Source organism: Tsukamurella ocularis, from assembly GCF_965138335.1.
GTDB lineage: Bacteria > Actinomycetota > Actinomycetes > Mycobacteriales > Mycobacteriaceae > Tsukamurella > Tsukamurella ocularis_A.
In genome coordinates this window covers 56,916-111,292 of record NZ_CBCSDV010000012.1, presented here as the reverse complement: position 1 = coordinate 111,292, position 54,377 = coordinate 56,916, and the positions used below count along the sequence as shown (strand labels likewise).

The 54,377-nt window shown below is 71.3% G+C and carries 57 protein-coding genes, 3 pseudogenes and 1 riboswitch (2 of these 61 cut by a window edge); of the genes and pseudogenes, 32 read left to right on the top strand and 28 right to left on the bottom strand.

Going from position 1 to position 54,377, the window contains the following annotated elements; translation table 11 throughout:
• Positions 1 to 764, bottom strand: the start of a protein-coding gene (locus ACNAYW_RS12975) for a pyruvate carboxylase (protein ID WP_415850106.1). The gene continues 2,623 nt to the left of window position 1, outside the view; only the first 764 of its 3,387 coding nucleotides appear in the window; it begins with the start codon at positions 762 to 764; its stop codon lies off the left edge, out of view.
• Positions 765 to 1,012: 248 nt separating this feature from the next.
• Between ACNAYW_RS12975 and ACNAYW_RS12970 the strand changes: the two genes are divergently transcribed.
• Positions 1,013 to 2,866, top strand: a complete 1,854-nt coding sequence (locus ACNAYW_RS12970) for an alpha/beta hydrolase (RefSeq protein WP_415850105.1) — start codon at positions 1,013 to 1,015, stop codon at positions 2,864 to 2,866.
• A gap of 33 nt (positions 2,867 to 2,899) precedes the next feature.
• Here the strand turns inward: ACNAYW_RS12970 and ACNAYW_RS12965 are convergent, their stop codons facing one another.
• Positions 2,900 to 3,364 carry a tRNA (cytidine(34)-2'-O)-methyltransferase gene (locus ACNAYW_RS12965; RefSeq protein ID WP_415850104.1) on the bottom strand — a complete coding sequence of 155 codons (465 nt, stop codon included), beginning with the start codon at positions 3,362 to 3,364 and terminating at the stop codon, positions 2,900 to 2,902.
• A gap of 49 nt (positions 3,365 to 3,413) precedes the next feature.
• Positions 3,414 to 4,004 (bottom strand): HdeD family acid-resistance protein, encoded by a 591-nt coding sequence (locus ACNAYW_RS12960; protein WP_415850103.1) that lies wholly within the window; start codon positions 4,002 to 4,004, stop codon positions 3,414 to 3,416.
• Positions 4,005 to 4,089: 85 nt separating this feature from the next.
• Between ACNAYW_RS12960 and ACNAYW_RS12955 the strand changes: the two genes are divergently transcribed.
• From ACNAYW_RS12955 to ACNAYW_RS12945, 3 genes are all read left to right on the top strand, one after another.
• Positions 4,090 to 4,959, top strand: a complete 870-nt coding sequence (locus tag ACNAYW_RS12955) for a bifunctional methylenetetrahydrofolate dehydrogenase/methenyltetrahydrofolate cyclohydrolase (protein ID WP_415850102.1) — start codon at positions 4,090 to 4,092, stop codon at positions 4,957 to 4,959.
• Positions 4,956 to 5,267, top strand: a complete 312-nt coding sequence (locus tag ACNAYW_RS12950) for a DUF3017 domain-containing protein (protein WP_415850101.1) — start codon at positions 4,956 to 4,958, stop codon at positions 5,265 to 5,267. The genes ACNAYW_RS12955 and ACNAYW_RS12950 overlap by 4 nt, the downstream gene beginning before the upstream one ends.
• A gap of 110 nt (positions 5,268 to 5,377) precedes the next feature.
• Positions 5,378 to 6,778 carry a hypothetical protein gene (locus ACNAYW_RS12945; RefSeq protein WP_415850100.1) on the top strand — a complete coding sequence of 467 codons (1,401 nt, stop codon included), beginning with the start codon at positions 5,378 to 5,380 and terminating at the stop codon, positions 6,776 to 6,778.
• 21 nt (positions 6,779 to 6,799) lie between these two features.
• Here ACNAYW_RS12945 and metX read toward each other — a convergent pair whose 3' ends face one another.
• Positions 6,800 to 7,942 (bottom strand): homoserine O-acetyltransferase MetX, encoded by a 1,143-nt coding sequence (metX, locus tag ACNAYW_RS12940; protein ID WP_415850125.1) that lies wholly within the window; start codon positions 7,940 to 7,942, stop codon positions 6,800 to 6,802.
• Positions 7,943 to 7,955: 13 nt separating this feature from the next.
• A riboswitch (SAM riboswitch) is annotated at positions 7,956 to 8,073 on the bottom strand.
• A gap of 131 nt (positions 8,074 to 8,204) precedes the next feature.
• Between metX and ACNAYW_RS12935 the strand changes: the two genes are divergently transcribed.
• From ACNAYW_RS12935 to ACNAYW_RS12920, 4 genes are read left to right on the top strand one after another with little or no spacing between them, the layout of a single operon-like run.
• A complete protein-coding gene (locus tag ACNAYW_RS12935) occupies positions 8,205 to 9,350 on the top strand; it encodes an MFS transporter (protein WP_415850099.1) in 1,146 nt (381 codons plus the stop codon).
• 11 nt (positions 9,351 to 9,361) lie between these two features.
• Positions 9,362 to 9,805, top strand: a complete 444-nt coding sequence (locus ACNAYW_RS12930) for a guanyl-specific ribonuclease (RefSeq protein WP_415850098.1) — start codon at positions 9,362 to 9,364, stop codon at positions 9,803 to 9,805.
• Positions 9,802 to 10,233, top strand: coding sequence for a barstar family protein (locus tag ACNAYW_RS12925; RefSeq protein ID WP_415850097.1), 432 nt, complete (start codon positions 9,802 to 9,804; stop codon positions 10,231 to 10,233). Before ACNAYW_RS12930 ends, ACNAYW_RS12925 begins: the two co-directional genes overlap by 4 nt.
• The gene (locus ACNAYW_RS12920; RefSeq protein WP_415850096.1) at positions 10,230 to 11,060 is read left to right on the top strand and encodes an exodeoxyribonuclease III; all 831 of its coding nucleotides are present in this window, start codon (positions 10,230 to 10,232) and stop codon (positions 11,058 to 11,060) included. The genes ACNAYW_RS12925 and ACNAYW_RS12920 overlap by 4 nt, the downstream gene beginning before the upstream one ends.
• Before the next feature lie 240 nt (positions 11,061 to 11,300).
• Here ACNAYW_RS12920 and ACNAYW_RS12915 read toward each other — a convergent pair whose 3' ends face one another.
• Positions 11,301 to 12,320 carry an MBL fold metallo-hydrolase gene (locus ACNAYW_RS12915; RefSeq protein WP_415850095.1) on the bottom strand — a complete coding sequence of 340 codons (1,020 nt, stop codon included), beginning with the start codon at positions 12,318 to 12,320 and terminating at the stop codon, positions 11,301 to 11,303.
• Between the two features lie 567 nt (positions 12,321 to 12,887).
• Here ACNAYW_RS12915 and trpS point away from each other — a divergent pair.
• Together trpS and yhjD are read left to right on the top strand one after the other, a co-directional pair.
• On the top strand, positions 12,888 to 13,913 hold the full coding sequence (gene trpS / locus ACNAYW_RS12910; RefSeq protein WP_415850094.1) for a tryptophan--tRNA ligase: 1,026 nt from the start codon (positions 12,888 to 12,890) through the stop codon (positions 13,911 to 13,913).
• Positions 13,914 to 13,951: 38 nt separating this feature from the next.
• Entirely contained in the window at positions 13,952 to 14,950 is a 999-nt protein-coding gene (gene yhjD / locus ACNAYW_RS12905) for an inner membrane protein YhjD (RefSeq protein ID WP_415850093.1), read from the top strand.
• 10 nt (positions 14,951 to 14,960) lie between these two features.
• Here the strand turns inward: yhjD and ACNAYW_RS12900 are convergent, their stop codons facing one another.
• The 3 genes and pseudogenes from ACNAYW_RS12900 to ACNAYW_RS12890 all read right to left on the bottom strand — a co-directional run.
• Positions 14,961 to 16,454, bottom strand: a complete 1,494-nt coding sequence (locus tag ACNAYW_RS12900; RefSeq protein ID WP_415850092.1) for an APC family permease — start codon at positions 16,452 to 16,454, stop codon at positions 14,961 to 14,963.
• Positions 16,455 to 16,457: 3 nt separating this feature from the next.
• Positions 16,458 to 16,930, bottom strand: a pseudogene (locus tag ACNAYW_RS12895) (D-alanyl-D-alanine carboxypeptidase); the annotation flags it as partial.
• Positions 16,931 to 16,937: 7 nt separating this feature from the next.
• Positions 16,938 to 17,668: pseudogene (locus ACNAYW_RS12890) on the bottom strand (D-alanyl-D-alanine carboxypeptidase family protein); the annotation flags it as partial.
• A gap of 134 nt (positions 17,669 to 17,802) precedes the next feature.
• Between ACNAYW_RS12890 and ACNAYW_RS12885 the strand changes: the two are divergent.
• The 4 genes from ACNAYW_RS12885 to ACNAYW_RS12870 all read left to right on the top strand — a co-directional run bounded on the left by ACNAYW_RS12885 (position 17,803) and on the right by ACNAYW_RS12870 (position 21,372).
• The gene (locus ACNAYW_RS12885) at positions 17,803 to 18,663 is read left to right on the top strand and encodes a sucrase ferredoxin (RefSeq protein WP_415850091.1); all 861 of its coding nucleotides are present in this window, start codon (positions 17,803 to 17,805) and stop codon (positions 18,661 to 18,663) included.
• A 26-nt stretch (positions 18,664 to 18,689) separates the two neighbouring features.
• The gene (locus ACNAYW_RS12880; RefSeq protein WP_415850090.1) at positions 18,690 to 19,145 is read left to right on the top strand and encodes a nitroreductase/quinone reductase family protein; all 456 of its coding nucleotides are present in this window, start codon (positions 18,690 to 18,692) and stop codon (positions 19,143 to 19,145) included.
• 135 nt (positions 19,146 to 19,280) lie between these two features.
• Positions 19,281 to 19,862, top strand: coding sequence for a PadR family transcriptional regulator (locus ACNAYW_RS12875; protein ID WP_415850089.1), 582 nt, complete (start codon positions 19,281 to 19,283; stop codon positions 19,860 to 19,862).
• Positions 19,852 to 21,372, top strand: a complete 1,521-nt coding sequence (locus ACNAYW_RS12870; protein ID WP_415850088.1) for a DHA2 family efflux MFS transporter permease subunit — start codon at positions 19,852 to 19,854, stop codon at positions 21,370 to 21,372. Before ACNAYW_RS12875 ends, ACNAYW_RS12870 begins: the two co-directional genes overlap by 11 nt.
• A 56-nt stretch (positions 21,373 to 21,428) precedes the next feature.
• On the opposite strand, the pseudogene ACNAYW_RS12865 reads toward ACNAYW_RS12870, so the two are convergent.
• From ACNAYW_RS12865 to sdhC, 8 genes and pseudogenes are all read right to left on the bottom strand, one after another.
• Positions 21,429 to 22,198 (bottom strand): annotated as a pseudogene (locus ACNAYW_RS12865) (ABC transporter permease).
• The gene (locus ACNAYW_RS12860) at positions 22,195 to 22,980 is read right to left on the bottom strand and encodes an ABC transporter ATP-binding protein (protein WP_415850124.1); all 786 of its coding nucleotides are present in this window, start codon (positions 22,978 to 22,980) and stop codon (positions 22,195 to 22,197) included. Before ACNAYW_RS12860 ends, ACNAYW_RS12865 begins: the two are co-directional and overlap by 4 nt.
• Before the next feature lie 32 nt (positions 22,981 to 23,012).
• Positions 23,013 to 23,828, bottom strand: coding sequence for a DUF4097 family beta strand repeat-containing protein (locus ACNAYW_RS12855; protein ID WP_415850123.1), 816 nt, complete (start codon positions 23,826 to 23,828; stop codon positions 23,013 to 23,015).
• A 161-nt stretch (positions 23,829 to 23,989) separates the two neighbouring features.
• Positions 23,990 to 24,502 carry a toxin-antitoxin system HicB family antitoxin gene (locus ACNAYW_RS12850; protein ID WP_415850087.1) on the bottom strand — a complete coding sequence of 171 codons (513 nt, stop codon included), beginning with the start codon at positions 24,500 to 24,502 and terminating at the stop codon, positions 23,990 to 23,992.
• Positions 24,503 to 24,735: 233 nt separating this feature from the next.
• Positions 24,736 to 25,503 carry a succinate dehydrogenase iron-sulfur subunit gene (locus ACNAYW_RS12845; protein WP_068528814.1) on the bottom strand — a complete coding sequence of 256 codons (768 nt, stop codon included), beginning with the start codon at positions 25,501 to 25,503 and terminating at the stop codon, positions 24,736 to 24,738.
• Positions 25,503 to 27,254: a succinate dehydrogenase flavoprotein subunit gene (gene sdhA / locus ACNAYW_RS12840; RefSeq protein ID WP_415850086.1), complete on the bottom strand. Its 1,752-nt coding sequence runs from the start codon at positions 27,252 to 27,254 to the stop codon at positions 25,503 to 25,505. The genes ACNAYW_RS12845 and sdhA overlap by 1 nt, the downstream gene beginning before the upstream one ends.
• 25 nt (positions 27,255 to 27,279) lie before the next feature.
• Positions 27,280 to 27,747, bottom strand: a complete 468-nt coding sequence (locus tag ACNAYW_RS12835) for a succinate dehydrogenase hydrophobic membrane anchor subunit (protein ID WP_068522412.1) — start codon at positions 27,745 to 27,747, stop codon at positions 27,280 to 27,282.
• A 14-nt stretch (positions 27,748 to 27,761) separates the two neighbouring features.
• Positions 27,762 to 28,169 (bottom strand): succinate dehydrogenase, cytochrome b556 subunit, encoded by a 408-nt coding sequence (gene sdhC, locus ACNAYW_RS12830; RefSeq protein WP_146485560.1) that lies wholly within the window; start codon positions 28,167 to 28,169, stop codon positions 27,762 to 27,764.
• A 239-nt stretch (positions 28,170 to 28,408) separates the two neighbouring features.
• Here sdhC and ACNAYW_RS12825 point away from each other — a divergent pair, with 239 nt between their 5' ends.
• Complete coding sequence (locus ACNAYW_RS12825; protein ID WP_415850085.1) at positions 28,409 to 28,810, top strand: cytidine deaminase; 402 nt, start codon at positions 28,409 to 28,411, stop codon at positions 28,808 to 28,810.
• The gene (locus ACNAYW_RS12820; RefSeq protein ID WP_415850084.1) at positions 28,807 to 30,105 is read left to right on the top strand and encodes a thymidine phosphorylase; all 1,299 of its coding nucleotides are present in this window, start codon (positions 28,807 to 28,809) and stop codon (positions 30,103 to 30,105) included. Before ACNAYW_RS12825 ends, ACNAYW_RS12820 begins: the two co-directional genes overlap by 4 nt.
• Here the strand turns inward: ACNAYW_RS12820 and ACNAYW_RS12815 are convergent.
• Positions 30,102 to 31,043, bottom strand: coding sequence for a D-2-hydroxyacid dehydrogenase family protein (locus tag ACNAYW_RS12815; protein WP_415850083.1), 942 nt, complete (start codon positions 31,041 to 31,043; stop codon positions 30,102 to 30,104). The two genes, ACNAYW_RS12820 and ACNAYW_RS12815, sit on opposite strands and share 4 nt — an antisense overlap.
• Before the next feature lie 98 nt (positions 31,044 to 31,141).
• On the opposite strand from ACNAYW_RS12815, the gene ACNAYW_RS12810 reads away from it, so the two are divergent.
• From ACNAYW_RS12810 to ACNAYW_RS12800, 3 genes are all read left to right on the top strand, one after another.
• On the top strand, positions 31,142 to 32,401 hold the full coding sequence (locus tag ACNAYW_RS12810) for a sensor histidine kinase (protein ID WP_415850082.1): 1,260 nt from the start codon (positions 31,142 to 31,144) through the stop codon (positions 32,399 to 32,401).
• Between the two features lie 66 nt (positions 32,402 to 32,467).
• On the top strand, positions 32,468 to 33,094 hold the full coding sequence (locus ACNAYW_RS12805) for a response regulator (protein ID WP_415850081.1): 627 nt from the start codon (positions 32,468 to 32,470) through the stop codon (positions 33,092 to 33,094).
• A gap of 43 nt (positions 33,095 to 33,137) precedes the next feature.
• Positions 33,138 to 34,256, top strand: coding sequence for an adenosine deaminase (locus tag ACNAYW_RS12800; RefSeq protein ID WP_415850080.1), 1,119 nt, complete (start codon positions 33,138 to 33,140; stop codon positions 34,254 to 34,256).
• A 55-nt stretch (positions 34,257 to 34,311) separates the two neighbouring features.
• Here the strand turns inward: ACNAYW_RS12800 and ACNAYW_RS12795 are convergent, their stop codons facing one another.
• Genes ACNAYW_RS12795 through ACNAYW_RS12775 form a run of 5 tightly spaced genes read right to left on the bottom strand, consistent with a single transcriptional unit; the run spans position 34,312 to position 37,638 of the window.
• Positions 34,312 to 35,658 carry a primosomal protein gene (locus tag ACNAYW_RS12795; RefSeq protein ID WP_415850079.1) on the bottom strand — a complete coding sequence of 449 codons (1,347 nt, stop codon included), beginning with the start codon at positions 35,656 to 35,658 and terminating at the stop codon, positions 34,312 to 34,314.
• Between the two features lie 18 nt (positions 35,659 to 35,676).
• On the bottom strand, positions 35,677 to 35,838 hold the full coding sequence (locus tag ACNAYW_RS12790) for a hypothetical protein (protein ID WP_415850078.1): 162 nt from the start codon (positions 35,836 to 35,838) through the stop codon (positions 35,677 to 35,679).
• Between the two features lie 10 nt (positions 35,839 to 35,848).
• Positions 35,849 to 36,154, bottom strand: a complete 306-nt coding sequence (locus tag ACNAYW_RS12785) for a hypothetical protein (protein ID WP_415850077.1) — start codon at positions 36,152 to 36,154, stop codon at positions 35,849 to 35,851.
• Between the two features lie 3 nt (positions 36,155 to 36,157).
• Positions 36,158 to 37,327 carry a C40 family peptidase gene (locus tag ACNAYW_RS12780; protein ID WP_415850076.1) on the bottom strand — a complete coding sequence of 390 codons (1,170 nt, stop codon included), beginning with the start codon at positions 37,325 to 37,327 and terminating at the stop codon, positions 36,158 to 36,160.
• Positions 37,324 to 37,638 (bottom strand): hypothetical protein, encoded by a 315-nt coding sequence (locus ACNAYW_RS12775; RefSeq protein ID WP_415850075.1) that lies wholly within the window; start codon positions 37,636 to 37,638, stop codon positions 37,324 to 37,326. Before ACNAYW_RS12775 ends, ACNAYW_RS12780 begins: the two co-directional genes overlap by 4 nt.
• Positions 37,639 to 37,701: 63 nt before the next feature.
• On the opposite strand from ACNAYW_RS12775, the gene upp reads away from it, so the two are divergent.
• On the top strand, positions 37,702 to 38,331 hold the full coding sequence (upp, locus tag ACNAYW_RS12770; protein WP_415850074.1) for a uracil phosphoribosyltransferase: 630 nt from the start codon (positions 37,702 to 37,704) through the stop codon (positions 38,329 to 38,331).
• 18 nt (positions 38,332 to 38,349) lie between these two features.
• Here the strand turns inward: upp and ACNAYW_RS12765 are convergent, their stop codons facing one another.
• From ACNAYW_RS12765 to ACNAYW_RS12755, 3 genes are read right to left on the bottom strand one after another with little or no spacing between them, the layout of a single operon-like run.
• Entirely contained in the window at positions 38,350 to 38,907 is a 558-nt protein-coding gene (locus ACNAYW_RS12765) for a hypothetical protein (RefSeq protein ID WP_415850073.1), read from the bottom strand.
• A complete protein-coding gene (locus ACNAYW_RS12760; RefSeq protein WP_415850072.1) occupies positions 38,904 to 40,529 on the bottom strand; it encodes a phospho-sugar mutase in 1,626 nt (541 codons plus the stop codon). Before ACNAYW_RS12760 ends, ACNAYW_RS12765 begins: the two co-directional genes overlap by 4 nt.
• The gene (locus tag ACNAYW_RS12755) at positions 40,530 to 41,366 is read right to left on the bottom strand and encodes a purine-nucleoside phosphorylase (protein WP_415850071.1); all 837 of its coding nucleotides are present in this window, start codon (positions 41,364 to 41,366) and stop codon (positions 40,530 to 40,532) included.
• 32 nt (positions 41,367 to 41,398) lie between these two features.
• Between ACNAYW_RS12755 and ACNAYW_RS12750 the strand changes: the two genes are divergently transcribed.
• Genes ACNAYW_RS12750 through ACNAYW_RS12735 form a run of 4 tightly spaced genes read left to right on the top strand, consistent with a single transcriptional unit; the run spans position 41,399 to position 44,970 of the window.
• On the top strand, positions 41,399 to 42,109 hold the full coding sequence (locus ACNAYW_RS12750; protein WP_415850070.1) for an enoyl-CoA hydratase/isomerase family protein: 711 nt from the start codon (positions 41,399 to 41,401) through the stop codon (positions 42,107 to 42,109).
• Between the two features lie 2 nt (positions 42,110 to 42,111).
• Complete coding sequence (locus ACNAYW_RS12745; protein WP_415850069.1) at positions 42,112 to 43,314, top strand: amidohydrolase; 1,203 nt, start codon at positions 42,112 to 42,114, stop codon at positions 43,312 to 43,314.
• Positions 43,311 to 44,516: an amidohydrolase gene (locus ACNAYW_RS12740; protein ID WP_415850068.1), complete on the top strand. Its 1,206-nt coding sequence runs from the start codon at positions 43,311 to 43,313 to the stop codon at positions 44,514 to 44,516. The genes ACNAYW_RS12745 and ACNAYW_RS12740 overlap by 4 nt, the downstream gene beginning before the upstream one ends.
• Before the next feature lie 58 nt (positions 44,517 to 44,574).
• Positions 44,575 to 44,970: a hypothetical protein gene (locus ACNAYW_RS12735; RefSeq protein ID WP_415850067.1), complete on the top strand. Its 396-nt coding sequence runs from the start codon at positions 44,575 to 44,577 to the stop codon at positions 44,968 to 44,970.
• Between the two features lie 23 nt (positions 44,971 to 44,993).
• Here the strand turns inward: ACNAYW_RS12735 and ACNAYW_RS12730 are convergent, their stop codons facing one another.
• Complete coding sequence (locus ACNAYW_RS12730; RefSeq protein ID WP_415850066.1) at positions 44,994 to 45,773, bottom strand: SDR family oxidoreductase; 780 nt, start codon at positions 45,771 to 45,773, stop codon at positions 44,994 to 44,996.
• Complete coding sequence (locus ACNAYW_RS12725; protein WP_415850065.1) at positions 45,763 to 46,770, bottom strand: ArsR family transcriptional regulator; 1,008 nt, start codon at positions 46,768 to 46,770, stop codon at positions 45,763 to 45,765. Before ACNAYW_RS12725 ends, ACNAYW_RS12730 begins: the two co-directional genes overlap by 11 nt.
• A gap of 55 nt (positions 46,771 to 46,825) precedes the next feature.
• Here ACNAYW_RS12725 and ACNAYW_RS12720 point away from each other — a divergent pair, with 55 nt between their 5' ends.
• Complete coding sequence (locus tag ACNAYW_RS12720; RefSeq protein WP_415850064.1) at positions 46,826 to 47,062, top strand: hypothetical protein; 237 nt, start codon at positions 46,826 to 46,828, stop codon at positions 47,060 to 47,062.
• A 79-nt stretch (positions 47,063 to 47,141) separates the two neighbouring features.
• Here ACNAYW_RS12720 and ACNAYW_RS12715 read toward each other — a convergent pair whose 3' ends face one another.
• Complete coding sequence (locus ACNAYW_RS12715) at positions 47,142 to 47,636, bottom strand: gamma-glutamylcyclotransferase (RefSeq protein WP_415674873.1); 495 nt, start codon at positions 47,634 to 47,636, stop codon at positions 47,142 to 47,144.
• Positions 47,637 to 47,725: 89 nt separating this feature from the next.
• Here ACNAYW_RS12715 and ACNAYW_RS12710 point away from each other — a divergent pair, with 89 nt between their 5' ends.
• The 7 genes from ACNAYW_RS12710 to galT form a co-directional block, all read left to right on the top strand.
• On the top strand, positions 47,726 to 49,129 hold the full coding sequence (locus ACNAYW_RS12710) for an NAD(P)H-quinone dehydrogenase (protein WP_415850063.1): 1,404 nt from the start codon (positions 47,726 to 47,728) through the stop codon (positions 49,127 to 49,129).
• A 10-nt stretch (positions 49,130 to 49,139) separates the two neighbouring features.
• Positions 49,140 to 49,994, top strand: a complete 855-nt coding sequence (locus ACNAYW_RS12705) for a sigma-70 family RNA polymerase sigma factor (RefSeq protein ID WP_415850062.1) — start codon at positions 49,140 to 49,142, stop codon at positions 49,992 to 49,994.
• Between the two features lie 76 nt (positions 49,995 to 50,070).
• Positions 50,071 to 50,802 carry an SDR family oxidoreductase gene (locus tag ACNAYW_RS12700; RefSeq protein ID WP_415850061.1) on the top strand — a complete coding sequence of 244 codons (732 nt, stop codon included), beginning with the start codon at positions 50,071 to 50,073 and terminating at the stop codon, positions 50,800 to 50,802.
• Between the two features lie 113 nt (positions 50,803 to 50,915).
• Positions 50,916 to 52,616 (top strand): sodium:solute symporter family protein, encoded by a 1,701-nt coding sequence (locus tag ACNAYW_RS12695; RefSeq protein WP_415850060.1) that lies wholly within the window; start codon positions 50,916 to 50,918, stop codon positions 52,614 to 52,616.
• 14 nt (positions 52,617 to 52,630) lie between these two features.
• Positions 52,631 to 52,933: a hypothetical protein gene (locus tag ACNAYW_RS12690; RefSeq protein ID WP_415850059.1), complete on the top strand. Its 303-nt coding sequence runs from the start codon at positions 52,631 to 52,633 to the stop codon at positions 52,931 to 52,933.
• A complete protein-coding gene (locus ACNAYW_RS12685; RefSeq protein WP_415850058.1) occupies positions 52,917 to 53,717 on the top strand; it encodes a DeoR/GlpR family DNA-binding transcription regulator in 801 nt (266 codons plus the stop codon). The genes ACNAYW_RS12690 and ACNAYW_RS12685 overlap by 17 nt, the downstream gene beginning before the upstream one ends.
• Positions 53,714 to 54,377 carry the 5' portion of a galactose-1-phosphate uridylyltransferase gene (gene galT / locus ACNAYW_RS12680; protein ID WP_415850057.1) on the top strand. 437 nt of this gene lie beyond the right edge of the window, so the window shows 664 of its 1,101 coding nt (coding positions 1–664); its start codon is at positions 53,714 to 53,716; the stop codon falls past the right edge of the window. The genes ACNAYW_RS12685 and galT overlap by 4 nt, the downstream gene beginning before the upstream one ends.

Sequence of the window (54,377 nt, the reverse complement as noted above, 5' to 3'; positions counted from 1 at the left end):
AGGCGCTCACGCAGCTCCGCCGAGATGTTCGGCGCGGGCGCCATCTCGATGACCTTCTGGTGCCGCCGCTGCAGCGAGCAGTCCCGCTCGAACAGATGGATCACGTTGCCCGCGCCGTCCGCCAGGATCTGCACCTCGATGTGCCGCGGGTCGATCACCGCCTCCTCCAGGAACACCGTCGGATCACCGAACGCCGATTCGGCCTCCCGCGAAGCGATCTCGATCGCATCCCGCAGATCGGCGATCTCGGCGACGCGCCGCATACCGCGGCCGCCGCCGCCCGCGACGGCCTTGACGAAGACGGGGAAGTGCATGTCCTGCGCCGCGGCGAGCAACTCGTCGACGTCCGACGACGGCGCCGTCGACGTCAGGACCGGCAGGCCGGCCTCCCTGGCCGCAGCGATCGCCCGCGCCTTGTTGCCCGTCAGCTCGAGCACCTCCGTCGGCGGCCCGACGAAGGTGATACCGCGTTCCGCGCACGCCGCCGCCAGATCCGGGTTCTCCGAGAGGAATCCGTAGCCCGGATAGACCGCGTCCGCCCCGGCCTTCACCGCGATCCGGATGATCTCGTCCACGCTCAGGTACGCGCGGACCGGATGCCCCTCCACCCCGATCTGATACGCCTCGTCCGCCTTCTGGCGGTGCGGGGAGTTCCGATCCTCGTACGGGTACACGGCCACCGTCCGCGCGCCGCTCTCGACGGCCGCGCGGAATCCGCGGATCGCGATCTCGCCGCGGTTCGCCACCAGGACTGTATTGAACATGTTGTGCTACCACCGGTCTTCGTGGGACTGACGACGTACTCTTCCGACGGCCGGCGACTGTGTGCCCCGCCGTCGCCCTCGATGATATGGACCGCGCCGCCGGCGCCGTAGGTGATCGCGGGAACGGGGTGGTCGGGGCGTTCGCCGCACCACCGACCACGCGCCGGGCTGCGAGCCCGCCGTCTTTGCGGGCGCATCCGGCGCGGAAGGGGCATGATGACGCGCATCACTCATATCCAGGAGGTCGGATGAACGACGAGCTCGAGCCCGCGGCCGCCGAGACCGATGCGACAGCCGGGACCGGCACGAACGCCGAGACCGGTACGAAGGCGGCCGAGGTCGATGCGAGGGCCGACGATCCGGCGCAGCGCGGGGAGGCGGCGGGCGGACCCGGCGACCGCGAGCCCGGCGCGCCCGCACTCCTCGACCGGGCCCGCGAGTGGTGGTCGCACCGCTACACCTTCACCGGCACCGCCGTCGGACTGGTCTTCCTCTGGCTCTCCCTGACCCCGTCGCTGCTGCCGCGCGGGCCGCTGTTCCAGAGCCTGGTCAGCGGTGGTTCCGGCGCGCTCGGCTACATGTTCGGGGTCTTCGGCGTATGGCTCGTCCGGTTCATGCGCTCCCAGGACTCGACCCCGCCCGCGCCCCGCAAGGCGTGGTGGTGGTTGCTGGGCATCGGCGTCGTCGGCACGACCGGCATGGTGCTGTTCTTCGACGCCTGGCAGACCCGGCTGCGCGACCTGATGGACGTCGAGTACCTGCGCTTCGTCGACTACCTGGAGATCGGCGTGCTGTCGATCGTGCTCCTCTACGTCTTCGTCGAGGTCGGCAAGGGCGTGCGCACGCTGGTGCGGTGGATCGCCGGCAAGCTCGGCAGTTACTGCCCGCCCCGGGTCGCGGCGGTCGTCGCGGTCGGCCTCGTCCTCTTCCTGTCGGTCGGCATCATCAACGGCGTCGTCGTGCGCGGCGCGATGGACGCGATGAACACCGCGTTCTCCAAGGTCAACCGGGAGGGCGGCAACGACCGCCCCGCGCCCACGAGCGCCTTCCGCTCGGGTGGCCCGGGATCGATCGTCGAGTGGTCCTCGCTGGGCAAGCAGGGGCGCGTCTTCGTCTCCAACGCGCAGACCGTCGAGCATCTCACCGCCTTCAACGGCGCCCCCGCGATGGAGCCGATCCGCACCTATGCGGGCCTCGGCTCCGTCGACTCCGACGATCCCAACCGGTACAAGGCCATCGCGGAGAAGACCGCGCAGGAGTTGGAGCGCACCGGTGGCCTGCGCCGCAAGGTGGTCGCCGTCGCGATGACCACCGGCACCGGCTGGGTGAACGAGGCCGAGGCGGGCGCTCTCGAGTACATGTACAACGGCGACACGGCGATCGTCAGCATGCAGTACTCGTACCTGCCGAGCTGGCTGTCCTTCCTCGTCGACAAGCAGAACGCGCTCGACGCGGGCCAGGCCCTCTTCGAGGCCGTCGACAAGCGGGTCAAGGCACTCCCCGAGGGGCAGCGACCCAAGCTCGTGGTCTTCGGCGAGAGCCTCGGCTCCTTCGGAGGCGAGGCCCCGTTCCTCTCGCTCAACAACCTGCTCGCCCGCACCGACGGTGCGCTCTTCTCCGGGCCGACGTTCAACAACGAGATGTGGGTGCGACTGACGCAGCAGCGCGACGCCGGCTCGCCGGAGTGGCTCCCCGTCTACCAGGACGGCGCAGCAGTCCGGTTCGCCGCCCGCGCGGAGGACCTCGGGAAGCCGTCCGGCCCGTGGAACGGCCCCCGCGTGGTGTACCTCCAGCACGCCTCGGATCCGATCGGGCGGTGGACCCCCGACCTCGCCCTCAGCAAGCCCGACTGGCTGCGCGAGGAGCGCGGGATCGACGTGCTGTCCTCGGTGTCCTGGGTGCCGATCGTGACCTTCCTCCAGGTCTCGGCCGATATGGCGGTGGCGGTGAACGTCCCGGACGGCCACGGGCACAGCTACGTCAAGGCCGCGGCGGACTCCTGGGCCGCGATCCTGGAGCCGCCCGGCTGGACGCCGGAGAAGACCGCGAAGCTCCGGCCGATCCTCAACAGCCAGACCGGTTACAACCCGCCGACCGGCTAGCCCCGTGGGGCGGCGCCGGACGGTCCGGCGCCGTCAGACGGCCCCGTCGAAGCCGTTCTGCCGCCACGCCTCGTAGGCGACGATCGCGGCGCTGTTGGCCAGGTTGAGGGAGCGGCGGCCGGCGAGCATGGGGATGCGCAGCGCCTCGGTGATGCGCGGGTCCGCGAGGACCTCGGGCGGGAGCCCCGTGGGCTCGGGGCCGAAGAGGAGGACGTCGCCGGGGGAGTAGGCGACCTCGTGATGGTGGCGGGTCGCGTGTGCCGTGTAGGCGTAGACGGTGCGCGGCTCCAGCGCCGCCCACGCGGCGTCCAGGTCGGCGTGCACGCTGACGTGCGCGAGGTCGTGGTAGTCCAGGCCGGCGCGGCGGAGCTTGGGCTCGGACAGATCGAATCCCAGCGGCTCGACCAGGTGCAGCTCGCATCCGGTGACGGCGGCGATACGGATCGCGTTGCCCGTGTTGGGGGCGATCCGGGGCTCGAAGAACAGAATGCGGAACACGGGTGACGATCCTGTCACCCGTGTCCCGCACTCGGGGGAGGAGGGGCGGTCAGCCGACCAGGTCGGTGACGCGCTGCTGCACCTGCTTGGCGGTGCTCCGCAGCTGGAAGGCCGAGATGACCTGCACGATGCCGATGGCGACGGCCCAGATGCCGGCCACCAGCACGAGCACCTCGACCGAGAACGGGTACGCGATGAGCACCGCGCCGCCGGCCAGGCTGATCAGGCCGAGGAGCACGACCCACACGCGGTTCGGGAGCTGCTTGTCGGAGATGCCGATGACGATCGACGTGACGCCCGAGAAGATCCAGCTGACGCCGATCCAGATACCGAGGATCGCCACCGAATTGACGACGTCGTCACGGAAGCAGGAGACGCCGAGGACGAGGGCGAGCGCGCCGCTGATCACGGTCAGCACGCGGTGCTGCGTCTCGCCGAGCAGGCCGGCGATCACCTGGAAGGCGCCGGTCAGGAGGAGGAAGATGCCGAACAGGATGCCGACGACCAGCGTGGTGGGGCCGGGCCACACCGCGATGATGACGCCGAGCACGATGGAGAGGACGCCGAGGGCCAGGATGGCCTGCCACGTCGATTTGACGCCCTGCTGGATGTCCTGCTGGAGGGGACTCTGATGTGTCATGGGATCAGTATCTGTTGGATCGCGAAAGAAGGCGACTCGAAACGGTGGAATCGGCGCGCTGACCGCAGGACGATAGGATCGCACCGTGACGGCGCTCGTACTGGACGGTAAGAAGACCCGCGACGAACTCTTCGAGAGCTTCCGTGCGCGCGTGACCGCGCTGCGGGCCCGCGGGGTCGTGCCCGGGCTCGGCACCGTGCTCGTCGGGGACGACCCGGGCTCGCACTCGTACGTCAAGGGCAAGCACGCCGACTGCGCGAAGGTCGGCATCGAGTCGATCCGCCGCGATCTGCCGGCGCAGATCACGCAGGCCGATCTCGAGGCCGTGATCGACGAGCTCAACGCGGACCCCGCCTGCACCGGCTACATCGTGCAGCTACCGCTCCCGAAGCACATCGACGAGAACGCGATCCTCGAGCGGATCGACCCGGCGAAGGACGCCGACGGCCTGCACCCGACCAACCTGGGCCGGCTCGTGCTCGGCGCCGCCGGGCCGCTCCCGTGCACGCCGCACGGCATCGTCCACCTGCTGCGCCGCTACGAGGTCCCGCTCGACGGGGCGCACGTGGTGGTCGTCGGGCGCGGCGTCACGGTCGGCCGCCCGATCGGCCTGCTCCTCACGCGCCGCTCCGAGAACGCCACGGTCACCCTGTGCCACACCGGTACCCGCGACCTGGCCGCGGAGGTGCGGCGCGCCGACATCGTGATCGCCGCCGCGGGCGTTCCCGGTCTCATCACCGCCGACATGGTCAAGCCCGGCGCCGCCGTGCTCGACGTCGGCGTGAGCCGCACCGCCGATGGCCTGCGCGGCGACGTGGACCCCGGCGTCGCCGAGGTCGCCGGGCATCTCTCCCCGAACCCCGGCGGCGTCGGACCCCTGACCCGGGCCTTCCTCCTGGGGAACGTGATCGACGCCGCGGAGCGCGACCTCGCGCGTTCGGACGGGGCCGAGTGACCGAACCCGCGGTCGAGCAGTACCGGCGCGCCAGGATGGTGCGCGCGGTGATCGCGAACGCGGGATACGTGGCCGTCGTCGGGGTGCTCACCACCGGCATGGTGCTGGTGGGGCTGGAGTACTGGCGCCGCGGCCTGTTCGTCTTCGGCGCGGGAACGGGCCTGGGGGCTCTCCTGCGCGCCTTCCTGCCAGAACGGCGGCAAGGCCTGCTGCGCGTGCGCAGCCGGTGGTTCGACGTCACGGTGCTGGCGCTGGCCGCCGCCGCGATCCTCTTCGTCTCGTGGGGGATCAGCTCGCTCGACACCTAGCGCAACCCGCATACTTGAAATGTTAAATTTCTATTCCTGTATGTAACGTTTCGGCATCGGGTACGATGTGGTGAGATAACGGCTCGGCACGAGACCCGATCGGAGGTGCCATGAGGATCTCGTCCTTCGGCGCATCCGTGGGCTCGGGGCCCGTGCACTGCGTGCTCCTCGACATCGAGGACGGCCACGTCGTCGATCGTCAGGCCCGCACCATCGATCCCGGCCCGTACCGGCTGGGGCGCCGCGGCAACCTGCTCTCCTCAGGCTTCGACCTGCTGGCGAGCCACGCGGAGCGCGATGTCGACGCCTCCGGGGTGGCCGTGCGCTCGCGGCGCGACCTCCTCTCCGTCCGCCTGGGCGCGCGCGGCGGGGTCCGCGCCGCCGGCATCGTCCGCGATGCGGACGCGGTCCTGCGCGGCCTCGGTGAGCGCGGCTCCATCGCGCGGTACGACACCGCCCTCGTCGCCGATCTCGGCGTGGACGGCACGCGCCTGTACACCGTCCGGGACGGCGCGGTCACCGCGGAGCGTCGCACCCGCGCCGTCGTCGTCGACGGTGACCGGGCCGCCCCGGCCGATCACGTGGCCGCGCTGGTGCGCTCGGCCGTCGCCGGTTCGCCCGCCGCGCCGCAGGCGCTGGCCGTCATCGGTACCGGCGCGCTGAACGCCGGTGTGCGCGAGGCGGTCTCCGCTATTGCGCGGGATGCCGGAATCGAGCCCGTCCTGGTCGAGGAGCCCGAGACCATCACGGCGTCCGGCGCCGCGCTCATCGCGGCCGATCGCCGGGTCGCGGGGACCGCGCCGTCGTCGTTGGTCGACAGCGGCATCGGCGTCCTGGGCGGGCACAGCGTCCGGCTCACCGCGGCGATCCTGCCGCTCCTCGTGGTCGCCGCGCTCACCGGCGCGGTGCTGGCGACGGGGTACGCGACCGGCATCATCGGCCCGGCCGCGCGCAGCACGGAGGAGGTGGTTCCGACGTCGTCCGACTCGGTGACCTCCGAGGATGCGACATCGACCACCCGGGAGCGGATCTCGACGGTGACGTCGACGCTCCCGCCGGAGAAGCCGATCGTGCCGACGACGGTGGCGCCCGAGCCGGGGGGCGGGGACGTCGTCACGCCGACGATGACGACCTTCGCGCCGCCGCCGCCGGTGGCGCCCACGACGACCCGGCCCCCGGTCACCCCGACGCCGACCGTCCCGCCGACGTCGGCGACCGGCACGTTGCCCACCACGATCCTCCCGACCATCCCGACGGGTACTCCGTCCGGGACCACGGTTCCGGGAACCCCGACCGACGGCACGTCCCCCGGCACCCCGGAATCGCCTCGGCCCACGCCGGGGAACGGCCTCGTCGCTCCCGGAACCGGGAGCGCGCAGGGTGCAACCGGTTCGAGCTCGACCCCGGTGAACACCGGAGCGGTGCAATCGGATCCGACGTCGACGGAGGTGGTTCCGGGCGAGCCGACGGCCGACCCCGCGGCGCCGACGGTGACCGAACCGGCGCCCTGACGGGCGCGGCGGCGAGGACGGTCAGCGGCGCGCGAACTCGAGCGTGCGCCGGAGCAGGGCGTCGACGGCGTCCATCTCGGTGAGGAAGCCGTCGTGCCCGTCGCGCGAGTGCACGATCACCGGATCTCCGCTGCCGGGCAGTAGGGCCGCGAGCTCGCGCTGCAGGCGCAGCGGGTAGAGGCGGTCGGAATCGATGCCGCCCACCACGATCGGGACCCGGCAGCTGCGCAGGGCGGCTTCGACCCCGCCGCGGCCGCGGCCCACGTCGTGATGATTGAGGACGTCGGTGAGCACCACGTAGCTGCCGGCGTCGAACCGGTTCACCAGCTTGTCCGCCTGGTGGTCGAGGTACGAGGTCACGGCGTACCGACCGCCCGCGCGCGGATCCTCCTCGCCCTGCGGCCGGTTCTCGAACCTGCTGTCCAACTCGATCTCGGTGCGATAGGTCAGGTGCGCGATCCGGCGGGCGACGCCCAGCCCCGCATCCGGGTGGACTCCGCTGTCGTGGTAATCGCCGCCCTGCCAGTGCGGATCCGCCTTGATCGCGGCGATCTGCGTTGTCTGCGTACCGATCTGGTCGGCGGTGGCTCGGGCGCCGACGGCGAGGACCAGCGCCGAACGAAGGAAGTCGCCGTACATCAGGGCCCACTCGAGCGCCCGTGCGCCGCCCATGGATCCGCCGACGACCGATGCGATGTCGTGCACGTCGAGGGCCCGCAGCAGGGCGGCCTCGGCCTCCACCTGGTCGCGGACGGTGATCACCGGGAACCGGGAGCCGTAGGGCCGGCCGTCCGGCGCGATCGACGCGGGCCCCGTCGAGCCCGAGCAGCCGCCCAGGACGTTCGCGGAGACGACGCACCACTCGTCGGTGTCGACCGCGGCGCCGGGGCCGATCAGCCCGTCCCACCAGCCCGCGGAGCGGTGCTCGGCGTCCGCCGGGCCGGTGACGTGCGAATCGCCGGTCAGCGCGTGGAGTGTCACCACGACGTTGTCGCGAGCCGCGTTGGGGGTGCCCCAACGCTGGAAGGTCATCGTCACGTCGTCGAGGATCTCGCCGGACTCGAGGACCAGGGGGCCGAGCGGAACCGCCTGCAGCGCACCGTCGGGAACCCGGGCCCAGTCATCGGCCGGACTGTCGACGGGCCGGCCCGTGCGGGTGCTGATGGTCACCGAACCCTCCTCGCGCTTGCCACCCGACGGGGACCGCCGGGAAACCGGGTCATCACCCGGGGCACCCCACCGCGGCGGAGGGTTGCCGGCCAGCAAGCCGGGGCTGCGCGCTGACACTCATGACCTCTACCAGCAGCATAACGGACCGCACCGGCCGTGAACGAGGTCACAGGTGCGGGCGGGAAGCGCGGATGAGGGCGTGGTGTTACACCGTTACGTGGAATCTTCTGCCCGGACAAGACTCGCGATCGGCGCCATGGCGCTCGGTGGCTTCGGCATCGGCACCACCGAATTCGCCGCGATGGGGTTGCTGCCCGACATCGCCGCCGATCTCGAGGTCACCGAGCCCGTGGCGGGCCACGTGATCTCGGCGTACGCACTGGGCGTCGTGGTCGGGGCGCCGCTCATCGCCGCGGCCTTCGCGCGAGTGCCCCGCCGGGCCCTGCTGATCGCGTTGATGATCGCCTTCACCGTCGGCAACGCCCTGTCGGTCTTCGCACCGACCTACGGCACCCTGATGGCGGCGCGCTTCATCGCCGGACTGCCGCACGGCGCCTTCTTCGGCGTCGCCGCCCTGGTCGCGGCTCATCTCGCCGGCCCGGCGGAGCGGGGCCGAGCGGTGGGGCAGGTGCTGATGGGGCTCTCGGTCGCGAACGTGATCGGTGTGCCGCTGGTGACCTGGCTCGGGACCGCCGTGAGCTGGCGCTCCGCGATGGGCGTGGTCGTGGTGATCGGCGCCGTCACGGTCGCGGCGCTGCTGGCCTTCCTCCCGGCGGTGCAGATCCCCGTGACGAACCCGCTCACCGAGCTGGGTGCGCTGGCCCGCCCGCAGGTGTGGTTCGCGCTGCTCACCGGCGTCGTGGGCTTCGGCGGCATGTTCGCGGTCTACACGTACATCTCCACCACGCTGACCTCGGTGTCGGGCCTGAGCGCGGCGTCGGTGCCTGCCGTGCTCGCCGCGTACGGCGTGGGAATGGTGATCGGCAACGCGGTGGGCGGGCGGGCGGCCGACGGCTCGGTGACCCGCTCGATCGCGGTGGCGCTCGCGGCGCTGGTCGTGCTGCAGGCGCTGTTCTCGGTGTTCGCGCCCCAGCCCTTCGCCGCGGTCACGCTCTTCTTCCTCATCGGCCTCACCGCCTCGGCGCTCGTGCCCGCGCTGCAGACCCGCCTGATGGACGTCGCGGGCGAGGCCCAGACCCTGGCCGCCACGCTCAACCACTCCGCGCTCAACATCGCCAACGCGCTCGGCGCACTGCTCGGCGGTGCCGTCATCAGTGCGGGCGGCGGGTACACCGCGCCCGCGCTGGCGGGCAGCGCGCTGGCGCTGGCCGGCCTGGTCGTCTTCGGCGTCGGCATGCTGCTCGCCCGGCGGACTTCCGAACCTGTCGGTGCTCCTCGGTAGGGTCTTGGGCTATGCGAAGGATTCTCGCCCTGTGCGCGATCGCGCTGCTCACCGTCTTCGGGCTCGTGGCGTGCGGCTCGTCGACCGCCGGCCCCACGGCCACACCGAAGCCCGCCGCGCCCTCCGCGGCCGCCGGGACCTCCGTCGCCGGAACGCCGGGGGCCGTGCGGTCGTCGAACGCACCGGAGCGCGTCCTCGCGACACTCGCCCGGATCGATGCGGGTACCTGGCCCCCGAAGGACGGCTCCGGCACGCAGGGCGGCCGCAACTTCGGGAACTTCGAGCGGCGCCTGCCCGCGACCGATAAGCAGGGCAAGCGCGCGAAGTACACGGAGTGGGACGTCAACGTGAAGAAGTCCGGCCGCGGCCGCGACGCCGAGCGCATCATCACCGGGGCCGACGGCGGCGCCTGGTACACCCTGGACCACTACGAGACCTTCACGAGGATCCGATGAGCACCCTCCCGCAGTTCCTCACCTCCGGCACCGGCGCCGCGCTGACCGGTACCGACCTGGACGCCCTCAAGCGCCGGGAGCGGCCGCGCGTCATCGTGGCCCGCGGTAGCCGGATGCGCACCAAGTCCGCGCTGCTCGACGAGGTCTCGGCCGCGCTGCAGTTCCCGCTCGACTTCGGTGCCAATTGGGACGCCCTCGCCGACAGCCTGGGCGATCTCGACCAGTTCGGCGGCCCCGCCCTCGTGGTGCTGGGCATCGCCCAGGCCGAGCAGGTGCTCGCCGACGAACCGGACTCCCTCGCGACCTTCGTCGCAGTGCTCGCCGACCGCGCGGTGCAGGTGCTCCTGTCCGTGTCCGACGATGCCGACGTGGCCCCGGTGCGCTCCGCCTGGGCCGCGGCCGGCCTGACCGTGGAGGCGCTCGCGTGATCATCACGTCGATCAACGTCAACGGCATCCGCGCCGCGGTGAAGCAGCGCTCGGAGGAGAACCTCGGCATGCTGCCCTGGCTCCGCGCGACGAAGGCGGAGGTGGTGCTCCTGCAGGAGGTGCGCGCCACCCACAAGCAGACGGTCACGGCGCTCGCGCCCGCCCTCGAGGAGGGATGGCACCTGGCGGCCGCCGAGTCCTCGACCGCGGGCCGCAACGGCGTCGCCGTGCTCTCGCGGCGCGAGGCGGACGCGGTGCGCGTCGGCTTCGGCAGCGAGGAGTTCGACCACACCGGCCGCTACCTCGAGGCCGATTTCGACGGGCTCACCGTGGGCTCGCTGTACCTCCCGTCGGGCGACGTGGGCACGGAGCGGCAGGACGAGAAGGACCGCTTCCGCGCCGAGTTCGGCGCCCACCTGGCGAAGCTGGGCCGGCGGCGGCGCGAGGTGCTGGTGTGCGGCGACTGGAACATCGGTCACACCGAGCTGGACATCAAGAACTGGAAGGGCAACGTCAAGAACTCGGGCTTCCTGCCCGAGGAGCGGGCCTGGATGAGCGAGTACATCGGCGAGGGGCGCGCCTTCAAGGACGTCGTGCGCGAGCTGCACCCGGGCGAGCCCGGCCCTTACGCATGGTGGTCCTGGCGCGGCAAGGCCTTCGACAACGACTCCGGCTGGCGCATCGACCTGCAGATCGCCAACAATGCGCTGGCGAAGCGGGCGGTGTCCGCGCGGGTCGAGCGCGCCGAGGCCTACAACCTGCGCTGGTCGGACCACGCCCCCGTCACCGTCGAGTACGCGGACGCGGTTCGCGGATCGGCAGGCTGATCGCGCGGAACCGCGCCGCGACAGGGCCACTGGCGCCGAGCGGGATCGCGGTACCGATCGAGATCGTGGGGACGAACGCCGCGACGTGGGCCGCGACCCGATTGCGATCGGCTGCGAGGGGGCGCGGTGCACGCCGTCGGCGGCGAGCTCCTTCACGAGCGGGTAGAACCTTTCCCGGCTCGCGCCCTCCGGGGTGAGCCGGATCAGATGTCACCTGTTCGTGCAGCAGTCCGCGGCGCATTACCGCCCCGTGTTACCTATGGCCATCAGGTCCGTCCCCACTGTCACGGTGCCGTCGTATCCGCGCTGCGCCTCCTTCGTCCACACCGAAGCGTCGATCGTGCGACCACCGGTCTCCTCGATGTGTGAAAGCACCAAGGACGGAACTTCTGCGCTCTGTGCGATGGGGCCGACCTCGTCGACAAAGACGTGCGACTTGCGGTGGTGGTCGACCACGTCGCTGGTCAATCCCGCGTCCTGCGGGATGCGCAGGGCCTCATGCACGAGGATGTCGGAGCCCTTCGCCATCCGGATCAGGTTCTCGGACCGCCTTGTGTCGCCGGAGAATGTGACTGATCCGTGGTCCGTATCGAAGCGGAACGCGAACGCTGGAAAGACCGGGCCGTGCGGTACTAATGTCGCGGTGACCTTGACCCGATCGTCCTCCATGACTGTGAAAGGACGCATGTCGGGCGCGGTGTTATCCCATCTCGCGCCGACATCTTCAGGGATTCCGATCTCGCGGACATCAGGTAGGTCCCGTGGATCGCGGAAGCCGGCATCGCGCAGGAAGATATTGCTCGTGTATGCGAATGCCTCGTGGAGCTTCTCCGTCATCACACGTGTACCCGGGACGGGATTGGTCGGCGCCACGGTGGGCACCTTCCGTCCGCCGAGAGCCGCAGGAAGCTCTCCCGCCGACCCGGGGCCGTACACCGGTAGGCCGGTCGGAGTCACATCACCGTTCCTTTCTCCGGTGGTGCCCGCCATCAGGAAGAAGTTGTAGTAATCAGCGACGTGATCGGCATGCAGATGAGTGAGAAAGATCCCAGCCAACTCGCGGTACTGCAGGCCCGCGCGCTTGAACTGGGTCACTGAGCTACGCCCGCAGTCGACAAGGTAAACCTTGCCGTCCACGAGAAGAGCCGTAGAGATCCCTGCCCGGTCAGCTGCCGGAGGCGGCCCGGCCTTAGTGCCGAGCAGTACGAGTGAGAACTTGGCTCCCTCAATTGACGGCGACGGAGTCGGGGATGCGGACACGGGCGTACGCCTCTCGCTCGGATCGCATGCAGCCAGGGCGCCGGCCGCGGTCAGCGCAGCGCCCCCAGCCAGGGCCCCGCGCAGGAACCGACGACGGCCGAGGTCCGTACCGACATCGGGAATTAGGGGTTTCCGTGTGGCGCCCACGCTAGTTCCCCGCCGTATCGACGCCGACTACGCGCGCTCGGAGCGCGGATCCGCGCACCAGTATCGGATTCCGTGCCAGGTGACAGTGGTCGGGTCTTGAAGTGCCGATTGTCTTCGCCGGCGGGTGACGGTGCGCCCCATTGCCTGCCAACAGTGTCAAACGCATATGAGCTCCTTCATTATTCGCCCGTGCCTCCGCGTACCACCTCTATGGCGGACGCCTCCATCGGTCGGCACGCTATGAAGATAGTCGACAATCTTGAAGAGTTTCGAAAATTAGGAGGATTTGTCATTGACTGCGGCGCGCTGCGCTAGCCAGTGCGGCTTCGGGGCCTTGGGGGCACCTCGGGTGACCGACGGGCACCGTCGGACGGAATACCGAGGAGACCCTGTGCACGGAAGTCGATAGACTCGTTCCCCGTGACGGAAACCGCCCCCACCCCCGCGAAGCGACAGCGCGCGCTGTCGGGCATCCAGCCGACCTCGGACTCGTTCCATCTCGGCAACTATCTGGGCGCGGTGCGGCAGTGGGTGCAGCTGCAGGACGAGTTCGAGACCTTCTACTTCATCCCGAACATGCACGGCATCACCACGCCGCACGATCCGAAGGCGCTGCGCGAGCGCACGGTCTTCGCCGCGGCGCAGCTGCTGGCGCTGGGGGTGGACCCGGCCCGCTCGACGATGTTCGTGCAGTCCCAGATCCCTGAGCACGCCGAACTGACCTGGGTGCTCAGCTGCATCACCGGCTTCGGCGAGGCCAGCCGCATGACGCAGTTCAAGGACAAGTCGGCGAAGAACGGGACCGACAGCTCCTCGGTGGGCCTGTTCACCTACCCGATCCTCATGGCGGCCGACATCCTGCTCTACCGCCCGCAGCTCGTGCCCGTGGGCGAGGACCAGCGGCAGCACCTCGAGCTCACCCGGAACCTGGCGCAGCGCTTCAACACCCGCTTCAAGAAGACCTTCGTGGTGCCCGAGGCGTACATCGTCGGCGACACCGCGAAGATCTACGACCTGCAGAACCCCACCGCCAAGATGAGCAAGTCGGCGGAGTCCGACGCGGGGCTGATCAGCATCCTCGACGATCCGAAGGTGATCGCGAAGCGGGTCAAGTCGGCGGTCACCGATACCGAGCGGGAGATCCGGTTCGACCGCGAGGCCAAGCCGGGCGTCTCCAACCTGCTGACCATCGAATCGGCCTTCACCGGCACCCCGATCCCGGAGCTGGAGCGCGCCTACGAGGGCAAGGGCTACGGCGACCTCAAGACGCAGGTCGCCGACGTCCTCGTCGACTTCGCCACGCCGCTGCGGGGCCGGGTTCAGGGCTACCTCGACGACCGTGCCGAGCTGGACAAGGTGTTGACCTCGGGCCGCGAACGGGCGCGCGAGATCGCGTCCCGCACCCTCGCCGACGTCTACGACAGGGTAGGGTTCCTGGCGCCCTAGCCGATGTGCAGTAGCGAACTGCAGGAGGACGTCTCGACATGCTCCAGAAGTACCGCGACAAATGGCCGTGGTTCGACCACATCATGGCGGCCGCCATGCGGTACCAGGACAAGAAGGGCGACTACTTCGGCGCCGGGATCACGTACTTCAGCGTGTTCGCGTTGTTCCCGCTGATCATGGTGGCCTTCGCCATCGGCGGCTACATCCTCATCAACGACGCCGAGCTGCTCGCGGAGATCAAGAACCAGATCAACACCGTGATCAGCGAGGAGAGCCTCCGCACGTCGGTGAGCGACCTGATCGACCAGGCCATCGCCTCCCGCGGGACCGTCGGCATCGTGGGCCTCGCCGGCGGGCTGTGGGCCGGCCTCGGCTGGATGGCCAACGTCCGTGCGGGCCTCACCGAGATGTGGGACAGCGAGGTGCCGGAGCAGAACTTCGTCAAGACCAAGTTCGCCGACCTGGGCGCGCTCGCGGGCCTGTTCGTCGCGCTCGTGGCCTGCATCGCGCTGATGGCCGCGGGCAGCAGCCCCCTCACGGGCACGCTGCTCAAGGCGGCTGGGCTGGACGACATGCCCGGCCTGCACTTCGTGATCTCCGGCGCGACCCTGCTGGTCACGCTCCTCGCGCTGTGGGTGCTGTGGACCTTCGTGATCGCGCGCCTGCCCCGGGTGCAGTTCCCGTGGCGCAACGCCACCCGCGCGGGGCTGATGGCCGCCGTCGCCTTCATGATCCTCACGCAGCTGGCCACCCTGCTCATCGGCAGCGCGATGAAGGGCCCGGCCGGCGCCACCTTCGGCCCGATCCTCGGCATCATGCTGTTCATCTACTTCACCGCGCGGATCGTGCTGTTCGCGACCGCCTGGGCCGCCACGGATCCCCGCAACCAGCGCTACGTGATCCCGGCCGCCCCGGAGCCCGTGGTGATCTCTCCCGTGGTCCGCTCGGAGCCCGACGCGGGCCGGACCGCGATCGCGGGCGCCGCGGGCCTCGTCGCGGGGCTCGGCCTCGGATCCCTGTTGCGCCGCAAGCGCTGACGCGCCCGGCTCAGGCGTCCTCGGCGGCGGTCGCGCGCGGCAACGTCCGCCCGCGGAAGAAGGCGGGGCGGGTCACGGCGCACGCGATCATCAGCGGCAGTCCCAGCACCAGCATGCCGATGCCGATCACGAAGACCCCGCCGATGCCGCCGATCACCGTCTGTCCGTAGTCGGGCGCGATCATGTCGACCGCGCTCTGCACGAAGGCCCAGATCATCGCGATCCCGCCGAGCACGGGCAGGACGAGGCGCAGCACCAGGTTCCGCACCGACCGGCGCAGCGTGCGGCGGAAGTACCAGGCGCAGGCGAAGGCCGTGATCGCGTAGTAGAAGGCCACGGCGAGCCCCAGCGAGCTGATCGAGTCCTCTAGGGTGTTGCGGCTCAGCAGCGCCAGCGTCAGGTAGAAGGCGAGGGCCGACGCGCCCATCACGACGGTGCCGAACGAGGGCGTCAGGTACTTCGGGTGCACCCGCGCGAAGCGTTCCGGCACGGCCTTGTAGATCGCCATCGCGAGGGTCCCTCGCGCCGTGGGCAGCACCGTCGACTGGGTGGAGGAGAGCGCCGACAGCGCGACCGTGAGCACGAGGAGGCCCGCGAGCGCCGCGCCTCCGACGGGGCGACCGAGCACGGTGAGCACGTCGTCGTGGTTGTCGGTGTTCCCCAGCCCGAGGCCGGTCGCGCCGAAGCCCGAATAGGACTGCACGGCAACCGCGACGAGCACGTACGTGCCCATGAGTACGACGGTCGCGAGCACTGCGGCGCGGCCGGGGGTGGAGGACGAGTCCTTCGTCTCCTCGCCGACCGCGAGGCACGCGTCCCACCCCCAGTACAGGAAGATGCACAGGATCACGGCGGCCGCGACCTGTGAGGCGCTCAGGCCCGTCGGGTCCAACCAGTCCCAGCTCGGCCGCACGGCCTGCGGCCCGGCGGTGCCCCGGTACACCGCCCACAGGGCTGCCCCCGCCGCGACGGCGAGGACGACGAACTGGATCGACATGAGCACGTTCTGCATTCGCTCCGAGACGACGATCCCGCGGTACGACACCCAGGTCATCGCGACGATGAGCGCGCACCCGAAGCCCACCACCGCCAGGCGGTCGTCGGCGAGTGCATCGAGGCCCGCGAAGCGCAGCAGGTAGGCCGCGGAGATCTCGGCGACGTTGGCCAGGCAGATGATCGCCGAGACCGCGAGGCCCCAGCCGCCCATCCAGCCGATCCACGGACCGAACGCCCTACTGCCCCAGGTGAAGGTGGTCCCGGCGTCGGGCGTGTCCGAGGCCAGTTCCTTGTACGCGACGGCCACCATGAGCATGGGGAGGAAGGCGACGACGAACATCGCGGGCGCCTTGCCCTGGACGTGCCCGACGACGCCGCCGAGCGTCGCAGCGAGGCTGTACGCGGGCGCCGTCGACGACAGGCCGATCGCCATGTTGCTCAGGAGGCCCAGCGAATTCGAGCGCAGCCCCTTGTCCGGGACGGCGGCGGCGCTGACGGGGGCGGCCACCGCTCAGCGACCCCGGTTGGTGCGCATCGCGGCGCCCACCAGGACGGCGATCAGGCCGAGGCCGCCGACGCCGATCAGTAGCCGGGTCCCGCCCGCCATGCCCGACGGTCCGCTCTCGACCACGACGTCCGGCTGCCCCTGCTCGGCTCCCTGCTCCGGCCGGTGCGCGGAGCCGTCGGCCTCGACCAGCGTGCCCACGGACTTCCCGCGCAGCGCGACGCCGTATTCGAGGAGGCGCCGGTACTGGTCCCAGTAGGTGTTGCCGGTCTGCGACAGGCCGAACATCTGGACGATGACGTAGCGGTGACCGTCCCGGTCGACCGCGCCGACGAAGGTCTTCTTCGCATCGTCGGTGTAACCGTTCTTACCTGCGACAGCGCCCGGGAAGTCGGTGAGCAGCCGGTTCTCGTTGACGATCGGGTACGGCGCCACGGAGGTCGGCGCGGGCGGCGGGCTCTGCCCCGGCGGGGGCGGCGNCGACGNCGCGGTGGTCGGCACGGGCGGGTGGCCGGGGAAGGTGACCTGCGGCGTCGCGGCGATCCGCACGAACCGGTCGTCGCGCAGCGCGGCGCGGAGGATGAGCGCCATGTCGTACGGGCTCGAGCTCATGCCGGGCCCGTCGAGGCCGGACGGCGATGCCGTCCGCGTGTCGCGGGCGCCGAGGGACGCCGCCAGCGCGTTCATCTTCGTCAGCGTGGCGTCGACCCCGCCGAGCTGCCGGGCGAGCGCGTGCGCCGCATCGTTGCCGGATGCCAGGAGGAGCCCCTCCAGCAGCTGCTCCACGGTGTACCGGCCGCCGACGTTCACGCCCGCGCCGTTCCCCTCCTGCGCCGCGTCCTCCGCCGTACCCTCGACCACCGTGCCGAGGTCGAGATCGCGCAGCACGACCTGCGCGAGGAGCACCTTGATCGTGCTCGCGGGCCGGTACCGCCCGTGCGGGTCCTTCGCCGCGACGACGGTGCCGTCCGTCGCGTCCGCGATGAGCCAGCCCGCCGAGTCGATGCCGGGCGGGACGGGCGGCGCACCGTCGGGCAGGACGAGCCCGCACCCGCTCAGCTTCCCGCCGCCGACCGGCGGGTCCGGCACGGCGAGCGGGGTGGGGGTCGGCTGCCCGGGCTTCGGGACCTCGGAGGCGTCCACGGCGGGCGGCGGGACCTGCTTGTGCGGGCAGGCGTCGGTCACCAGGGTCTTCGCCGCGGGGCCGGGCGTCGGCGNCGNNGCGGGGCCCGGCGTCGCGGCGTCCGCGGCGGCGAGGACGAGGACCAGGCCGGCGGTCGCGAGGACCCGGCCCGCGGCGGTCAGAGTGCGCGCGATCATCGCGCTCATCGTAGTCGGCTACGGTGGCGGAATGACGGAGCGTTGTTCGAGTTTCACCGACGAGCCGCTCCCCGGCACCGCGACCACCGAGACCGGCTGGCTGTGCATCGAGAACGAGTCCGGCTGGGGCCGTGACCCGTTCTCGGGGGAGACCTTCGCGCCGGACGTCGGCCGGGCGATCGACCGATTCGCCGACGAGCGCGGCCTACGGGTGCTGCTGGTCCGGCGGCCGGGCCGGGCCGGGGGCGTCCGCGGGCGGATGCGGGTCCTCGTGGCGAATTCCGTGCCGGGGGAGACGACGCTGCGGATGTTCACCGTCGCCGACTACGCGGACATCCCGGACCTGCCCCTCGACGACCCGTCCGCGGGCGAGCCCGCCGGGCCCATCGCCCTGGTGTGCACCAACGGCAAGCGCGACGTGTGCTGCGCCGTGCTCGGGCGACCCATCGCGACGTCGCTCGCCGGCCGCTACGCCGAGCCGGTGGTGTGGGAGTGCTCGCACACGGGCGGGCATCGGTTCGCGCCCGTCGTCATCGTGCTGCCCGCCGGCCACACCTACGGCCGGGTCACGGTCGCGCAGGCCGAGGAGGCCCTCGCCGCCGCGCGCGCCGGCGTCGTCGCGACGGCCGGGCTGCGGGGCCGGTCGTCGATCCCGCCCGCCGAGCAGGCCGCCGAGGTCGCCGTCCGCGAGCTCCTCGGCCCCGTCGGGCCCGACGTCCTGCGCACCGGATCCGACGGTGCCGGCACCGTCACCGTTCGGCACGAGGACGGGCGGGTGTGGACGGTGACCGTGACCGCCGAGGACCTGCCGCCCCGGATGATGTCGTGCGGGAAGAAGCCCTCGGCGGCGCGAGCGTGGCGCATTTCCGGCCTCATTGCGGACGAGAACTGACACCAATACCCGCGAGACTCGTGGGTATGACTGAGACGACACCGGAGCCGGGCTCCTACAGCGACCCGGAGATGCCCTGGAACACGCTGACCGAGGAGACCATCGGCGACTGGAACGCGAACGTGATCGCCGAGTTCCGGGCCAACGGCGGGATCGTCGGCGGCGCTTACGAGGGCGGCGCGATGATCCTGCTGACCAGCACGGGAGCGCGCTCCGGCCGCTCGCACACCGTCCCGCTGGGCCCCCTGTACCGCGGTGAGCAGATGTACGTCAGCTCGTTCATCGAGAAGGCGTACCCGGCGTGGTGGCACAACGTGCGGAAGAACCCGGAGGTCACCGTCGAGATCGGCGCGCGCGCCGTCGCCGCCACGGCCCGCGCGCTCGAGGGGAGGAGTACGTGGAGTTCGCCGCGTGGGCGCTCGCGGACAACCCCGATCTCGCGGCCTTCCAGGCGACCGTCGACCGCCCGATCCCGCTGGTGACGCTCACCCCGCACTGATGTGAGCGGTGTCACACGGCGGTTCGTCCCGCTTCGGGCGAATTCGTCCGAACCGAATATTCCATCTGGAGTATTCGCCGCGTAGCGTGACCGACGAGCGTGCGATCGGAGGTGGGACATGGCGCGGGAACGGGCACTGACGCCGCTGGCGATCGCGGCGCTGGCCCTGCTCACCGAGCGGGACATGCACCCCTACGAGATGTTCACGACGATGACCGAGCGGCGCGAGGACCTCGTGGTCAAGCTCCGCGCCGGCTCGCTCTACCACGCGGTGAACCGGCTGGCCGAGGACGGCATGGTCGTCGACGTGGCCACGGAGCGCGACGGCAACCGGCCCGAACGCACCACCTACGCCATCACCGCATCGGGCCGGGAGCGACTGCAGGACACCCTCGCGGCCCTGCTGGCCGAGCCCGCCCAGGAGTACCCGAGCTTCCCTCTCGCCGTCTCCGAGGCCCACAACCTGGATCGCGACCGAGTGCGCGGCCTGCTCGCCGCGCGCCTGCGCCACCTCGAGGCCGACACTGCCGCGATGCGCGAGGGGCACGCCCGCGCGCTCGGCCACGCGGCCGAAATGCACCTGCTCGACCTGGACTACCTCATCGCGATGCGCACCGCCGAGGCCGATTGGCTGCGGCGCACCGTCGAACGACTCGACGACGAGACCCTGGAATGGAAGGCGACCTGTCATGACGAATGACGCCACCACCGCGAAACAGTACGACCCGGGCGCCCTGCCCGGCCTGCCGTCGGGTTATCGCCCCTGGCCCGCCCTGTGGGCGCTGGTCGTGGGCTTCTTCATGATCCTCGTGGACTCGACGATCGTCTCGGTCGCGACCGACGCGATCTGGATCGACCTCACCAAGGGCTCCGATCTCAACGGCGTCATCTGGGTGACCAGCGGCTACCTGCTGGCGTACGTGGTCCCGCTGCTGCTCGCCGGGCGTCTCGGCGACATGTACGGTCCCAAACGTCTCTACCTCGTCGGCCTGACGATCTTCACCCTGTCGTCGGCGTGGTGCGGGCTCTCGGGATCGATCGGCATGCTGATCGCCGCCCGCGTCGTCCAGGGACTCGGCGCGGCCCTGATGACGCCCCAGACGATGGCCGTCATCACCCGGACCTTCCCGGCGAACAAGCGCGGCACCGCGATGGCGCTCTGGGGCTCCGTCGCCGGCGTCGCGATCCTCGTCGGCCCGCTGGCCGGCGGCGTGCTGGTGGACCGGCTCGGCTGGGAGTGGGTCTTCTTCGTCAACGTGCCCGTGGGCATCGCGGCCTTCATCGCCGCGGTGATCCTGGTGCCGAACCTGCCCACGCACAAGCACAAGCTGGACGTCCCCGGCATCGTGCTCAGCGCCCTCGGCCTGTTCCTGCTGACCTTCGGCCTGCAGGAGGGGCAGAAGGAGGACTGGTCGGCCGGCATCTGGACGATGATCCTCGGCGGCCTGATCCTGCTCGTCGTCTTCGTCTGGTGGCAGAGCAGGGCCGCGGAGCCGCTGATGTCGCTGAGCCTGTTCAAGGACCGGAACTTCTCGCTCGCGAACGCGGCGATCGCGTGCATGGGCTTCTCGGTGACGGGCATGTCGATCCCGCTCATGTTGTTCGCGCAGAAGTCGATGGGGCTCACGCCCACCCGCTCGGCGCTGCTGCTCATCCCGCTCGCCGTGATCTCCGGCGCGCTGGCGGCACCGTCGGGCAAGCTCGCCGACAAGGTGCACCCCAAGTACCTCACCGGGTTCGGCTTCGCCGCCAACGCGGCGGCCCTGTTCTGGCTGGCCTTCGTCGCGCACGACACCACGCCGGTCATCGGCATCCTGGCCCCGATCGCGCTCATGGGCGTGGGCAACGCCTTCATCTGGGGCCCGCTGGCGGCCACCGCGAACCGGAACCTGCCGCTGCAGCTCGCCGGCGCGGGCTCGGGCGTCTACAACATGACCCGGCAGGTCGGCGCCGTGCTGGGCAGCGCTGCGGTCGGTGTGCTCATGCAGCACCAGATCGAGGAGAAGTTCACCGCCGCGACCGGCCACGCGGCGAGCGGTGGCGGTGCGATGACGACGGGCGCCCTGCCGGGGATCCTCCGCGGTCCGTTCGCCGACGCCATGGGGTCGACGATCCTGCTGCCCGCCGCGGCGCTCGTGGTCGCCTTCGTCGTCGTGCAGTTCTTCGCGACCCCGACGCACCAGAAGACCGCCGCGACCGTCGACGCCTGACACCGCTCACCGCCGGCCCCGAGGACGGGGTCGGCGGTGAGCGGTGGCGCTGCGGCTCAGCTGATCCGGCGACGATAGGCGAGCATCGCGCCGCCGTACGCGAGCACCAGGATGCCCGTGCACCACGCGAGAGCGGAGACGAGATCGCCGCTGTCGACGGGACGCTCGGCCAGCAGCGCGGAGATCGTGTTCACGATCGACGTCACCGGCTGATTCTCGGCGAAGGCGCGGACCGGTCCGGGCATTGTGTCGGTGGGGACGAAGGCCGAGCTGATGAACGGCAGGAAGATCAGCGGGTAGGAGAACCCCGTCGCGCCGTCGACCGACTTCGCCGTCAGGCCCACGGCCACCGCGATCCACGTGAGCGCCAGGGTGAACAGCGCGAGGATCCCGGCGACGCCGAGCCAGGCGAGCGGCCCGCCGACGAGCGGAAACCCATGATCAGCCCCACGCCGATGATGATCACCACGGTGATCGCGTTGGCCACCATCGACGTGAGGACGTGCGCCCACAGCACCGACGACCGCGCGATCGGCATGGACTGGAAGCGCTCGAAGATGCCGCCCTGCATGTCGTTGAACAGCCGCAGCGCGGTGTACGCGATGCCGGAGGCGATGGCCATCAACAGGATTCCGGGGAGCAGGTAGTTCACGTAGTTCGCATCGCCGGTGCTGCCCTTGATCGCCCCGCCGAAGACGTAGACGAACAGGAGCATCATGGCGATCGGGGTGATCGCGGTGGTGACGATCGTGTCGACGCTGCGGGTGATGTGCTTGAGCGAACGGCCCAGGAGGGCACCGGTATCGGAGACGGCGTAGGTGGTCATGATCGGTCCTCGGTGGTGGGGGAATCGGAACGGGTGCCGGTGAGCGCGAGGAAGATCTCCTCGAGCGTGGGCTGCTTCTCGACGTACTCGACCTTCGCCGCGGGCAGCATCCGCTTGAGCTCGGCGAGGGTGCCGTTCGCGATGATCCGCCCGTCGCGCAGGATCGCGATCCGATCGGCGAGCTGCTCCGCCTCCTCCAGGTACTGCGTGGTGAGCAGCACCGTCGTGCCCTGGGCCGCCAGCTCTTTCACGACGTCCCACACGTCGATCCGGGCCTCGGGGTCGAGCCCGGTGGTGGGCTCGTCGAGGAAGATCACCGCGGGGTCACCGATCAGGCTCATGGCGATGTCGAGGCGGCGGCGCATGCCGCCGGAGTAGGTGGCGACCTTCCGCCCGCCGGCGTCGGTGAGGCGGAACCGGTGCAGGAGCTCGTCGGCCACGGCGCCGGGGTCGCGCTGGTGCCGCAGGCGCGCCACTAGCACCAGGTTCTCCCGGCCGGTGAGGATCTCGTCGACCGCCGCGAACTGGCCGGTGAGGCTGATGGATTCGCGGACCTGCTGGGCCTCGGCGGTCACGTCGTAGCCGTGCACGACGGCGGTGCCGGCATCGGGGCGCAGCAGCGTGGACAGGATGCGGACCAGCGTGGTCTTGCCCGCGCCGTTCGCGCCGAGCAGGGCGAAGATGCTGCCCGGCACCACGTCGAAGTCGACGCCGCGCAACACGGGCAGGTCGCCGTAGGACTTCTCGATCCCGCGGACCTCGATGGCCGCGGTGGTGGTCATGGTCATGGTGTTCTCCTGGTGGGGGTGTGCGCTCAGCGAGCGCGCCGGATGTCGATGTCGCCGAACTTGGCCCGGGCGCGGACGGCGACGTGGTCGCCGGTGATGGAATCGGGGAGGCTCTCGTCGAGGTGATTGCGGACCCGCCCCTCCTTGGAGGACAGGTCGAGCCAGGCCGGAACGCCCTCCGCCACACCGACGGTGAGCTTGCCGTAGCTGCTCTCGAGGTCGATGACACCGCCGGAGACGTCGCCCAGGGTGATGGCGCCGTAGGCGGTCTTGGCCGCGACCGACGCGGTGGCGCGGTCGATGTCGAGGTCGCCGTAGGACAGGTTCGCCTCGACGCCGCCGTGCGTCTCGCCGATGCGGATGCCGCCGTGGGAGGCCTTGAGCAGGGCGTCGCCGGCGATCGAGTCGATGCGGATCTGGCCGTGGTCGGCGGTGATCTCCGCCGAGCCGTCCACAGTGCCGGCGGTGGCGTTCCCGTGCCCGGCGCGCAGCCACAGGTCGCCGGTCGTCTCCAGCTCGACGGAGCCGGTCGTCGCCTTGATCCGGGTGGCGGCGAGGCGGCCCTCGGTGCGGACGCCGCCGACGGCGCTCTCGGCGGTGAACCGCGAGCCGGCCGGCAGTTCGACCCTGACGTCGACCGATTCGGTCGCGCCGATGAGGCTCTGGAGACCGAACTTCGGCTTGGGGCCGACCACGGTGAGCCGGGCACCGTCGAACTCGACGCGGGTGGCCTCCGCGCCGCGCACGTCCGCCGGCTTGGTGGGCGAACTGGGGGAGACGGTGACGACGGTGTCGGTGCGGTCGCTCGCGATCACGTCGATGTCGCCGGCCTGGAGATTGATCGCGAGGTCGATGGGCTCGGGGGNGGGGAAGACGGGCATGGCGGAACCTTTCGAGGGTGTGCTCGGCCGACCCCGCGGGGGCGCGGGGTTCTCGTCGGGCTGTTCGGCTGTGGGGCTGTTCGGTTGTGGGGATGGAGTGGGTGTTCGGGAGGTGCTGCGGGTCAGCGGGCCCAGCCGGCGAAGTCGTCGCCGGTGCGGAGGGCGCGCTGCGCGGTCCGCCGCTTGCGGGGGGCGAGCGCGGCCGCGACGGCCCGCACGAGCCAGGTGTTCACGGAGACGCCCTCCGCTGCCGCGGCCTCGTCGACCTGGGTCTTGAGCGCGTCGGGCAGGCGGAGCGTGGTCCGCGAGGTGCTGGTGTCATCGAAGTCGACCCCGGTGGACGTCGTGGCCTCGTCTTCCGCCTCTGCACGCGCGGCGGCGACGACGAATTCGACGTCGCGGCCGCGCAACCGCAGGTCCACGGAGCCCGGCACCAGATCGCGGGTGATCTCGGCGGCGGCGGCGGACAGGGCGTCGAGCAGCACCAGCCGGGTCGCGGCATCGAGGCCGGAGGCGAGGCGCTCCGCGCTGGCGCGGGCGTCGTCCACCCCGTTGTCGCCGGCGTCGTCGAAGTCGCGCTCGGCGGCGGCGATCAGCTGGCGCTGGAGGTCGGTGACGAAGGGCGTGATGTCCATGGCGTCAACTATGACACCACTGTGGTGTCACGTCAAGGCTCGGCTGTTGTTGCCCTGTCGCCTTGCGTGACTTAACAGCGTTGGATGCAGATGTTTTCCCAGGTGGCCGCCTGGGCTAACGCTGTTAAGTCCGAGGTGGGGTGTGACAGTGCGTGGTGTCACCGTGGTGCGACATGAGAAAAGCCCCGGACCTCGGGTGAGGTCCGGGGCGTTTCCGGGCTGCAGTAAAGGTTCTAGCGGCTGAACAGGAGGGCGCGCTTGACCTCCTGGATGGCCTTCGTCACCTGGATGCCGCGGGGGCACGCGTCGGTGCAGTTGAAAGTGGTGCGGCAGCGCCACACGCCGTCGACGCCGTTGAGGATCTCGAGGCGCTCGGCGGCGCCCTCGTCGCGGCTGTCGAAGATGAAGCGGTGCGCGTTCACGATCGCCGCGGGGCCGAAGTACGAGCCGTCCATCCAGTACACCGGGCAGCTGGTGGTGCAGCAGGCGCAGAGGATGCACTTGGTGGTGTCGTCGAAGCGCTCGCGGTCCGTGGGGGACTGGATGCGCTCGCGGGTCGGCTCGTTGCCCGAGGTCATCAGGAAGGGCTTCACGGCGCGGAAGGCGTCGAAGAAGGGCTCCATGTCGACGACGAGGTCCTTCTCCACCGGCAGGCCGCGGATCGGCTCGACCGTGATGGTGATGTCCTTGCCCTCCTGCAGGAAGTCCTTCATCAGCATCTTGCAGGCGAGGCGGTTGACGCCGTTGATGCGCATGGCGTCCGAGCCGCACACGCCGTGGGCGCAGGAGCGGCGGAAGGTCAGGGTGCCGTCCAGGTAGCCCTTGATGTACAGGAGCAGGTTCAGGAAGCGGTCCGAGGGGAGCGCCGGGACGCGGTAGCTCTGCCAGCCGGCCGCGTCCGGGTCCTCCGGGTTGAACCGGTAGACCTTGATCGTGACCATGGTGGAGCCGGGCGGAACGGGCGGCTGCACGGACGCGGGGGTGTCAACTGCGGCGGTCATCAGTACTTACGCTCCATCGGCTCGTAGCGGGTCTGCACGACGGGCTTGGTGTCGAGACGGATCCCGGACTCCAGGCCCTCGCCCTCCTTGTACGCCATGGTGTGCACCATGAAGTTCTCGTCGTCGCGGTTCGGGTAGTCCTCGCGGGCGTGGCCGCCGCGGGTCTCCTTGCGGTTGAGGGCGCCGACGACGGTGACCTCGGCCAGCTCGAGCAGGAAGCCCAGCTCGATGGCCTCGAGCAGGTCGCTGTTGAAGCGCGTGCCCTTGTCGGTGACGGTCACGTGCTCGTAGCGCTTCTTGAGGGCGCGGACGTCATCGAGGGCCTGCGTGAGGGTCTTCTCGGTGCGGAAGACGGCGGCGTTGTTGTCCATCGTCTGCTGCAGCTCGGTGCGGATCGCCATGACGTTCTCGTTGCCGTGGTCGCTGAGCATCGCGGCGACCCAGTTCTCGACCATCTCCGAGGGGTTCTCGGGGAGCGGCACGAAGTCGTGGGTCTTGGCGTACTCGGCCGCGGCGATGCCGGAGCGGCGGCCGAAGACGTTGATGTCGAGCAGCGAGTTGGTGCCCAGGCGGTTGGCGCCGTGCACCGAGACGCAGGCGCACTCGCCGGCCGCGTACAGGCCGGGGACCACGTTGTCGTTGTCGCGCAGCACCTCACCGTGGATGTTGGTGGGGATGCCGCCCATGACGTAGTGGCACGTGGGGTAGACGGGCACCAGCTCGGTGACGGGGTCGACGCCGAGGTAGGTGCGCGAGAACTCCATGATGTCCGGCAGCTTGGCCATCAGGGTCTCCTCCGGGATGTGCGTGACATCCAGGAGCACGTAGTCCTTGTTCGGGCCGGCGCCGCGGCCCTCGAGCACCTCGAGCACCATCGAGCGGGCGACGATGTCGCGCGGCGCGAGGTCCTTGATGGTGGGGGCGTAGCGCTCCATGAAGCGCTCGCCGTCGACGTTGCGCAGGATGCCGCCCTCGCCGCGGACGCCCTCGGTGATGAGGATGCCCAGGCCCGCGAGGCCCGTCGGGTGGAACTGGTGGAACTCCATGTCCTCCAGGGGCAGGCCCTTGCGGAAGACGATGCCCATGCCGTCACCGGTGAGGGTGTGGGCGTTGGAGGTGGTCTTGTACATGCGGCCCGAGCCGCCGGTGGCGAAGATGATCGCCTTCGCGTGGAAGACGTGGATCTCGCCGGTGGCCAGCTCGTAGGCGACGGCACCGGTCGCGACGGGGCCGTCCTCGGTCTCCGTCAGCGCGATGTCGAGCACGTAGAACTCGTTGAAGAACTCCACGTCGTGCTTGACGCAGTTCTGGTACAGCGTCTGCAGGATCATGTGGCCGGTGCGGTCCGCGGCGTAGCAGGCGCGGCGCACGGGCGCCTTGCCGTGGTCGCGGGTGTGGCCGCCGAAGCGGCGCTGGTCGATCTTGCCCTCCGGGGTGCGGTTGAAGGGCAGGCCCATCTTCTCCAGATCGAGCACCGCGTCGATGGCCTCCTTGGCCATGATCTCCGCGGCGTCCTGGTCGACGATGTAGTCGCCGCCCTTGACCGTGTCGAAGGTGTGCCACTCCCAGTTGTCCTCCTCGACGTTGGCGAGGGAGGCGCACATGCCGCCCTGCGCCGCGCCGGTGTGGGAGCGGGTGGGGTAGAGCTTGGTGAGCACCGCGGTGCGGGCACGCGGCCCGGCCTCGATGGCCGCGCGCATACCGGCGCCGCCGGCGCCGATGATCACCACGTCGTAACGATGTTCCTGCATGATGCGGGTGAGTCCTTCCTGGCCGTTACTGGGCGGTGGGCACGGAGGCCGGTTCGAACGAGAGGAGCGCGTACGAGCCGAGGCCGACCACGAGGATCATCGACAGCACGAGCAGGGTCTTGAGCCAGAACCGCGTGCGGTCCTTGCGGGCGTAGTCGTCGATGATCACGCGCAGGCCGTTGCCGCCGTGCAGCTGCGCGAGCCACAGCATCGTGATGTCCCAGATCTGCCAGAAGGGGCTGGCCCAGCGCTGCGCGACGAAGGCGGCGCTGATCCGGTGCACGCCCTGGCTGTCCAGCGCGAGCATGATGAAGACGTGCCCGAAGACGAGCACCAGGAGGGCGATGCCCGAGAAGCGCATGAACAGCCAGGCGTACTTCTCGAAGTTGCCGGACGCCGGACGGTGCGGCGAGCGCGGGTTGTCGAGCGAGGCGGGGCGGTCGTACTGCTTGAGCAGCGTCTTGGCGAGCTTGGGTTCGTTCGCGGTAGTCATATCTCTTCGTCCCCCTAGGCGTGCGAGATCATGATGTAGAGGAGACGCGCTGCCATGCCCGCGCCGGTGATGAGGAAGACGGCCCAGACCGCGATGGACATCGCCTTCTGGTACTGCACGCCCTTGCTCCAGAAGTCCACGAGGATCACGCGGACGCCGTTGAGGGCGTGGAAGAGAATGGCCATGACGAGGCCGATCTCGAGCAGGCCGATGATCGGCGTCTTGTACGTCTTGATGATCGCGTCGTACGCCTCGGGGTCGATGCGGATGACCGCCGTGTCGAGGACGTGGACGAACAGGAAGAAGAAGATGGTGACGCCGCTGATGCGGTGCAGCACCCAGTTCAACATGCCCGGATCGCCCTTGTAGAGGGAGACGCGGCGCGGCTCCTCGGCGGCCGCCACCTCGGTACTACTGCTCATCGAGTCCTGCCTTCGACATCGTTTCTTGGATACGGCCGGACCTCGGTCGACGGAAGGGCTGAGCCCTCGCGCCGGCGCCGATCGCGACGTATACCTGAACCCACGCCTTGACCTTAAACCCACCGGAATGTGGAATCGAAACCACGGTCCCGATGTGTTGGGGCCGAACAGATTTAGTTAGGTTTGCCTGACCGAAATTGACCCGGAATCAACAAGCCTCCGGAAGGGAGTGATCGGCTGTGCCCGACATCGACTGGGAGGCATTGCGGCGCACCGCCGTCGACGCCATGGGGCGCGCCTACGCGCCCTATTCGAAGTACCCCGTGGGGGCGGCCGCCGTGACCGACGACGGTCGCGTCGTGTCCGGATGCAATGTGGAGAATGTCTCATACGGACTGACCCTCTGCGCGGAATGCGGCCTCGTGGGCGCGCTCCACGCCACGGGCGGCGGGCGCCTGCTCGCCTTCACGTGCACCAACGCCAACGGCGACGTCCTGCTGCCCTGCGGGCGCTGCCGGCAGTTGCTCTACGAACACGGCGGCGGCGAGCTCCTGATCGACCACCGCTCCGGCCCGATGCCGCTGAGCCGGCTGCTGCCCGACGCCTTCGGGCCCGACGACATGGATGAGGTAATCCGATGACCGATGTGTTCGACGCCGTTTCCGTCATCGCCGCCAAGCGCGACGGCAAGGCCCTGTCCGACGGCCAGATCGACTGGGTGATCGACAGGTTCACCAGCGGCGAGGTGGCCGACTACCAGATGTCGGCGCTCGCGATGGCGATCTTCCTCAACGGGATGGACCGCCGCGAGATCGCGCGCTGGACCGCGGCGATGATCGCCAGCGGCGAGCGCATGGACTTCTCCGGACTGCGCCGCGACGGCCGGCCGCTCGCGACGACCGACAAGCACTCCACCGGCGGCGTGGGCGACAAGATCACCCTGCCGCTGACCCCGCTCGTGGCGTCCTACGGCGTCGCCGTGCCGCAGCTCTCGGGGCGCGGCCTCGGCCACACCGGCGGCACCCTCGACAAGCTGGAGGCGATCCCCGGCTGGCGCGCCGACCTGACGAACGCGCAGATGTTCGACCAGCTCGAGAAGGTCGGCGGCGTGATCTGCGCGGCCGGTTCGGGCCTCGCGCCGGCCGATAAGAAGCTCTACGCCCTGCGCGACGTCACCAGCACCGTCGAGGCCATCCCGCTCATCGCCAGTTCGATCATGAGCAAGAAGATCGCCGAGGGGACGGCCTCGCTCGTGCTCGACGTGAAGGTCGGCAAGGGCGCCTTCATGAAGACCGCGGCGCAGGCGCGCGAACTCGCCGAGACCATGGTCGCCCTCGGCCACGACTCCGGCGTGGACACCGTCGCGCTGCTGACGGACATGTCCACCCCGCTCGGCCGCAGCGCCGGCAACGGCCTCGAGGTCGCGGAGTCGCTCGAGGTCCTGGCCGGTGGCGGACCGTCGGACGTGGTCGAGCTGACGCTCGCCCTCGCGCGGGAGATGCTCGCCCTCGCGGGCGTCGACGACGACCCCGCCGAGCACCTCGCCAACGGGAAGGCGATGGACAGCTGGAAGGCGATGATCGCGGCGCAGGGCGGCGACCCCGATGCGCCGCTGCCCGTCGCGCAGCACACGCGCACCGTCGCCGCGCCCGCCTCGGGCGTGCTCACCGAGCTCGACGCCATGGGCGTCGGCATCGCCGCCTGGCGCCTGGGCGCGGGCCGCGAACGGCAGGGCGAGCCGGTGCAGGCCGGGGCGGGTGTCACCTGGCACGCCGGTGTGGGCGACACCGTCACCGCCGGGGAGCCGCTGTTCACGCTGCACACCGACACCCCGGAGAAGTTCGACGGCGCCGTCGCCGCGCTCGACGGAGCCGCCGTGATCGGCGCCGCCGCCGCGCCCCGCGGCTCGCTGGTGCTGGACCGCGTGACCGTCTAGGAGACGTCCGTCGAGGGATTCATGACGCGGACGGGGGCGCCCGCGAGATACGCGCGGACGTCCTCGGCCGCGTCGCCGTAGAACAGCCGGTACTGCTGCTCGGTGACGTAGCCGACGTGGCCCGTGAGCACCGAGTTCGGCAGGTCGCGTATCGGATCGTCCGCGCGCAGCGGCTCCTCGTCGAAGACGTCGAGTGCGAGCCGGATGTCGCCGCGGCGGGCCGCCTCCGCGGCCGCCGGGGTGTCGAGGACGCCCGCGCGGGACGTGTTGACCAGGAGCGCGCCCGGCCGCATCCGGGCGATGTCGGCGGCACCGACGATGCCGCGCGAGCGCTCGGACAGCACGTAGTGGATGGTGACCACGTCGGCGCGCGCGAAGAGCTCGTCCTTGCTCACCGCGGTGGCGCCGGCCTCGGCCGCCCGCTCGGCGTCGAGGTTGCTGGACCACGCGATCACCTCCGCGCCGAAGGCCGTCGCGACCCGCGCGACGCGCCGCCCGAGGCCACCGAGGCCGACGATGCCGATCGTGCTCTCGGACAGCTCCTTCCCGACGGTGCTCTGCCAGCGCCCGGACCGGATGTTCGCGTCCTCGACCGGTACGTGGCGCAGTGCCGCGAGGATCAGGGCCCACGTGTGCTCGGCGGCCGCGGCGGGCCGGTAGCCGGTGTGGCACACCGTGATCCCCAGCTCGGAGGCCGCGGCGAGATCGATCGCCGCGTTGCGTCGGCCCGTCGACACGACCAGCCGCAGCCGGGGCAGCGACCGGAGCACGTCCGCGGGGAAGCGGGTGCGCTCGCGCATGGCGACCACCCCGTCGAACTCCGCCAGCTGGGCGGCGACGTCGGTGAGCGGCTCGGTGAACACGGTGACGTCGAGCCCGGAGAAGTCCCCGTACCGGCGGGAGACGTCCTGGAAGTCGTCGAGGATCGCGATGCGCATACGACCACGCTAGCGGCCCGGGGGTAGTGCTGGCACCACCCCGGATTCTCCCGCTGGGGCCAGGGACCGGCGGGCGTCGCGGGCCTAGCGTCTACGGCATGATCGATCACGTGACCCCGTCCCCGGTGCAGCGCGACCCCGAGCGCGGCGCGCTCGTCGCACCGCTGCGCGAGCCACTGCACTTCCTCACGACCTCCGCGCCGTGGCGCGGCCTCGCGTACTTCGCCGGATCGATGCTCGTGGGGTGGGCGCTCTTCTTCCTCTACGTGGTGGTGGTGCTGCTGCCCTTCGCGCCCGCGTGGTCGTACGGGTTGGCGAAGCTGGAGCGCCTGCGGGTCACCTGGCTCGGGGATCCGGCCATCGGCGATCCGCACCCGCCCGTCGCCGGGAACCTGTCCGCCCGCGCGGGGGCGCGGCTCGGCGAGCGGGCCACGTGGCGCGAGGTCGCCTACTCGTTGCTGCTCGCGGTGTTGACCCCGATCGTGTTCCTGGGAGCGGTGATCGGCTGGACCGTCGGCGGCGGGCTCCTGCTCGGTCCGATCCTCTCCGACGAGGTCAACGTCATGGGCGCGGCGGTCGACGGCATCGTCGGCCGCGCGGTCTGGGGCGCGATCGGCGCGGTGATCTGCGCTGTGGGCCTGTACATCACCTACGCCGTCTCGGTGGCGCAGGCCGCCACCGCACGCCTGCTGCTCGGCCCCACCGAGGAGGAGCTGCAGCGTCGCGTCACCACGCTCGAGGCCTCCCGCGGCGTGCTGGTGCACTCCTTCGAGGGGGAGCGCCGCCGGATCGAGCGCAACCTGCACGACGGCCCGCAACAGGACCTCGCGAGCCTGTCGCTGCAGCTCGGCGAGCTCCAGCAGAGCCTCTCCGCCGAGACCGACGACGCGGTGCGCGCCCAGGTCGTCGAGGCGCAGACCCGGCTCGAGCGCGCCATGGCGGGCCTGCGCGACACCGTCCGCGGCGTGCACCCGCAGGTGCTCGACGACGCCGGCGTCGAGGCCGCGTGCGCCGAGCTCGGCGGCGCGATCCGGGTCGACGTCATCGCCGGCGAGGGCTGGACACCCGGCCGCCGGTTGCCCGCCGATATCGAACAGGCCATGTACTACACGGCGAGTGAGGGCGTCACCAACGCGATCAAGCACGGCGGGGCGCAGCAGGTGTGGATCACCTTCGCGGCGGGCGTGCTCGGGGTCTCCATGACCGTCATGGACGACGGTGCCGGGGGTGCGGACCCCGCGCGGGGCACGGGCCTCGCCGGCCTCGTCGAACGGGCCGAGGCGATCGGCGCGACGCTCACCATCCTCAGCCCTCCCGGAGGACCGACCACGCTCTACTGGGCGAAGGCGGTGTCGTAGTCTGCGAGCCAGGCGCAGCGGTGAGCGCAGGAGTGGACACGTGCGGACGGAAGGCGGCCGGCAGAAGTGCGGATCGTGATCGCTGAGGATGCCGTGCTGTTGGCCGAGGGGCTGCAGCGGATCGTCGAGCGGGCCGGCCACGAGGTCGTGGGCCTGCTCGGCGACGCCGACGCCCTGCGCGCCGTCGATCCCGCCGCGGTCGACCTGGTGGTGACGGACGTGCGGATGCCGCCGGGCCACGGGGACGACGGGCTCCGGGCGGCGCTCGATCTGCGCGCCGGGAGGACGGACCTGCCCGTACTCGTGCTGTCGCAGTACGTCGCGGCCGCGTACGCGCGGCGGCTGCTGGAGTCCGGCGGCGGCGTCGGTTACCTGCTCAAGGAGCGGGTCGGTCGGGTCGACGACTTCCTCCGCGCGCTGGACACCGTCGCCGGCGGGGGAGTGGTGGTCGATCCCGAGGTCGTCGCCAAGATGTTCACCCCGACGGTGCTCGACCGGCTCACGCCCCGCGAGGGCGAGGTGCTCGCCCTCATGGCGGAGGGCCGCGGGAACGCCGAGATCGCTGCGGCGCTGGTGGTCTCGGACGCGGCGGTCGCCAAGCACGTCGCGAACATCTTCGCCAAGCTGGACCTGCCGCCCGAGGAGGGCAACCGCCGCGTCCGCGCGATCCTCACGTATCTGACGGAGCGGTAGCGCGCCGACGGTGTTACGCGCCGGTAGCCGGTACGTTGACCCTATGGCGAATCCCGTTGGCCCGACCCCCATCGATCTGCAGGCCCTGCGCCGCGCGCCCAAGGTGCTGCTGCACGACCACCTCGACGGCGGGCTGCGGCCCGCCACCGTCCTCGAGCTCGCCGCCGAGACCGGATACGACGCGCTGCCGGCCTCGACGGAGCCCGAGCTCGCCGCGTGGTTCCGCGACGCCGCCGACTCGGGATCGCTGGTGAAGTACCTCGAGACCTTCGAGCACACCGTCGGCGTGATGCAGACGGCCGGGGCGCTCGCCCGCGTGGCGCGCGAGTGCGCGGAGGACCTCGCCGCCGACGGCGTGGTCTACGCCGAGGTGCGGTTCGCGCCCGAGCAGCACCTGCAGGGCGGACTGTCGCTCGACGAGGTGATGGAGGCCGTGCTCGCCGGCTTCGCCTCGGGCGAGTCCGCGGCGCGCACCGCCGGCCGGCCGATCGTGGTGCGGTGCCTGGTGACCGCCATGCGGCACGCGGCGCGGTCCCGGGAGATCGCGGAGCTGACGGTCCGCTGGCGCGACCGCGGCGCGGTCGGCTTCGACATCGCCGGCGCGGAGGCCGGCTTCCCGCCCAGCCGCCACCTCGACGCCTTCGAATACATGCGGGATCATTCCGCGCCCTTCACCATTCACGCCGGCGAGGCGTTCGGCCTGCCGTCGATCCACGAGGCGCTGGCCTTCTGCGGCTGCGACCGACTGGGGCACGGCGTGCGGATCGTGGACGACATCACCGGCGTCGAGCCCGCCGACGCCGACTTCTCCGGCGCGGTCCTCGGCCGGGTCGCCGCGCGGGTGCGGGACGCGCGCATCCCGCTGGAGCTGTGCCCGAGCTCGAACGTCCAGACCGGCGCTGTCGCCTCGATGGCGGAGCACCCGTTCAACCTGTTGGCACAGTTGCGCTTCCGTGTCACGGTGAACACGGACAACAGGTTGATGAGCGACACCACCATGAGCGCCGAGATGCTCAAGCTGGTGGAGACCTTCGGCTACGGCTGGAGCGACCTGCAGCGGTTCACCATCAACGCGATGAAATCGGCGTTCCTGCCCTTCGACGAGCGGCTCGCGATCATCGACGACGTGATCAAGCCCGGCTTCGCCGTGCTGATCGGCTGATACCCCGCACCGCCCCGCGGGGCGGTGCCCCCCNCGGCGNCGCCGCGGGGCCGGGTCACTTGGAGGTGAGCCGGTCCTCGAAGTCGTGCTCGAGTGCGCGCCACGCCTCGGCCTCGTTGTCGAACGGGCCCGACGGCGCGAGCCGGCGCGGCTGGGGATCGAGCGCGTAGGAGACGAAGAAGCCCAGCGGGGTGGTGGGGCGCAGTGCGTCGCGCACCGAGGCGTCGTCGGCGAAATCGGCCGAATCCAGGAGCAGCTCGACGGCGAGATCCAGCTGGTCGCGGTCGATGCGCCGCGGGCCGTCGGCGATGTCCTCGCCGATGCCGGGCAGCACGTAGACGTTGTCGTCGTAGACCTCGATCTCGAGCGAACCGTCGGTCGCCGCCACCCGCACCTCGTCGTAGGTGGAGACGGCCGAGAGGTCGGTGTCGTTGTCGTCCGCGAGGTACCGCGCCAGGGCGCCCTCGGAGTCGAAGACGTAGATCTTGCCCTTGCGGCCCAGGAAGACCGGGTTGTCGTCGAGGTAGCAGCGCAGCGTGTAGTACTCGCCGGTCGAGGTGATGATCTTGATCGGGTCGATGCCGACCTGCCCCCAGAAGGAGTCGTCCTCCTCGTCCTCGAACTCCTCCTCGGCGCTCTTCGCGAGCGCCACCCCGTCGTCGGCGTCCGCGTCGTCGCCCTCGTACTCGTCGTCGTCCTCGTCCAGGTCGTCGGTGTCGAGACCGGGCACGTCATCGAGGTCGTCGTCGAGGTCGTCGTCGTCCAGATCCGCGGCATCGGCGGCCAGCGCGGCGGCCTTCTCCTCGGCCTCCGCGAGCTCCTGCTCGGCGGCCTCCGTGAGGGTGGCGGACACCTTCGGCGCGCTGACGACGCCCTCGATCGCGTCGATCACGTCGTCCCACTTGCGGCTGATGATCTGGCCGACCTTGTGCCACATCTCGGCGCCCTCGCGGCCCTCGAAGTTGCGCGTGCCGATGCGCACGGTGCCGAGCACGGGATTGCCGTTGAAGAACTTGGTGACATCGATCAACTCGCAGACCTCGCCGATGAGGCCGACGATCTCGAGGGTGTCCTCCAGCTCGGCGATCACCTCGGGCGTGGGCTCCTCGGCGGCCAGCTCCGGCACCGAGATCAGGTCGAATCTGCGGTCGTCACGCGGGACGAAGGCCTCCGCCGGCAGGGTGGTGAGCGCCTCCCAGGCCGGGTGGTCGTCGAGGTCGTTCGGCTTGCCGCTGCGGGCGAAGGCGACCAGCTCGGCGACCGACGAGAAGCCGTACAGATCCTCGTCCAGGCCCAGGAAGGCCTCCCATTCGTCCTCCCCGTCACGCCACCGCGGTGCCCACAGGGTGTGCACCGGGCCGTCGGTGAGGCCGAGTTCGATCGGGACGATGTCAGACGCCATGGCGCCCAGCGTAGTGCACTACGCCGGTTCGGCGTCGGCCAGAGGATCGGAGTGCTCCCGCAGCACCTTCACCGCCCGCGGGTCGGGCTTGCGTCCCTGAAGCAGCGCTGCCTTCGCGGCGATCCGGGCGAACTGCAATTGCGTCTCGGGACTGAGGCCCGACGGACGTGTGTCCCTCACGCCGCCCTCCTCACGTGCTGCCTACTTCGTCATTATCCGGCAGGTCCGGGAGATCCGCCAGGGCGAGGGCCTCGATCAGATCGCGCTCGGTCTCCGTGGCGAGCGACGAGATCATCAGACTCGTGAGGACCGCTATGGCGATTCGCGCGACTGTCACGTCGGCGTCCGCGGTCCGCTCGACCGACCACGTCACGCGCCGCCACCATTCCGCCCGCCGTTCCGACCGTTCCTTCTGCCGCATCGTGAGCCAGACGCCCGTGAGGGCCATTGCGGCGGCGATGAACGGTGCAGCAACGAGCCACAGTGCTGTGCTCATCGACTACCCCGTCGGGCGGAAGAAGCCGTGGAACTGCTGCCCGATGTTGTCCGTGCGGACAGCCGAGATCTGCACGGGATCGCCCGCTTCGATCATCCGGCCGTCGCCGATCACCATCGCGACGTGCCCGCTCCACACGGCGAGGTCCCCGGGACGCAGGTCCGAGGCGCTCACCGACGCCCCGACGCCCTGCTGATCGGCGAGACGGGGGAGCTCGATGCCCGCCTGCCGGTACGCCCACTGGGTGAACCCGCTGCAGTCCAGCCCGACGCCCGGGGTCGTTCCGCCCCACGCGTAGGGCACGCCGAGTTGGGTGAGCGCGGCCTGCACCGCCGCGGCGGCCTTGGCGTTCGGTGCCTTCACCACCGTGCCGTCGGGGAGGCGCACGTCATAGCCTCCCTTGCCGTCGGCCGTCACCGTCGTCCTCCCGGACCGGCGGGAGGCCGCCACCGTCGTCGCCCCGGAGCCCTTCCCGGATCCGCGGCCCGAGGTGCTGCGGTTCCCGCCGCCGGTGAGGGCGGAGGCGAGCCCGCTGACCGGGGAGGACCCGCCCCCACCGCTCCCTCCGGATCCCGTCCCGGTGTGCGCGGCGCTCGCCGGGGTCGTGGTGGCGGTGGTCGATGCGGGCGTGGTCGCCGCGCCCCCGTCGACGGTGCCGGGCGCGCTCGGGGTGTTCCCCGCGAGACCGGAGACGGTCTCGGTCTCGCCGTCGAGCTCGTCGCGGATGGACCGCAGCACGTCCAGCGCCTGTTGCAGGTGATCGGCCGCGAGGGTGAGGACGGCGATCAACCCGGTGGGGTTGAGCAGTGTGGGGTTCGCTGCCTCGGCCTTGCCGACGAACGAGTCGAGGATCGCCTGCAATCGCGTGCGGCCCTTGCTCACGACCTCGGCGGCGGTGGTCACGGAGGTGCGGATCGAGCCGGTGTGCTGCGCCAGGGCACCCGCCGCGGTGCCCCCGTCGCCGATCGTGCGCTGGGCGGACGTCGCGTCCTCGCCCGTCCACGCCCGCCCGACGGTGACCGTGGTGGACGCCGTCTGCGCACTGACCCGAGCGAGTTCGGCCTCGACGGAGCGGATCGCGCGGTCGACGCCCGCCACCGAGAGGTCGCCGGTGCCGAACGCGTCGAGCAGGGCCCGCAGCGGCGCCGCCAGCGCCGCGACGATGCCGCTCACGACGCCCCCAGCAGCCCGAGCAGCGCCCCCGCGCCGCCCGCGTCCGTGGCGACCGCGGAGGCCACCGTCCGCACCGCCCCCGCGGAGGCCGAGGCGTAGAACGCGGCGAGGCGCGCCACCTCGGCGTCGGCGGCGGTCACGGCGCCCAGCAGTTCCGCCAGGTAGTCGCCGCCGACCAGGCCGAAGACCGGCGTCAGCGCCGCCGCCGAGACGGCGCCCACCCCCGCGGCGCCCGCCACCGACGAGGCCAACGAGCCCAGTTCGCTCCCGGCCGCCGCCACCGCGCCCGTCGCCATCAGAAACGGTTCCATCGCAATACCCCCTCATTGATTGGACGCCTCAGGGCCCCGCGCGGTTCCCGATACGCTGACCGCATGCAGATCACCGTGGTCGACCACCCCCTGGCCGCCGTCCGGCTCACCGCGCTCCGCGCCGTGGCCACCGACAACGCCTCCTTCCGCGCCGCGCTCAAGGAGCTCACCCAGATGCTGGTGTACGAGGCCATGCGGGAGGCCGCCGTCGCGCCCGTGACGGTGACCACCCCGCTCGAGGACACCGCCGGTGCCGCGCTCGCCGCGCCGCCGCTGCTGGTGCCCGTTCTCCGGGCCGGCCTCGGCATGGTCGATCAGGCGCACGCGATGCTGCCCGAGTCGCAGGTGGGCTTCGTCGGCATGGGGCGCAATGAGGAGACCCACGTCCCCGAGCCCTACTTCCAGTCGCTGCCCGCCGACCTCGCGGGGCGCCCCGTCTTCGTGCTCGACCCCATGCTCGCGACCGGCGGCTCGATGGTGGAGACGCTCAGCCTGCTCGCGCAGCGCGGTGCGACCGACGTGACCGCGGTGTGCGTGGTGGCGGCGCCGGAGGGCGTGCAGGCGCTCGCCGACTGCGGCCATCCCGTCCGCCTGGTGACGGCCACCGTCGACCGGGGACTGAACGAGAACGCCTACATCGTGCCCGGCCTCGGCGACGCGGGCGACCGCCAGTTCGGTCCGCGCTGGACCTGATACGGCAGCGGCGGGCGCTCAGGGGGCGACCCAGAAGCCCGTCGCCGGCTCGGTGAACTCGCCCGCCGCCGTGCTGATCACCAGACCCGTGGGGGTGATGTTGATCGTCGCGTCCGGGGCGCGCGCGACCCACCCGGGGCCGGCGGGCAGCACGCCCTCGATGCGCGTGCCCGAGCCGGTGTCGATGCGCCAGCCGGCGTAGTACAGCGCTCCGGCGCGGGCGCAGACCACGGCCTGCGAGGTGGCGGTGAGGACCATCATCCGCGCGGTGTCGCCGTCGGCGCAGCGCGCGGTGGTCCCCAGGAAGCCCAGCGCATCCGTGCCCGGGATCGACGGCGGCGGCGGTGCCGGCGCGGCCGGTGCGGCCGACTCGGGCGTGGACGTCGCGGTGGCCGAGGCGGCGCTCGACGGCCCGGACGTCGGCGGGGCGGCAATGGTCCGCTCGGCGGGCCGCTGGCCGCTGACGTAGGCGGTGGCCGCTGCGGCGGCCGCCACCACGATGAGCACACCCACCAGGACGGATGCGGCGATCACCCGGCCGCGCGCCGGGTCGGCCGAGCGGGCTGGGCGGGTCACCCGAAGGCCGCCCACTTACGCACCGTGTCGGTCACCGCGGTGAGCCGCTGTCGGGCGCGCGCCTCGGCGCCGCTCGTGTCGCTGTCGACCGTCACGGGCTCGATCACCTCCAGGTAGAACTTCGCCTTCGGCTCGGTTCCGGAGGGCCGCACGGTGACCCGGACGCCGTCGCCGCGGAACACCAGCGCGTCCGTCGCGGGGCGAGCCGTCAGAAGATCCTCACAGCCGACGGCGGTGTTTGCAACCTCAACGGGCGGGTTCGTGCGCAGCGCCGCCATGATCGCGGCGATCCGTGCGACGTCGTCCACCCGCAGTGCGTACTGGCTCGACAGGTGCACGCCGTGCCGGCGGTACAGGGCGTCCAGCGTGTCCGGCAGGCCGCTGCCCCGCGCCTTGAGCGTCGCGGCGTACCCCGCGGCGACGACAGCGGCGGAGATCCCGTCCTTGTCGCGCACCGTCGACGGGTCGACGCAGAGCCCGAGGGCCTCCTCGTAGGCGAAGACGAGCCCGTCCCCGGCGCGGACCAGGTTCTTGAAACCGGTCAGGGTGCGTGCGTACCGGGCCCCGCGGCTCTCCGCGATCGCGCCGAGCAGTTCCGAGCTGACGATCGTCGTCGCGACCAGGGGGTCCGACGGCGCCCCGTCGAGCGGTGCGTCGAGCAGGTGCGCGCCGAGCAGCGAGCCGGCCTCGTCGCCGGTGAGCATGCGCCACCCGTCGGGGAAGCGGGCGCCGAGGGCACACCGGTCGGCATCGGGGTCGAGCGCGATCGCGAGGTCGGCGTCGACGCTCTCCGCAAGGGCGAGCAGCAGATCGGCGGCGCCGGGCTCCTCCGGGTTGGGGAACGCCACCGTCGGGAACTCGCCGTCCGGGGCGAACTGCTGTTCCACGACGTGGACGTCCTCGAAACCGCTGCGGCGCAGGGCCTCCACCGCGACCTTCCCGCCGACGCCGTGCATCGGGGTCAGTGCGATCCGCAGCGGCGCGGCGGGCGCCGGGCGGAGCGAGGAGACCCGGTCCAGGTACGCGGCGACCACCTCCGCGGCCCGGGGATCGGCGGGCACCGCTGTCCGCTCGATCTCCGTCGCGGGCGGGGCCGCGGCGATGAGCTGCTCGATCTCGGCGTCCGCCGGCGATACCAACTGGGCGCCGCCGTCGAGATACACCTTGTAGCCGTTGTCGGCGGGCGGGTTGTGCGACGCGGTGATCTGCACCCCGGCGACGGCGCCGAGCGTCCTGGTCGCGAACGACACCCACGGTGTGGGCCCGGGCTCGGGCAGCGCTACGACGGCGAAACCCTGCGCCGCGAGCACCTCGGTAGCCGCGGCGAAGAAGGCCTCGGAGCCGCGCCGCGCGTCGCGCCCGACGACGACGGTGCCGCCGCCCAGGCACTTGGCCTTCAGCCACTCGCCGAGTGCCCAGGTCGTGCGGGTCACCACCGCCACGTTCATCCCCGACGGTCCGCCGCGCACCGGGCCCCGCAGGCCGGCGGTGCCGAAGGACAGGGGGGCCGCGAAGCGCTCGGCGAGCTCGTCGCCGGTGAGGGCGTCGAGTTCGGCGCGGGTCGCGGGGTCGGGGTCGCCCTCGATCCAGGCGAGGGCCTCGGCCGCGAGTTCGGCACTCATCTACATCGCCTCGATCACGTCGGCGAGCAGGCCGCCCATCCGCGCGGCCGCTTCGCGCCCGGCCTCGAGGACCTCCTCGTGGTCGAGCGGCTCACCGGTGATGCCCGCGGCCAGGTTGGTGACGAGCGAGATCCCCAGCACCGCGGCGTCTTCGGCGCGAGCGGCGATGGTCTCGTGCACCGTGGACATGCCGACCAGGTCGGCGCCCAGGGTGCGCAGCATGCGGATCTCGGCCGGGGTCTCGTAGTGGGGGCCGGGGAGGCCGGCGTACACGCCCTCGTTGAGCGACGGGTCGACCTGCCGCGCCAGCGCCCGCAGCGCGGGGGAGTACGCGTCGACGAGATTGACGAACTGCGCGCCGACCAGCGGCGAGCGGCCGGTGAGATTGAGATGGTCGGCGATGAGCACCGGCTCGCCCACGAACATGCCCTCGCGCAGCCCGCCCGCGGCGTTGGTGAGGATCACCGTCGATGCGCCCGCCGCGCACGCGGTGCGCACCGGGTGGACCACCCGGGAGAGGTCGTGGCCCTCGTAGGCGTGGGTGCGGCCGAGCAACACCAGCACCCGCTTGCCGCCGACGACGACCGCCGAGGCCGTGCCCTTGTGTCCGGCCGCGCTGGGCGGCGCGAAGTGGGGCAGCTCGGCCATCGGGACCGACCCGACGGCGGTGCCCCGTGCCGTGAGCGCGTCTGCTGCGGGCGCCCAGCCGGAGCCGAGCACCACCGCCACGTCGAAGGGCTCGCCGCCCGTCGCAGTGGTCAGCGCGGCGGCCGCCTCCCTGGCCGCAGCGGAGGGGTCATCGATACCGGTGTCACGTGCCGCGTGCAGTTGCGCCATGGCCCCAGATGCTAGCCGCTATCGTGATCCCCATGCCTTACGTCACGCGTACCCACGACGTCTTCACACTCTTCCTGGGCGATGAGGGTGTCGAGCTCTCGGAGACCAACCCCGAGAACCGCTTCTCCCCGGACTGGGTCGACGCGGTGCACGCCCGCCTCGACGAGATCGAGGCCGCGGCGGCCGGAGCGCCCGCCGCGCTGGTGGTCACCGCCACCGGCAAGTTCTTCTCCAACGGTCTCGACGTGATGTACATCCTCGCCAACACCGGCGAGCTGCCGTCGTACCTGGACCGGGTGCACACGGTCTTCAGCCGCCTGCTGACCTTCCCGATGACCACCGTCGCCGCGATCAACGGCCACGCCTTCGGTGCGGGCGCCATGCTGGCGCTCTCGTGCGACTTCGCCGTGATGCGTGACGATCGCGGCTTCTTCTGCCTGCCCGAGGTCAGCCTCAAGATGGGCTTCACCGTCGGCATGGCGACGCTGCTGCGCTCGCGCCTGCCGTACCAGAGCGCCGTCGAGGCGATGACCACCGGACGTCGCTACGGCGGCGCCGATGCGATCGCCGCCGGCATCGTGCAGTCCACTGCGTCGGAGGCCGAGCTGGTCCCCACCGCGACCGCCATCGCCGCCGCGAACGCCGCCGCCGACGGCCCCACGCTGAACAAGATCAAGAGCGATCTGCACGCGCCGCTCATCGCGGACCTCGCCGTCCCGACGACCGAAGTCAAGTTCGGCTGACGGTGACCGGTCGCGTCACCTCCGTCCTGGAGGCGCTCACCGGCACCGTCGACCGGGTGCGGGGCGACCTGATCGAGGTCAGCCACGCGATCCACGCCAGACCCGAGCCGGCTTTCGAGGAGCGGTTCGCGTCGCGTCTGCTGGCCGATGCCCTCGCCGCGCACGGCTTCGCGGTCGAGCGCGGCGTCGCGGGCCTCGAGACCGCCTTCGTCGGCAGGGCCGGCGGCGGCCCGCTGCGCGTCGCCGTCTTCGCCGAGTACGACGCGCTGCCCGGTATCGGACACGCCTGCGGGCACAACATCATCGCGGCGGCGGGCCTCGGCGCGGGCATCGCCCTCGCATCCGTCGCGGACGAGCTGGGCATCACGGTCGAGGTCTTCGGCACCCCGGCGGAGGAATCCGGCGGCGGCAAGGTGCTCATGCTGCAGCGCGGGGCGTTCGACGGTGTCGCCTGCGCGGGCATGGTGCACCCCGCGCCGTTCGACGTGGTGCGCACCCGCACCCTGGCGCTGGCCGACCTCGCGGTCCGGTACACCGGGCGCGAGGCGCACGCCTCGGCCGCTCCCTGGGCCGGCCGGAACGCGGGCGACGCCGCGACGGTCGCGCAGGTCGCGCTCGGCCTGCTCCGGCAGCACGTCGAGCCCGGACAGCAGTTGCACGGCATCGTGAGCGAGGGTGGGGCCGCGCCGAACGTGGTCCCGGCCGCGGCGGAGTTGCTCTACTACCTGCGCGCCGACGATGCCGAGTCGCTGGAGCGGCTCGCCGCGCGTGCCGGTGACTGCTTCGCCGCAGGCGCCCTGGCGGCCGGCTGCACGCACCAGGTCACCGAGGTCTCGCCCGCCTACACCGAGCTGCGCAGCGACGACGGTCTCGCCGCGGCCTACCGCGCCGCTGCGGTCGCGATCGGGCGCGACCCGGTGGCTCCGGAGTTCGAGCGGCTGGTGCCGCTGGGGAGTACCGACATGGGCAATGTGAGCCACGCTGTACCGTCGATCCATCCGCTGATCGGCCTCGAGACCGACGGGGCCGTGACCCATCAGCCGGAGTTCACGGCCGCCGCCGCCACCGAATCCGCCGACCGGGCCGTGCGCGACGGTGCGCTGGCCCTGGCCGCAGCCTTCGCTGCGGTCGCGGAGGACGAGGACGAACGCGCGCGGCTGCTGACCGGGGCCGCGCGGAGCGGAAGCGATGGAGGCGGACGGTGAGCGGCACGGCGAGCGGGACTGCGGGCGAGGATCTCTCGAGGGCCGCGTACGTCGATCAGTGGTTGCAGCGCAAGGGCGACTGGCTCCGCGAATTCCGTCGTGACCTGCACGCCCACCCCGAGCTCTCGTGGCGCGAGAAGCGCACGACGAACGCCGTCTTCGAGGCGCTGACCGCGGCCGGCCTGCACCCCCGGAAGCTGTCGACCACCGGCCTGATCTGCGACCTCGGACCGACCGCGGGCGAGCGCGTCGCCCTGCGCGCCGACATGGACGCGCTGCCGATCCACGAGGCCACCGGCCTCGAGTTCCAGTCCACGACCCCGGGCGTCTCGCACGCCTGCGGCCACGACGCGCACACCTCGATCCTGCTGGGCACCGGCCTCGCGCTGGCCGAACTGGACCGCGCGGGCCGACTGCCCGTGGGCGTGCGGCTGGTCTTCCAGCCCGCTGAGGAGGTCATGCCGGGCGGCGCCCTGTCGGCGGTGCGCGACGAGGTGATGCAGGGCGTCTCCCGCATCTACGCGCTGCACTGCGACCCCCGCGTCGAAGTCGGCCGGATCGGCGTCCGGTCGGGCGCCATCACGTCCGCCGCCGATCACGTCGAGGTCATCCTGCACTCGCCCGGCGGGCACACCTCGCGCCCGCACCTGACCAGCGACCTGATCTACGCCATGGGCACCGTCATCACGGGCCTGCCGGGCGTACTGTCGCGCCGCGTGGATCCCCGCTCCGGGACCATCATGGTCTGGGGCGCCGCGAACGCCGGCTCCGCACCGAACGCGATCCCGCAGATCGGTGCGCTGCACGGCACCGTCCGTACGGGCGAGCATCAGATCTGGGAGTCGCTGGAGCCGCTCGTGCGGGAGATCATCGGGGAGTTGCTCGCGCCCCTGCGGATCAAGCACGAGGTCAACTACACCCGCGGCGTCCCGCCCGTCATCAACGACCACCTGGCCGCCACTCGCCTCGCCGACGCGGCCCGGGCCGTCTCGCCCGACGGGGTGGTCGACACCCCGCAGTCCGGGGGCGGCGAGGACTTCTCCTGGTACCTCGAGGAGTCGCCCGGCGCGATGGCGCGCCTCGGCGTGTGGTCCGGCGAGGGCCGCCAGTTCGACCTGCACCAGCCCGACTTCGTCCTCGACGAGCGTGCGCTGGAGATGGGCGTGAAAGTCTTCACCAACGTGGTCTTCGCCTCCGTCTAGCGGCTGCGCCCAAGCGCGCTGCAAGCGCGAGTTCAGCGTCGGAGCCGAAGGTGATGCCATGACCGCCATTCGTCTGATCCGGCACGGCTCGCCCCTCACCCGAAGTTGGGTCCCTCCCACGGTCATCGTGGATGGGCGGATGTACCCGGTCAACGATGACGACGCCCTGATCCCGGTCCTGCCCGGGGTGCGGACGATCTCGGTATCGGAGAACCTGCCGGCGCCGTCGAAGTGGGCATCGATGGCTGTTTCCGTGGCGCCGGGTCAGGTCGTCACGGTGTACTTCTCGCCTCCGGCGGTGCCCTACGCAAGCGGCACGCTGGGCTTCGCGGCGCAGACCCATTCGAGCTGGACGTGGATGTACGTGATCCTCGGGGTCCTCGCCCTGGTGCTGATCGTGCCCGTCATCGTGATCCTCGCCGTCATGTACATGTCGCTCGTCGCGACGGGCTGATCGGTCGGCCTGCTGGCACGGTGTCAGCTGCGCGCATCAAGGCCTCCGGAGATGTCGATGGACGTGCCGGTCGTGTACGAGGACCGGTCGGACAACAGGAACGCGATGGTGTCGCCGACCTCGTCGGGGCGGCCCATGCGTCGCAGCGGGATCGCGCGCCGGCGTGCCTCATCCCGGCACCAGTCGGCGTAGTCCGTCGCGGCACCGGACCGCTCGTACTTCTCCCGCTGCCGCGCGGTCTCGATGACGCCGACGTTGACCGCGACGACGCGAACGCCGTCGGATGCGAGATCGGCACTGAGTGTCGCCGCGTAGTTCGCGAGCGCTGCCCGCGCCGCACCGACGGGCGCCAACTCGGGACTCGGGTGGTGTGCACTCACGCCGTTCACCAGCACGATCGCGCCCCGTGTGGCGACGAGGTGGGAACGGGCGGCGCGCACGATCGTCGCGGCCGCGCCGACCTTGATGGCGAACTGCTCGGCCCACACCTCGGGATCTGCGTCGGCACCCGCAGTCACGCCGGTTCCCGCGTTGGCCACGACGCCGTGGACGCCGCCGAAGGTACGAACCGCGGCGTCGATGATCGCCTCGACGTCCTCGGGCCGGCGGGCGTCGCCCGCGAGGAGGAGCAGTTGATGGTGCGGGGCCGCCGTGTCCGCGAAGGCGGCGGTGAGGCGATCGAGGTCGCGGGCGAAACAGCAGACCCGGGCGCCCTCGCGCAGAAGCCGCTGCGCCGTGGCGCGGCCGATGCCGCTGCTCGCGCCGGACACGACGAACGCACGGTCGCGGAGTTCAAGATCCATGTACGCGATCCCCCTTGCGATCGATGAGCGCGTCGCCGAGTGCGGTGCGGCGGTAGAGGACCCGACGGCCGTACCGCGAACTCTCGACGATACCGTTGGCGCCCAGCACCTTCAGGCTCTGCGACACAGCGGACGGTGAGATCCCCAGTGTGTGGGCGAGATCGACGACGGCTGCCGGCTCCGCGAGCGCTACAAGTAAGTCCGCCTTCGCAGCTCCGATGAGCCTCTGCAGGGCGTCGTCGGCCGCGGGCCGAACGGATTCGAAGAGCGCGCCGGAACCGCGAGCCGGGTAGGCGATGTGCGGGGCGGCGTGCCGCGGATCGTGCGCCGCTCCGACGCCGCCGATGAAGACACTCGGGACCAGCATCAGCCCCCGTCCATCAGTGGGGAACTCGCCACTGGCACTCACGCACGCCAAGTCGATGGAGAGCTCACCCGTGCGGCGCCACGACACTCGCGGCGTCAAGGACCGGAACAGCGCGGCGGGTCCTCCTGTTGCGAGTTCTCTTCCGCGGTAGGTGATGTCCGACTCGAGGACCCTCTGGATCGCGGCCCAGTGCGGTTCGATCGTCTCGCGGTGATAGCCGGCGAGCGCCTCAGCGACTCGTCGCGCCGGATATGGATCGTCGATCAGTGCAGCGAGTGCGGGAGACGGCGGACCGCCTTCGCTCAGTCCGAGGAGCTGAAGGCGGACCTTCTCGGTGTCGGCCTCCGCGACCAGTCGGAGGTGCTCGGAGAACGTGGGACGCGCGTTCTCGCCCGGCGGCGGGGTCAGGAAGTCCGGGGTCTGCGCCCCGGAGGGCGAGACCAGCGCCTCGATCACCGCGTGGTCGAAGCGATCTCGGTGGGCGAGCGTATCGCGACGCCAGCGCGCCAGGTGTGGCCCGTAGGACAGCTCGGTCCGCAGGTGGAACAGGCTGAGTGCGGTCTCGTTGAGCGGCGACACCACGAAGCGGGCATCGGCGAGATCGCCGACGTCCAACAGGTAGGTCAACATGTAGGCGCCACCTAATTCATTGGAACCCGCGACGAGGTTCGTGTGTGCTCGGGATATGAGCGAATACCGAGAGCACTGGAACCTGGCGGCGGATCCTCCGACGGCAGCAGTCTACGCCCGCATGGCGGACGCGCACGACCGATCGGCGCTGTACCGGGCGCGGCGGAACCGGGTGGGGCGCACCGTCGAGCCCGGGCGGCGGGGCCTGCGCCCCGGGGTTGCCCGCGCGCTGCGGCGGCTGGCCGCGGCGATCGAGCCGGCACCGCCGAGCTGCGGGCCGGACGCGGTCTGAGCACGTCCAGAAAGTCGAATCCAGCTCGGCGAGGCGCCGATATCCGCCGCCCCGGAGAGCTGGAGTGAACTTTCGGGGATTACTCCGGGCCGTCGGCGGACGCGCCCGGACCCGGCCCGACGTTGCGGGACTCGCGGGTGCGGATGTCGAGGACGTACTCCTCGGGGGCGCCGGCGATGTACGCGGCGTCGGCCATCACGCCGAGGTAGCGGGCGGAGGGCAGGCCGCCCTCGAAGGCGTCGACGACGTACAGCCAGGCCAGGGTGGAGCCGCCGCCGATGAGGTCGACGCGGACCTTGAGCTTGACGTGGATGCCCAGCTCGGAACCCTCCCAGCGGTCCAGGGAGACCTCGTCGTCCGGGGTCACGTCGTAGAGCACCACGAAGACCTTGGCGTCCGGGTCGGACGGGTCCTCGGTGACGGTCGCGAGCGCGCCCTCCCAGCCGATGTCCTCGCCGGAGAAGGTCAGGCGCCACCCGTGCAGCCACCCCGTACCTGCCATCGGCGAGTGCGGGGCGCGCTCGGCCATCTGGTCGGGGTGCATGTTGGAGCCGTAGGCGGCGTAGATCGGCACAGGGTGGACTTTACCGCGCCGGCGGGCACGGACGGCTCAGCCCGACGGTGCCCGCACGCGGCGCCGCCCCGGGCGATAGCGTGGCAGCCATGACGAACATCGTGATCATCGGCGGCGGTCCGGCGGGGTACGAAGCAGCACTGGTGGCGGTGGCGCACGGCGGCGACGTCACGGTGATCGAATCCGACGGGATCGGCGGCGCCTGCGTCCTGTACGACTGCGTCCCGTCGAAGACCTTCATCGCCTCGACCGGCATCCGCACCGAGACCCGGCGCGCCGTCGACCTGGGCATCGAGCTGCACTTCGAGCGCGTCGAGATCGACGTCGAGCGGATCAACGCGCGCGTCAAGGACCTGGCGACCGCGCAGTCGGCCGATATCCGCGCCCGCCTCGCGGGCGAGGGCGTGCGGATCATCCGCGGCCGCGCGACGCTCGCGCCCACGGCGTCGGGGATGGCCCATCACGAGGTGAACGTCGTGACCCCGTCCGGCGGCGAGCAGTCCTTCGAGGCCGACGTGGTGCTCGTGGCCACCGGTGCCTCGCCGCGCGTGCTGGAATCCGCGCAGCCCGACGGCGAGAAGATCCTCACCTGGCGGCAGCTGTACGACCTCGAGGAGCTCCCGACGCATCTCGTGGTCGTCGGTTCCGGCGTCACCGGCGCGGAGTTCGTGCACGCCTACACCGAGCTCGGCATCAAAGTCACGCTGGTCAGCTCCCGCGACCGCGTGCTGCCGCACGAGGACGAGGACGCCGCCCTGGTGCTGGAGGACGCGCTGCTCGACCGCGGCGTCTCGCTGGTCAAGCGCGCCTACGCCGACAAGGTGGAGCGCAGCGAGGAGGGCGTCGTCGTGCGCCTGACCGACGGCCGCACCGTGGAGGGCTCGCACTGCCTCATGACGGTCGGCTCCATCCCGAACACCGCGGACATCGGCCTCGAGGACGTGGGCATCGAGGTCGACAAGGGCGGCTACATCCCGGTGGACCGCGTCTCCCGGACCAAGGTCCCGGGCATCTACGCCGCCGGCGACTGCACCGGCGTGCTGCCGCTGGCCTCCGTCGCGGCCATGCAGGGCCGCGTCGCGATGTACCACGCCCTCGGGGAGGGCGTCTCGCCCGTGAAGCTGAAGACGGTCTCGTCGGCGATCTTCACCCGCCCCGAGATCGCGACCGTCGGCGTCTCGCAGGCCGCGATCGACGACGGCACCTACCAGGCCCGCACCGTCATGCTGCCGCTCGCGACCAACCCGCGCGCGAAGATGTCGGGCCTGCGGCGCGGCTTCGTCAAGATCTTCTGCCGTCCCAACACCGGGCTGGTCATCGGCGGGGTCGTGGTGGCGCCCAACGCCTCCGAGCTGATCCTGCCGCTCACGGTCGCGGTGCAGAACGGTCTGACCGTCGACGACGTCGCGCAGACCTTCTCCGTCTACCCGTCGCTGTCCGGATCGGTCACCGAGGCCGCGCGGCAGCTGATGCGCCAGGACGACCTGGCCTAGCCGCCCGGCGATGAGCGATCGCGACGGCGTCTTCGAGGCGCTGCGGCCGCGCCTGTTCGGCGTGGCGTACCGCGTCCTCGCGTCCGCGCCCGACGCGGAGGACGTGGTGCAGGACGCGTGGCTGCGCTGGCGCGGCGTCGACGACGGTGCCGTCCGCGATCCCGAGGCCTTCCTGGTGGTGACGGTGACTCGCCTCGCGCTCAATCTGACGCAGTCGGCGCGGGCGCGACGGGAGCAGTACGTGGGGGAGTGGTTCCCGACGCCCGTCGACACCGCCGCCGATCCGGCGCTGGGCGCCGAGCGCGCGGAGGCGCTGGAACTCGCGGTGGTGCACGTGCTGCAACGCTTGGCTCCCGAGGCCCGGGCCGCTTATGTGCTCCGCGAGGCCTTCGAGTATCCGTACCCGCGGATCGCGGAGATCCTGCAGATGCGGGAGCCGGCGGTGCGAAAGCTGGTCAGCCGTGCCCGCGCCCAGGTCGCGGGGGAGCGACGCACCACGACCACGCGCGAGCGGGTCCGTGCGCTGCTCGACGCCTTCCTCGCGGCCGCACACGCCGGCGACGTCGCGGCGCTCGAGGCGGTGCTCGTCGCCGACGTGGTGAGCGAGACCGATGGCGGTGGCGCGCGCCGGGCCGGACGTCGCCCGGTGATCGGGGACAACGCGGTGGCGCGCTTCGTCGCCGGCTTCTCCGTGCGCTTCATGTCCGAGGCGACCGTGCGGATCGTCGAGGTCAACGGTGCGCCGGGCGCGATCTTCTCCCTCGACGGTGCGCCCGTCGCACTGCTCAGCCCGACGGCCTCCGACGCCGGCCTCACCCGTTTGATGTGGGTCATGAACCCGGCGAAGCTGGCCGGCTTCGCCTGACGGTCACAGATCCGCGCGCCGCCCGGTCCTTGCTGCGGAGGCCCGAGTGGTTCGGGCCGGATCGAAAGGACGAGACATGGCGAAGTTCGTGGTGATCGGTGGCACCGGGCTGATCGGGTCGACGGTGGTGACGGGGCTCGCCGCGGCGGGCCACGAGGCGCTCGCGGCCGCCCCGAGCACGGGCGTGAACGCGGTGACCGGCGCAGGGCTGGCCGAGGCGCTCGCGGGTGCCGACGGCGTCGTGGACGTGGCGAACTCGCCGTCCTTCGAGGACGCGGCGGTGCTGGAGTTCTTCACCGCCGCCACGACGAACCTGCTCGCGGCTGCGCGGGCCGCCGGGATCGGCCACTACGTCGCGCTGTCCGTGGTGGGCACCGAGCGGCTCGCCGAGAGCGGCTACTTCCGCGGGAAGATCGCGCAGGAGGACCTGATCGAAGCCGGGGACGTGCCCTTCACGATCGTCCGGGCCACGCAGTTCTTCGAGTTCGTCCCGGGGATCGCCGCGGCCTCGGAGGTCGACGGTGCGGTCCGCCTCCCGGGTGCGAACATCCAGCCGATCGCGTCCGGCGACGTCGCCGCAGCCGTCGTGCGGGCCGCGCTCGGGACGCCGGCCGGCGGCCGCGTCGAGGTCGCGGGGCCGGACGTCTTCCCCCTCGACGAGCTGGTGCGCAGGGCGCTCGCCGAGGCGGGCGACGCGCGGCCCGTCGTCCGCTACCCCGAGGCCACGTACTTCGGCGCGCACCTGACGGCGGACTCCCTGCTGCCGGGCCCCGGAGCGGAGATCGCGGCGACGAGGTTCTTCGGCTGACGGGACCGGACGGAGGCGCCGGGTCCGCACGAGAAGTCACAAAAACCTCCAAGGTCGGTGTGCGACTCTGTTAGATTTCGTGAGAATTCGTTCACTGACTCCCTGGAGGCGCGATGCTGCTCGCCGACAACGCACTGCGACTGAACGTCGGTCTGCTCGACTACACGCTGGTCGCGATCTACTTCGTCTTCGTGCTGGGCATCGGCTACCTGGCCCGGCAGCAGGTCTCGTCCAGCCTCGATTTCTTCCTGTCGGGCAGGCGGCTCCCGGCCTGGGTGACGGGTGTCGCGTTCGTCTCCGCGAATCTCGGCGCCGTCGAGATCATGGGAATGTCGGCCACCGGCGCGCAGATCGGCATGTCGACGTTCCACTACTACTGGATCGGCGCCGTGCCGGCGATGGTCTTCCTCGGCATCGTGATGATGCCCTTCTACTACGGCTCGAAGGTGCGCAGCGTCCCCGAGTTCATGCGCAAGCGCTTCGGTACCGGTGCGCACCTGGTGAACTCGCTGAGCTTCGCCGTCGCCCAGGTGCTCATCGCCGGCGTCAACCTGTTCCTGCTCGGCACCGTCATCAACGTGGTCCTCGGCTGGCCGCACTGGGTCTCGCTGCTCGTCGCCGCGGCGGTGGTGCTCACCTACACCGTGCTCGGCGGCCTCTCCGCCGCGATCTACAACGAGGTCCTGCAGTTCTTCGTGATCCTCGCCGCCCTGGTCCCGCTCACCGTCATCGGTCTGATCAAGGTCGGCGGCTGGAGCGGGCTCAAGGAGAAGGTGATCGAGACCCGCTCCGACAAGGGCGTCACCGCCACCGTCGCCGATCAGCTGCACACGTGGCCGGGCCAGGCGCTCAGCGGTTTCGAGTCGCCGGTCTGGTCGGTCGTCGGCATCGTCTTCGGCCTGGGCTTCGTGCTCTCCTTCGGCTACTGGACCACCAACTTCGTCGAGGTGCAGCGGGCGATGGCCTCGGACTCGATGTCGGCGGCGCGGCGCGCGCCGATCATCGGCGCCATCCCGAAGATGTTCATCCCCTTCGTGGTCGTGGTGCCGGGCATGATCTGCGCCGCCGCGATCGGCGACATGATCAACCTCAAGAACAACGGCGCCCCGGACGGTGTCACCTACAACGACGCGCTGCTGCTCATGATGCGCGACATCCTGCCCAACGGCCTGCTCGGCGTCGCCGTCGCCGGCCTGATCGCCTCCTTCATGGCGGGCATGGCGGCCAACGTCTCCGCCTTCAACACCGTCTTCAGCTACGACCTCTGGCAGCAGTACGTGGTCAAGGACCGCGAGGACTCGTACTACATCCGGGTCGGCCAGGTCGCGACCGTCGCCGCGGTGCTCCTCGCGATCGGGACCGCGACGATCGCCGCGGGCTACTCCAACCTCATGGACTACCTGCAGACGTTGTTCGGCTTCTTCAACGCTCCGCTCTTCGCGACCTTCCTCCTGGGCATGTTCTGGAAGCGGATGACGCCCACCGCGGGCTGGGTCGGACTGGTCTCCGGCACGCTGGCCGCGATCGGCGTCTTCGTGCTCCAGAAGACGGGCGTCATCGACCTGCCGGGCCAGGGCATGGCCTTCGTCGCCGCGTCCGCGGCCTTCGTGGTCGATATCGTGGTCTCCGTGCTGGTCTCCGCCGTGACGAAGCCGAAGCCCGAATCCGAGTTGGCGGGCTACGTCTACTCGCTCACCGACAAGGCCACCCTGCGCGGCGAGGACGACGGCGCCGCGCGCTGGTACGCGCGCCCCGTGCCCCTCGGCGCGGCGGTGCTCACCACGACCGTCGTGCTCGGCGTGATCTTCCACTGACGAGGAGCGAAATCATGAACAACGACAACGGAACCGCGTCCGCTCCGGCGGCGAAGTCCACGAAGCTCGCCCTGCTGTCCGACATTCGCACCGTCATCGCCGCGCTGCTCGGGATCTACGGCGTGCTGCTCCTCATCGCGGGCCTCGTGCCGTCGTTCGCGGAGCTCGGCGCCCGCGAGTTCGAGCACACGCCCGACCGCGTCGACATGGCGGCGGGCAGCGCCGGCAACCTCTGGGTGGGCGGCGCGCTGGTGCTCGTCGCCGTCGCCTTCGAGGTGTGGGCCGTGATGAGCGTGCGGCGTGCTGGCGGCCGATAGGCGCCGGATCATCCTCGAGGCCGCGGTCGCCCACGGCTCGGTCCGGGTGATCGATCTCGCCGCCGACCTCGGCGTCTCGGAGATGACCATCCGTCGCGACCTCGACCGGCTCGCCGACGCCGGCGAGCTCGCCAAGGTGCACGGCGGGGCGGTCCTGCCCGGCGCGGGAACCGGACGGGGCATCGAGCCCCGGTCCGCGCAGAAGGCGGTGCGCGACACCGCGGAGAAGCGCGCCATCGCCGCCGCGGCCGCCGGGCTCGTCGAGGACGGGATGACGGTGGCGGTCGGTGCCGGCACGACCACCCTCGAGTTGGCTCGCCTCGTGCGGGGCCGCCGCGTCGCGGTGGTGACCAACTCGATCTCGATCTTCCACGTGCTCACCGACCCCGACGACGCCGGCGCCGACCCGACGGGAGTGGCCGACGTGCAGCTGACCGGCGGGCAGCGCACCCCGTCGGACGCCCTGGTCGGGCCGGTGGCGAACGCCATGCTCGAGCGGGTGCGCTGCGATCTCGCGTTCCTGGGTTGCCACGGCATCGATCCCGTCGCGGGGTTCACCTCGCCCAACATCGGTGAGGCGGAGACGAACCGGCGGCTCATCGGCAGCGCACGGTCCACGCTGCTGCTCGCCGATCACACCAAGTACGGCGAGATCGGCGCGCACCTGTTCGCGCGGTTCTCCGATGCCGACGGGCTGATCGTGGACGACGGGCTGGGCCGCGCCGCCCGCGAGGCGCTCGCCCCGGTCGTCCCGCTCACCGTCGTTCCCGGAGGCGCATCGTGACCCGCGAGATCGCCCCACCCACCGCGTCCCGCCTCGCCGACGGCCGCGAGATCCTGTTCTTCTCCGCCGACGGTGCGCCGTCGATCCGCGTCGACCGCCGCGACCTGCCCGCCCGTCCGACGGTGCCCGCGACCACCGTGCGCCGCGACCCCACTACGGGCGACAACGTGATCATCGCGCCCGCCCGGCAGGAGCGGACGTACAAGCCGCCGCGGACCATGTGCCCGCTCGACCCCGATCCCGCGGGGCTGTCGAGCGAGATCCCCGCCGAGGATTACGAGGTGGTGGTCTTCGAGAACCGATTCCCCTCGCTCGCGACCCCCGACGGGTTCGCGGGGGAGCGCCCCTTGGAGGCGGACCCGTTGCGCGCGGAGTGGCCCGGCCTGGGCCGGTGCGAGGTGGTCTGCTTCAGCAGCGATCACGACGGCTCGTTCGCCGGACTCTCGCAGCGGCGGGCCCGCCTCGTGATCGACGCCTGGAGCCACCGCACCGCGGAGCTGCTGGCGCGCAGCGACATCGAGGAGGTGTACTGCTTCGAGAACCGCGGCGAGGAGATCGGCGTGACGCTCACGCACCCGCACGGGCAGATCTACGGCTATCCCTTCCGCACCCGGCGCACCGCCGCGCTGCTGCGGACCGCCGAACAGTACCGGGCGGAGC

Excerpts from the sequence above, each read along its gene's own strand:
- ACNAYW_RS12970 (WP_415850105.1), top strand. The coding sequence starts at position 1,013 with ATGAACGACGAGCTCGAGCCCGCGGCCGCCGAGACCGATGCGACAGCC.
- ACNAYW_RS12960 (WP_415850103.1), bottom strand. The coding sequence starts at position 4,004 with ATGACACATCAGAGTCCCCTCCAGCAGGACATCCAGCAGGGCGTCAAA.
- ACNAYW_RS12945 (WP_415850100.1), top strand. The coding sequence starts at position 5,378 with ATGAGGATCTCGTCCTTCGGCGCATCCGTGGGCTCGGGGCCCGTGCAC.
- ACNAYW_RS12935 (WP_415850099.1), top strand. The coding sequence starts at position 8,205 with ATGGCGCTCGGTGGCTTCGGCATCGGCACCACCGAATTCGCCGCGATG.
- ACNAYW_RS12930 (WP_415850098.1), top strand. The coding sequence starts at position 9,362 with ATGCGAAGGATTCTCGCCCTGTGCGCGATCGCGCTGCTCACCGTCTTC.
- ACNAYW_RS12925 (WP_415850097.1), top strand. The coding sequence starts at position 9,802 with ATGAGCACCCTCCCGCAGTTCCTCACCTCCGGCACCGGCGCCGCGCTG.
- yhjD (WP_415850093.1), top strand. The coding sequence starts at position 13,952 with ATGCTCCAGAAGTACCGCGACAAATGGCCGTGGTTCGACCACATCATG.
- ACNAYW_RS12885 (WP_415850091.1), top strand. The coding sequence starts at position 17,803 with ATGACGGAGCGTTGTTCGAGTTTCACCGACGAGCCGCTCCCCGGCACC.
- ACNAYW_RS12880 (WP_415850090.1), top strand. The coding sequence starts at position 18,690 with ATGACTGAGACGACACCGGAGCCGGGCTCCTACAGCGACCCGGAGATG.
- ACNAYW_RS12875 (WP_415850089.1), top strand. The coding sequence starts at position 19,281 with ATGGCGCGGGAACGGGCACTGACGCCGCTGGCGATCGCGGCGCTGGCC.
- ACNAYW_RS12870 (WP_415850088.1), top strand. The coding sequence starts at position 19,852 with ATGACGAATGACGCCACCACCGCGAAACAGTACGACCCGGGCGCCCTG.
- ACNAYW_RS12860 (WP_415850124.1), bottom strand. The coding sequence starts at position 22,980 with ATGACCACCACCGCGGCCATCGAGGTCCGCGGGATCGAGAAGTCCTAC.
- ACNAYW_RS12850 (WP_415850087.1), bottom strand. The coding sequence starts at position 24,502 with ATGGACATCACGCCCTTCGTCACCGACCTCCAGCGCCAGCTGATCGCC.
- ACNAYW_RS12845 (WP_068528814.1), bottom strand. The coding sequence starts at position 25,503 with ATGACCGCCGCAGTTGACACCCCCGCGTCCGTGCAGCCGCCCGTTCCG.
- sdhA (WP_415850086.1), bottom strand. The coding sequence starts at position 27,254 with ATGCAGGAACATCGTTACGACGTGGTGATCATCGGCGCCGGCGGCGCC.
- ACNAYW_RS12835 (WP_068522412.1), bottom strand. The coding sequence starts at position 27,747 with ATGACTACCGCGAACGAACCCAAGCTCGCCAAGACGCTGCTCAAGCAG.
- sdhC (WP_146485560.1), bottom strand. The coding sequence starts at position 28,169 with ATGAGCAGTAGTACCGAGGTGGCGGCCGCCGAGGAGCCGCGCCGCGTC.
- ACNAYW_RS12820 (WP_415850084.1), top strand. The coding sequence starts at position 28,807 with ATGACCGATGTGTTCGACGCCGTTTCCGTCATCGCCGCCAAGCGCGAC.
- ACNAYW_RS12815 (WP_415850083.1), bottom strand. The coding sequence starts at position 31,043 with ATGCGCATCGCGATCCTCGACGACTTCCAGGACGTCTCCCGCCGGTAC.
- ACNAYW_RS12810 (WP_415850082.1), top strand. The coding sequence starts at position 31,142 with ATGATCGATCACGTGACCCCGTCCCCGGTGCAGCGCGACCCCGAGCGC.
- ACNAYW_RS12800 (WP_415850080.1), top strand. The coding sequence starts at position 33,138 with ATGGCGAATCCCGTTGGCCCGACCCCCATCGATCTGCAGGCCCTGCGC.
- ACNAYW_RS12795 (WP_415850079.1), bottom strand. The coding sequence starts at position 35,658 with ATGGCGTCTGACATCGTCCCGATCGAACTCGGCCTCACCGACGGCCCG.
- ACNAYW_RS12785 (WP_415850077.1), bottom strand. The coding sequence starts at position 36,154 with ATGAGCACAGCACTGTGGCTCGTTGCTGCACCGTTCATCGCCGCCGCA.
- ACNAYW_RS12775 (WP_415850075.1), bottom strand. The coding sequence starts at position 37,638 with ATGGAACCGTTTCTGATGGCGACGGGCGCGGTGGCGGCGGCCGGGAGC.
- upp (WP_415850074.1), top strand. The coding sequence starts at position 37,702 with ATGCAGATCACCGTGGTCGACCACCCCCTGGCCGCCGTCCGGCTCACC.
- ACNAYW_RS12760 (WP_415850072.1), bottom strand. The coding sequence starts at position 40,529 with ATGAGTGCCGAACTCGCGGCCGAGGCCCTCGCCTGGATCGAGGGCGAC.
- ACNAYW_RS12755 (WP_415850071.1), bottom strand. The coding sequence starts at position 41,366 with ATGGCGCAACTGCACGCGGCACGTGACACCGGTATCGATGACCCCTCC.
- ACNAYW_RS12750 (WP_415850070.1), top strand. The coding sequence starts at position 41,399 with ATGCCTTACGTCACGCGTACCCACGACGTCTTCACACTCTTCCTGGGC.
- ACNAYW_RS12735 (WP_415850067.1), top strand. The coding sequence starts at position 44,575 with ATGACCGCCATTCGTCTGATCCGGCACGGCTCGCCCCTCACCCGAAGT.
- ACNAYW_RS12730 (WP_415850066.1), bottom strand. The coding sequence starts at position 45,773 with ATGGATCTTGAACTCCGCGACCGTGCGTTCGTCGTGTCCGGCGCGAGC.
- ACNAYW_RS12725 (WP_415850065.1), bottom strand. The coding sequence starts at position 46,770 with ATGTTGACCTACCTGTTGGACGTCGGCGATCTCGCCGATGCCCGCTTC.
- ACNAYW_RS12720 (WP_415850064.1), top strand. The coding sequence starts at position 46,826 with ATGAGCGAATACCGAGAGCACTGGAACCTGGCGGCGGATCCTCCGACG.
- ACNAYW_RS12710 (WP_415850063.1), top strand. The coding sequence starts at position 47,726 with ATGACGAACATCGTGATCATCGGCGGCGGTCCGGCGGGGTACGAAGCA.
- ACNAYW_RS12705 (WP_415850062.1), top strand. The coding sequence starts at position 49,140 with ATGAGCGATCGCGACGGCGTCTTCGAGGCGCTGCGGCCGCGCCTGTTC.
- ACNAYW_RS12700 (WP_415850061.1), top strand. The coding sequence starts at position 50,071 with ATGGCGAAGTTCGTGGTGATCGGTGGCACCGGGCTGATCGGGTCGACG.
- ACNAYW_RS12695 (WP_415850060.1), top strand. The coding sequence starts at position 50,916 with ATGCTGCTCGCCGACAACGCACTGCGACTGAACGTCGGTCTGCTCGAC.
- ACNAYW_RS12690 (WP_415850059.1), top strand. The coding sequence starts at position 52,631 with ATGAACAACGACAACGGAACCGCGTCCGCTCCGGCGGCGAAGTCCACG.